Origin of the sequence: Actinomadura sp. NPDC048021, from assembly GCF_040653135.1 — a bacterium.
In the GTDB taxonomy this organism is placed as follows: domain Bacteria; phylum Actinomycetota; class Actinomycetes; order Streptosporangiales; family Streptosporangiaceae; genus Spirillospora; species Spirillospora verrucosospora.
On the sequence record NZ_JBEZJQ010000025.1, the window covers coordinates 1 to 57,045 of the forward strand.

Sequence of the window (57,045 nt, forward strand, 5' to 3'; positions counted from 1 at the left end):
CGGTGGGCGTAGCGGCGCGGGTAGTGGTGCAGCAGGTCGCCGACCGTGTGCAGGTCGAGGCCCTTCTTCAGCGCGTTGGCCGTCTTGTCGCCGAGTGCTGAACCGGCAGTACCCGGCGGTGCCGTCCGCCGCCGACCCGGGCACCTTCCGCCGTACGGCGCTGCGCGACGTCGCCGCGCCCGGCGGCCCCTCCGTCGTCCCCGACTAGGAACCCCCGTCCGGCCGCGAACGGCCGGCTCACGGCGGCCGCGTGCGACGCACGCCGCGCGCCCTCACCTCGATCTTTACCGGAAACGCAACGGCCGCGCCTGGCCGCTGCCAGTCCTGCGCCCACCCGGATGGTGCCGCGCAGCGATCACCACCGATCACCACCGATTCGCAAAGAACCGACAGGAGCAACACATCATGCGTATCTGGTCCAGGAACACCGGCCGCGCCGCTCTGGTGGCCGCGAGCGCCCTCGCCGTCGGAGCCGCCTTCGCCACCGCGGTCCCGGCCAGCGCCGACGAGTCGTTCGGCGGCGGCCACGGCGGCCGCGGCGGGGTCGACATGACCAGCGCCGGCAACTTCGGCCTGCTGAACGGCACCCAGGTGTTCGCGCCGATCAGCATCCCCGTCAACGTCTGCGGCAACGCCATCGCGGTCGCCGGGCTCTCGCGGGCCCAGTGCAAGGGCGGCGCGTCCGTCAAGAGCAACCACCGGCAGGCCGACTCGGGCTACCGGACGGCCGGCGACTGGGGCGGCGGCGGCTGGGGCGGCCACGAGGGCGGCCACGGCGGGGTCGACATGACCAGCGCCGGCAACTTCGGGCTGCTGAACGGAACCCAGGTGTTCGCGCCGATCAGCATCCCGGTCGACGTCTGCGGCAACGCCGTCGGCATCCTCGGCGCGGCGCAGGCCGCGTGCAAGGGCGGCGCGTCCGTCAAGCGGCACGGCGACCCCAAGGTGAAGATGACGAGCGCCGGCAACTTCGGCGCCGCGAACGGCACCCAGGCATACATCCCGGTCAAGGCCCCGATCAACGTGTGCGGCAACGCCGTCTCGCTGCTCGGCCTCGCCGAGGCGCAGTGCAAGGGCGGGGCGACCGTCGAGGAGGGCCACGGCCACAAGGAGCTGCCGCCCACCCTGCGGACGCCCAAGAAGAAGAAGCCGTACAAGCCGTCCAAGCACCGTCCGGCCGCCAAGCACAAGAAGCTGCCCTCGACGATGCGCTCGGAAGGCCAGCGCATCGCGAACACCGCGCCGAAGACCGCCCCGAACTACCGCCGCGCGGACGCCCTGCCCGCCGTCAAAGGGTTCGTGGACGGGCTCAGGCGCACGGTGAAGGTGCCCGGCGTGGACGTCAAGCCCGGCCAGATCGGCCCGAAGGTGCCCGCGGGCAAGGACACGCCCGTCACCCTCGGTTCTCCGATCCTGCGCTGAGCACGTGTCGGCCTGGATGACGATCCGCGGCCGATGAACAGCGGAGAAGGGGCGGCAGACGTGCCGCCCCTTCCCATGCCAGCAGAGTCCCGAGCTATGGAGAGGGAGCCATGCTCGACCGAAAGTCCCTGTTCGCGGCGGCTCTCGCCGCGTGCTGCGCGGTGCCCGTCCTCGGCGCCGTGACCGGGGCGCGGGCCACCGGAACGGCGGCCGCCGCTCCGGCGGCGGCCACCGCCGCCCGGCCCCGGACCGGCGCGATGATCGCCCAGATCCGGATCAGGCGGATGGGCCTGAAGATGGGCGTCCGGCAGGGCGTCACCGAGGCCGTGCTGCGGCGCGGCGTCGGGCACTACCCGGGGACGGCGCTCCCCGGGCGGGAGGGCAACGCCGTCCTGCTCGGGCACCGGACGACCTGGCGCGCCCCGTTCTTCCAGCTCGACCGGCTGCGGCGCGGTGACCGGATCGTCCTGCGGGTGGGCCGCCGGTCCTACGTCTACCGGGTGCGGACCAGGCGCGTCGTCGACCCGCGGGACCGGCGGGCGCTGGAGCCGGTCCCGTTCAAGCGGGCCAGCGCGCCCCACGGCAGGTACCTCACGCTCGTCACCTGCACGCCCAAGGGCTCGGACCGGCACCGCCTCGTCGTCGTCGGCAGGATGGACTCCGGGCGCTGACCCGCGCTCCCGCGGCGGGACGCTGGGACGGTGCGTGCGGCTCGCGCCGCTCAGCGCCCGCCGTAGAGGGCGATCAGCCCGTCGTAGTCGCCCTTGCCGAGCGTGGCGGGCCCGTTGTCGCAGGACGCGAGGGACGGCGTCATCGTGAGCATGCGGTGCTCGGCGCCCTCCACGTGGGAGAGGCCGAAGACGTGGCCCGCCTCGTGCGCCGCGACCGCCTCGGCGGAGTAGCTCCCGGACGGGCACGTCCCGCCGGTCCACCACCGCTTGCCCCGCGCCTGCACGGCCATGTCCGTCTCGACCGTCGTCGGGCCGGAGAACCACGTGCAGGTCGCCGCGAGGACGGGCGCCTCGGCGCTCGGCATGGCCAGCCAGCCGAACGTGTTGACCCGGTCCCGGGTCCCGCACGCGGCCGAGCTCGTCACGTTCGGGGGCCTGCTGCTCTGGCCCGCGTAGCTCTCGGTCACGTCCGGCGAAGGCGTGAAGCGCCCCGTGTTCGTGCAGTCGGTGCGGGCCTCGGGGACGGCGGCCACGCCTCTGGCGATCGGATCCCTCGGCAGCCCGGCCGTGCCGGCGTAGTAGTTCCACCGGACGGCGGTGCCCTTCGGCCACTTGCTGGACTGGGGACGGTACGCGCCGTCCTGGCACGCCTGCGCCGGCGCCCGGAACTGGCGCGGCCTGCCCTGCGGCACCCGGTCGCCGTGCGTCCCGATCGTGATCTCACCCGCCCGGGAGTTCACCCCGATGTGCAGCTCGGCGGCCCCGTCGGTGCGCAGCGCGTACGCGATCAGGGAGGTCCCGTCGGACGGGACGGTCGCCGTGAGGCCGTTCGCGCCGCGCACCGTCCGGCCGCGCAGGTCGCAGTCGGCGATCTTGATCTTCTGCGGCATCGCGCGGGCGGTGAGCGTCCCGCCGGGCTTGCACCAGCTGGGCGGGCGCCGGACCGCGGCGGTCCCGGCGTCCGTGAACGCCGTGCACGCCAGGGCGGCCGCAACCGCCGCCGCCGTGGCCGCCACCGCGGCCGCCCGTGGGGCCGCGAGTGAGGCCGGCTCCGCCGTTGACCGCCGGCCCGGCCGAGAAAAGTCGCGCATATCGGTTCTCCGATGTGTGGGAACGTCCCTCGCAGTCTTCGCGCGGAGCGGGGCCGGGAAAACCGCGCCCGGATAAAATGATCACCATCTTGACAAAGGTGCCATTCGCCAATGAGTTACTTGTGGGTATATGTCGGAAAAGGTGTGATGGAGACCGTGGGGTGGTCGCTGTAAATATGTGGTAAATCGTTCCCTATAGTTCTGCAAACGCGTTTATAGCGACCGTGTCCGGAAAAGCAGCAGGTAACGCGGCAACTCGGGATCAACTGAACACCGCTACCGATAGGCGGGCTCCACCTCCCCCCGGCCCCCCGCCGTCCGGAAGCGTTCACGGAAGCGGAGGTGCTCAACGTGCAGACGCAGACACAGGTGCGGGAGCTCATGGGGATGAGCGTGACCGACACCCATGGGACGAAGGTCGGCACGGTCAAGCAGGTCTACCTCAACGACGACTCCGGTTCCCCGGAGTGGGTGACCGTGCACACCGGCTGGTTCGGAATGCGTGAGAGCTTCGTCCCGCTGTCCGGGGCCCGCAAGGCCGAGGACGCCCTGCAGGTCCCCTACGACAAGGAGACCATCAAGGGAGCCCCGAACGTCGACGCCGACGAGCACCTGTCGCATGCGCAGATCGTGGACCTGTACAGGCACTACGGAGTGCGTCCCCCGGGCGGCCGCCGCACGGGCGGGGAGACGGACACGGGCACTTCCGAGAAGACGGCCGAGAGCGCGGGAACGGCGGGAACGACCGGCACCACCGAGCCGGGCGAGGCCGTCGGCACGCGCGGCGCCGCCGAGACCGCGGGCACCACCGGAACGGCCGGAACCACCGAGGCCGCCGGGACGACGGGGACCGCGGGGACCACGGGCGCCGCGGGAATGGCCGTCCACCCCGAGCGCGGCAAGCGCGGCCCGGCGGGCGAGCGGGCCGGCGGGCGGGCCATGCCGCCCCAGTCGGCGCGCGAGGGCGCCGAGGCGCCGATGACCGAGATCACCCGGTCGGAGGAGCAGCTGCGCATCGGCACCGAGCGGCACGAGGCGGGCCGCGTCCGGGTGCGCAAGTGGATCGAGACCGAGACGGTCGAGCAGACGATCCCGGTCTCGCACGAGGAGATCCGGATCGACCGCGAGCCCATCGCCGGCGGCCGCCCGGACCCGGAGGTGACGATCTCCGAGGCGGACCAGGAGATCATCCTCTACGAGGAGCGCCCGGTCATCTCCAAGGAGACCGTGCCGGTCGAGCGCGTCCGGCTCCGCACCGAGCAGGTGCAGGACGAGCAGACCGTCCGCGGCGAGCTCCGCAAGGAGCGCATCGAGGTCACGCGCGACGACGGCGCCCGCGGCCCCCGTCCCGAGGGGCGCGGGGAGGGCGGCGAGCCCTCGGCGTGAACGCCTTCCGCGTGACCTGACACCGACCACCCCGGATGGCGGAGCGTCCCGCCGGTCGATACTCACCCGCCGGCCGGCGGGGCACCCGCTCCGGCGCTTCGCGGCGGCCGGTCTCCGCACCGGCGCCTGGTGGCCAGGTGTGGCCGACGGGGCCGGAGTTGCGGCATGTTCCGGCGGACGCGCGCGTCCCGGAAGCACGGCGGCCGGACGGGTGGGGCCTGTGCGCCCTCCACCTGTCCGGCCTGCTTTGTTCGGTCCATGATTCAACGTGTGAACTTAGTTCCCGTCAAGCCCTCTTCCATGTTTTCCACAAGGCCGCGGCCGGGCCGATGAAGATCCGTTGACAGCCGCCCGGCGGCGGGGGAGGTTCCAGATGACGTCGCCGGCGCAGGGGTCACGGCCGTCCGGGCGAGCCGTGACCCCTGCGTCCGGCCGTGCGTGGTCCGCCGGGCCGCGCGGCGTCCTTCGGAGCGACCCAGGAGGGACGAGTTGCCACACTCCCGCAGACGTGCCGTCGCCACCCGGATCGGGCGATCACTGGTCGCGCTCGCGACCGTCGCCGCCCTTCCGCCGGCCCTCGCGGCGCGGCCCGCCACGGCCGACGCCCCCCGGCAGGCCCCGTACCTGAACCCGCGGCTGCCCGCGGCGGACCGGGTGAAGGACCTGCTCGGCCGCATGACCCTGGAAGAGAAGGTCGGCCAGATGGCGCAGGCCGAGCGCGGCGCGATCGACGGCGACCGCGACCAGATCACGAAGCTGGCCCTCGGGTCGGTGCTGTCCGGCGGCGGATCGACGCCCGCCGGCAACACCCCCGCGGGCTGGGCGGACATGGTCGACGCCTACCAGTCCAAGGCCCTGGCGACCCGCCTGAGGATCCCGCTCCTGTACGGGGTCGACTCGGTGCACGGCCACAACAACCTCGTCGGCGCCACCGTCTTCCCGCACAACATCGCGATGGGCGCGACCCGCGACCCCGGCCTCGTCCGCCGGGAGGAGCAGATCACGGCCGTCGAGACGAAGGCGACCGGCCCGCAGTGGGTGTTCGCGCCCTGCGTCTGCGTCACCCGCGACCTGCGGTGGGGGCGCGCCTACGAGAGCTTCGGCGAGGACCCGCGCCTCGTGATCCAGATGGAGACCGGCCTGGAGGGCTTCGAGGGACGGCGCGAGAGCGACCTCGCCACGAACCGCCACGTCCTGGCGACGGCCAAGCACTTCGCCGGCGACGGCGACACGGTGTTCGGCTCCTCCACCAGCGGCACGTACACCATCGACCAGGGCGTCACCGTCACCGACCGGAAGCACTTCGAGGCGGTCGACCTCGCGCCCTACGTCGTGGCGGTCAGGAAGTACGGCGTCGGCAGCATCATGCCCTCGTTCTCCAGCGTGGACTGGAAGGAGGACGGCGTCGGCGACCCGGTCAAGATGAGCGCGCACAAGGAGCTGCTGACCGACGTCCTGAAGAAGAAGATCGGGTTCGACGGCTTCCTCATCAGCGACTGGGAGGCCATCCACCAGATCCCGGGCGACTACGCCACGCAGGTCCGCACGTCGGTGAACGCCGGCATGGACATGTTCATGGAGCCCTACAGCACGCCGCAGTTCGTCCAGACGCTGCTGGCGGAGGTGCGGGCGGGCCGCGTGGCGACGTCGCGGATCGACGACGCGGTGAGCCGCATCCTGAAGGCGAAGTTCGAGCTCGGCCTGTTCGAGCACCCGTACACCGACCGCTCCAACGCCGGGACGATCGGGTCGCCCGAGCACCGCGCGGTCGCCCGTGAGGCCGTCGCCAAGTCGCAGGTCCTGCTGAAGAACTCCGGGAACGCGCTGCCGCTGCGCAAGGACCGGCGCGTCTACGTGGCCGGGGCCAACGCCGACGACATCGGCAACCAGGCCGGCGGCTGGACGGTCACCTGGCAGGGCTCGTCCGGCCCCATCATCCCGGGCACGACGATCCTGGACGGCATCAGGCAGAACTCGTCCCATGTCACCTACAGCCGGGACGCGTCGGCGCCGACCGCCGGCAGCGACGTCGGGATCGTGGTGGTCGGCGAGAAGCCGTACGCGGAGGGCGTCGGCGACGTCGGCAACGGCCACACGCTGAACCTGTCCGACGCCGACCGGGCCGCGGTCGACAAGGTCTGCTCCGCGATCAGAACCTGCGTCGTCCTGGACGTCGCGGGGCGCCCGCAGATCGTCACCGACCAGCTGGCGAAGACGGACGCGTTCGTCATGTCCTGGCTGCCCGGCAGCGAGGGCGCGGGCGTCGCGGACGTCCTGTTCGGCAGGCGCCCGTTCACCGGCAGGCTCCCGGTGACCTGGCCGCGCAGCGAGGCCCAGGAGCCGATCAACGTCGGCGACCGCGACTACCGGCCCCTGTTCCCCTACGGATACGGCCTGAGGACCCGCGTCCGACCCTGACCGGCGTCCGGCGGCGGGACCGGTCGCCTTCGGGCGGCCGGCCCTGCCTTCATGGCCCCGCAGGTCATCGGCCCGCCCGCCCAAAGCCCGGTTTATCCCGCTTCCGATGGGTGAGGCTGCCTCCAGCGCCCGACGGGCGGTGCACGCTGCTGGATCGGCACAAGGGGAGACCGGGTGGAACGGGAGCCGCGGACGGCGTTCGTCCTCGGGGGCGGGGGCGTGCTCGGCGCGCACGAGGTCGGCATGCTCCGGGCGCTGCGGGAGACCGGCGTCCGCCCCGACCTCGTCGTCGGAACCTCGATCGGCGCGCTCAACGGCGTGTTCGTCGCGGCCGGGCCGGACGCGGCGGTCGAGCGGCTCACCAGCCTGTGGTCGGACGAGTCCGTCCGCGACGTGTTCGGCTCGCCCGTCCTCGCCCGGCTGTGGAGGCTCGCCCGGTCCGGCACGCACCTGCACTCCAACGAGCCGCTGCGCCGCATGCTGGACGAGTTGCTCCCCGTCCCGTCGTTCGAGGACCTGGAGGTCCCGTTCCAGTGCGTCGCCGCCGGGATCGAGACCGCGATGGCGCACTGGTTCACCGGGGGCCCGCTGATCCCGGCCGTGCTCGCGTCGTCGGCCGCGCCGGGGCTGCTGCCGCCCGTCCGGGTGGGGGAGCGGCACTACTACGACGGCGGCCTCGTCCACAGCATCCCGGTCAGCCGGGCCGTGATGCTCGGCGCCACCGACATCTACGTCCTGCACGTCGGCCGGATCGAGCGGGACCTCGCGCCCCCGCGCCGGCCCTGGGAGGTCGGCCTCGTCGCGTTCGAGATCGCGCGCCGGCACCGGTTCTTCGAGGAGATGGCGAACCTCCCGGAGGGCCTGACGGTCCACGTCCTGCCCGCCGGGGCCAGGTCGCAGAAGGCGGGGGTCGACCTCACCCAGGTCCGCTACAGGAACGCGTCCGGAATCCAGGCTCACATCGAACGCGCCTATCAGGCATCTTTGAATTACCTGAAAGAGCGAGCGTGAGATGCTGCCACCCCGATTCGTGCGCCGCCTGGTGTGCACGCCCCTGCTGTTCGTCCTGACCCTTCTGGTCGTGGTGCTGTTCCCGGTCGCCTTCGCGGTGACGTCCCTGGCCGGGCGCGAGCGCAAGCGGGCCCAGCGCCTGCTCTGGTTCAGCCTCACGTGGGGGACGCGGGAGACGGCGGCCGTCCTGGAGTGCGGGTGGCTGTGGCTCCGGCGCCGCACCCACGACGACCGGCACTACGACATCATCCGCCGCTATGTCGGCGCCCTCTACGCGTCCGCGCAGCGGCGGCTCGGCCTGCGCGTCGAGGTGGACGGCACCTGGGACGGCACTGGTGACGGCCCTGGGGACGGCTCGGCCGCCGACCGGCCCCTGATCGTGCTCAGCCGGCACGCCGGGCCGGGCGACGCGCTCCTGATCGTCCACCACCTGCTGTCCGAGTACCGGCGCCGCCCCCGGGTGGTCATGAAGGCGCTGCTCCAGCTCGACCCCTGCATCGACATCGCCGCCAACCGGATCCCGAACGTGTTCGTCACCCCGGGCGGCGCCGCGGACGCCGTCGGCGAGCTCGCCGAGGGACTCGGCCCCGGCGAGGCGCTGCTGATCTTCCCCGAGGGCGGCAACTTCTCCCCGGAGCGCCGCCGCCGCGCGATCCGCCGGCTGGCCCGGATGCGCCGCGCGGACGAGGCGGCCCGCGCCGCCGCGATGCGCAACGTGATGCCGCCGCGGCCCGGCGGAGTGCTGGCCGCGCTCGACTCCGCCCCGTCCGCCGACGTGGTGTTCGTCGCGCACTGCGGGCTCGACCACATGGCCACGGCCGGGGACGTCTGGCGGCGCGTGCCGCTGACCGGACCCGTCCGGGCCCGCTGGTGGCGCGTGCCCGCCGAGGACGTTCCCGGCGACCGCGACGCCCGCGTCAGCTGGCTCTACGAGAACTGGGAGCGCGCGGACGCGTGGATCAGCGCGCAGCGGGCGCCCGCGCCGAAGTGACATCATGGACGCATGGGCGATGAGGGGTCCGTGCGGGTCGATCTGTGGATCTGGTCCGTGCGGCTGCTGAAGACCCGCTCGATGGCGTCGACCGCGTGCCGGGCGGGCCACGTCCGGGTGAACGACGAGCGCGCCAAACCGTCCACCTCGGTCAAGCCGGGCGACGTCGTCAGGCTCCGCCACGACGGGCGGGAGCGCGTCGTCGTCGTGCAGAAGACCATCCGCAAGCGGGTGTCCGCGCCCGTCGCGCAGGAGTGCCTGATCGACAGGAGCCCGCCCCCGCCGCCGCGCGAGGCGCTCATCCCCATCGGCCGCCGGGAGCGCGGCGCGGGCCGTCCCACCAAGCGCGACCGCCGCGAGCTCGAACGCGTCCTCGACCGCTACCGCATCCTGAACGAGCCCCCGAAGGACGACTAGGAGCCGGTGGCGTAGCGGCGTTCGGACTCCAGCGCCGACGCCACGTCCCGCGGGTAGGCGCGCCGCGCCCTGAGCAGCAGCAGACCGTTGCCCAGCAGCGGTATCAGCGCCAGCAGGAACACCCGGTCCAGGCCGACGCCCGCCGCCCGGCCCGCCCCGAGGACCCCCGACAGCCAGCCGAACAGCACCGGCGCGGCCGCCTCCCCGGACATGCGCACGATCGTCCGGATGGCCTCCGCGCGCCCCCACAGCCGGAAGTGGACGACGTCCAGCCGCACCGCGTCCAGCGGCGGGTTCGCCGCGGCCAGCGCGGCGGAGGCGAGCGTGAACAGCGGCAGCGCGACCAGCGCCCGGTCGGTGAGCAGCGCGGGCAGGAACAGCAGCGCCGACGCGGCGAACGCCACGCCCGGCACACCGACCCGCGAGGTCACCCGCCCGCCGCGCAGGAGCCGGTCGGCCAGCCGCCCCCCGACCAGCACCCCGGCCAGCGCCGCCGCCCCGGCGACCGGCAGGAACGCCGACAGCCCGCCCTGCCCGACCGCGTACCGCTCCATCACGAAGACCAGCGCGAACGTGCGCATCCCGGCGAAGAAGAAGTAGCCGACCGCGGACGCCAGGATGATGATCACGTTCGTGCGGATGGCGAGCACGTACCGGGCCGCCTGCGCCAGCGTCATCCGCTCGGGATCCTGCGCCAGGACGTTGCGCGGGTCCGGGCGCACGCCCGCCCGGTCCACCTGCCGCTGCGCGAGCTCCTCCCCGCCCCGCCCGCCGGAGGTCCCCTGCGCGCCGCGCGCCGGCTCGGGCAGCATCCTCCACAGCAGCACGGCCAGCACGAACCCCAGGCCCGCGACGAACCAGAACGAGACCCGCCAGCTCGCGAACGCGGCGATGTTGCCGCCCGCCAGCAGCCCGAACCCGACCCCGACCAGCTCTCCGGCGAGGATCCGCCCGTACGTCGCGGCCCGCTCCTCGGGCGGGAACAGGTCCCCGATCAGGGACGCCACCGTGGGTCCCGCCGTCGCCGTCACCGCGCCCAGCGCCACACGCGACGCCAGCAGCCACTCGTACGACTCCGCCAGCCCCCCGAGGACCATCGCGGCGCTCCACAGCACCACGCTGCCCGCCAGCAGCGGCACCCGCCGCACCCGGTCGGTGAGCTGCCCCACCGGCACCGTCGCTATCGCGCCGACCGCCGCCGGCGCGGCCGTCAGCACCCCGACCTGCGTGTTGCCGATGTGCAGGGAACTGCGCAACTGGTGGACGATCGCCCCGATGACCCCGGTGTCCGCCGCGTTCAGCGCGAGGACGCAGGCCATCAGCACCACGACGCGCGCCCGGCGCCTCCCGCCCAGCCGGTCCGCCAGCGCGGTGCTCATCCGCCTCCACGGCCGCGGGGCCGACGCCGGTGCCATTGCGCTCTAGTGCCCTCGCGCGGCCGGGGTATGTCCCGGCCGCGACCGTGATGACCTGGGGTTCCGCTGTCCGCCCTGCCCCGGCGTCAGTCTCCGCGCGCCCCGGCGGGCGGGGCGATGAGCGCGTACATCAGCAAAATGCACAGCGCGATCGTCAGCACCGACCAGATCGGGAACGCGGCCAGGAACGCCAGGTGCCCGAGGGCGGCGAGGAAGGCGAACACGACCCCGACCACCCGCGCCCACATCTTCCCGGTCAGGATCCCGACGCCGACGACGACCTGCAGGGCGCCGAGGACGAGCCAGTACCAGCCCCACGCGGTGAAGTTGAAGACCAGGATCTGGTTGGAGTTCACGACGTAGTAGCTGTCCTTGAACAAGGCCACCACCCCGTCGATGACGTTGAACGCGCCCACCACCATGGAGAGCACTCCCGCGAAGGTGAGCCATCCGGAGAGCTGGTAGCTCTGGCCCGTCGATACCGATCGGCCCCCGTGGGTCATCCTCGTCGTCATGAGACCTCCCGATCGAGCTGCATGTTCATGTCGAGAAGTCCCCTTTATTGCATATTAGGCAAACCATGCCGCCCAGTTATTTGACGTCCCTTTGAGGCAAATGTGGCGGCGGTGTGCCCCCACCGTCCGCTCCGCCCGCCGGGCTTCGCGGTCCGGCCTCCCCATGTTGTGCAAGAAGTCTTGCGCAATAGTTCTTGTGCATGTGACGATGGTCGCATGACCGAGCCGAACGACGTGCCCAAGGTGACCGACTCGCGAGTGCTGGCCGCGATGTCGCACCCGCTCCGGCGGCGCCTCCTGGACGTCCTCAAGGTCCACGGCCCGTCCACCGCCAGCACTCTCGCCGACCGGACCGATCAGGCCGTGGCCAACATCAGCCACCACCTGAAGGTGCTCGCCGCCGCCGGCCTGACCGTCGAGGCGCCGGAACTCGCCAGGGACCGCCGCGAACGCTGGTGGCGGCTCGCCGCACCGGAACTCCGCTGGGTCACCGGCGACTTCGACGACGACCCCGCCCGCCAGGCCGTGGCCGGCGCGGCCGTCTCGCTCGCCCTCGACCGGCAGATCGGCCTGGTCCGCGCCTGGCACGCCGTCCGGGAGCAGCGGGGGGCATGGAACGGCGCGGCCTTCTCCGCCGACACGTGGCTGCACCTCACGCCCGCCGAACTGGGCGAGCTGGAACAGGAACTCCTCGCCCTGCTCGCCCGGTGGGAGCGGCGGGACGTCCCGGACGACGGGCAGGCCCGCGAGCCGGTCTTCCTGTTCGCCCACGGCGTCCCGGCCGAACCGTGACCACCGCCCCGCCCGCCTCCGCCCCCGCGCGCGGCGGCCTCGGCGGGCACCGCGACTTCCGCCTGCTCTGGATCGGCCAGGCCACCGGCAGGCTGGGAAGCAGCGTCACCGGCGTGGCCCTTCCGCTGGCCGCGGTCGCCGTCCTCGACGCGAGCACCTTCCAGGTGGCGCTGCTCTCGGCCGCGGCCTGGGCGCCCTGGCTGCTCCTGGGCCTCCCGGCGGGCGCCTGGGTCGACCGCCTGCCGCGCCGCCCGGTGATGCTCGCCTGCGACCTCTCGGCCCTGCTGCTCTTCCTCAGCGTCCCGGCCGCCGCCTGGCTCGACCGGCTGACCGTCGCCCACCTGGCGGCCGTCGCGCTGGGCGCCGGCTGCGCGGGCGTGTTCTTCCAGACGGCCTACCAGGTCTACCTGCCGTCCCTGCTGGACCGCGGCGACCTGGCCGCGGGCAACGCCAGGGTGCAGGCGACCGAGGCCGCCGCCCAGGTCGGCGGCCCTGGGCTGGCGGGGCTGGTCATCCACCTCGCGGGAGCGGTGAACGCCGTCCTTCTCGACGCGGCGAGTTACCTCGTCTCGGCCGCCTGCCTGCTGGCGATCCGGACCCGCGAGGCCCGCCCCGCCCGCGACCGGCGCGGGACGCTGCGGCAGGAGATCGCCGAGGGTCTTCGCTTCGTGGCCCGCGACCCCTACCTGCGGGTGCTGACCCTGTTCTCCGCCGCCAGCAACATCTGCCTGTTCGGGTACCAGTCGATCCTGGTGGTGTTCCTCGTCCGCGAGGTCGGCGTCAGCCCGGCCACGGTCGGCGTCCTCGCCGCCGCGACCAGCCTGGGCGCCGTCCTCGGCGCGGCCGCGGCCTCCGTCCCGTCCCGCCGCTTCGGCTCGGCCCGCACCCTGCTCGCCGCCGAGATGGGCGCCGCGCCGTTCGGCCTGCTGGTCCCGCTCGCCGCACCGGGCGCGGGGCTGCTCCCGGCCTTCGCGGGAGGGTTCGTCATCGCCGCGGGCGTCGCCGCGGGCAACGTCCTCAAAGGGACCTTCCGGCAGGCCTACAGCCCCCGCCCGCTGCTCGGCCGGATCACCGTGAGCATGCAGCTGGTCAGCTACGGCACCATTCCGCTCGGCGCCCTGCTGGGCGGCGCACTGGGTACGGCCCTGGGCGTCCGTCCCGCCATGTGGATCACTACGGGCGCGCTGGCGCTCTCAGGGCTGACGCTCCTGGCAGGCCCCCTCCGCCACGACCGAGACCTCCCGTCGAGTCCCGGCTGAGCGCGGGTTCAGCCCGGCGATCCAGGCTTGCGCGCCAGCACGAGCCGTCCCCGCGGACTGCCGTCCGCACGCGTCCCCAAGGCCGCCAACGGGACGGTCGTCACCCCGAACCCGGCCGCTGCCAGATCGCTCCGGAGCGCGTTCAGCGGACAGGTCCGGTAGTACATGACGAACGGGGGACGCCACACCGCGTTCCGGACCCGCATGACCAGATCGAACCCGAGCAGCGCCCAGTACAGGCGGGACATGATGGGCGGCGGCGCCCCCACGGGGAAGGTGAAGAGCCCGCCGGGCCGCAGCGCCCGGTACACCCCGCCGAAGAGCGCGGGCCGCTCCGCGGGCAGCAGGTGCCCGAGCGCCCCGAAGGTGACCGCCAGGTCGAAGGCTCCGTCGAAGGGCAGGGCCCGGACATCGGCCCGCACCCATCCGGCCTCCGGATGAGCCCGCCGCGCCTGTTCGAGCATGCCCGCGCTGAAGTCGACGCCCGCACTGCGCGCATCGCACACCCGTCCGAGCACCCGCATGCCCGCGCCCGTGCCGCAGCACACGTCCAGGCCCTCACCGAACGGCCCGTACGGCAGCAGCGCCTCGGCGGTCGCGTCGAGGACTCTGTCGGGCGTCCGGAAGGGCGTCTCGTCGAACTTCGGAGCCAGCAGGTCGTACCCGCGCTCGACCGACGACAGCGCCTGAACCGCCAACTCCCGCAAGGAAGGGCCCCGAGCCGAGAACACGCCCCAACCCTACTTCCAGGGAGCCGGAAGCCCGCGCCTCACTCCTCGGCGCCGCGCTCGGCGTCCGGGCCAGGTGATCGGAGGGTGAGGAGGGCGCGGTCGGTGACCGCGCCCTCCCTGTCGACGCCCGGTGACCTACGAGGCGCGGCTGAGGAAGGACCAGCCGATCTTCGCCGTGTCACCGAGGATTCTCAGGTCCCGCTCCAGGCTGGCGCAGTGCGCGTCCTCGATGTCGTCCTCCGACCGCCGAAGCAGGAACCCTTCACTCTGCGGTTCCAGGCCAATGCTCCTGTTCCCGAACGTGCTGTACATGCCGGGCCGGCCGATGGTCGTCGCCCAGTCCCACTCCCTGTACACGGAAGAGGGCAGGACTTCTTTCATCAGCTGCCGGTCGAAGCGCAGCAGGGGACGCGGGTTGGCCATCGACATGTGCCCGCGGAGCACGTGGTACACCTCCAGGAACTGGTCGAAGGTGCCCTTGCGCAGAACTTTCCCGCGGCGGGTCGCCCGAGGGTCGTCGGAGCCGCGGCTCGCGTCCGTCCCCCGGGTGTCCCGCATCGTCCGGACGTGAACGAGCCTGAACGGGACGCCGTCCTTGCCGATCCGCCACTGGCGGAAGAGCGGCGCACGGCCGTCCTCCAGGAACATCAGCGAAGCTCCGACGGCGGCCGTTGGCACGAACACCGGGGAGATCGCTGTGGCGATCAGCAGGTCGAGCGCCCTTTTCTCAGCGCTGAGAGTCCAGGCGGGTCCGGTCAGATTCGCTCCAGGGAGATCCGAGATCGTTTCCCGGATCGCCCCGAGCCTCTGCTGCAGTGCATGCAGCGGTTCTTGTTCTTTCATTTCGTTTGCGGGCACAGGATCAAGGTGCCCCCTCCTTCAGCCCTACTCTGTCGGTGGGACGAGGGGGAAGCCACCTATTCCGGTCCGTCACTGCATGAGTCTCCGGACGACCGCACACCCCGACGCCGACCGAAATATCGCGGCGACCGCTCAGAATGGCTTGGGCCGGAATCGCGGATCGTTCCCGAACCGGGTCTTCCTACGAAGGCCGAAGCCGCGCTGCCGGTTCGGGTTCCGAGCCGGTCAGGGCCGTACGGGGGCGGGTGGGATGCCGGCCAGGCAGGAGGTGCCGGGGACCCGCAGGTCGCGGATGAAGCCCGTCTGGATCGCGGCCACGCAGCCGCTGGGTTCCTGTTCGGCCACGTGACCGACGTTGGGCACCTCCACCACCGCGGCGCGGCGGAACTGGCGCGCGGCCTGCCGGCCCACGGCCGTCGGGGTGTTGGCGTCCAGGTCACCGGACACGACCAGCACCGGGACGTCGGGGAACGGCCCGCCGGTCGGCTGCACAGGGCCGCGGCGGTCCGGCCAGCGGACGCATGCGTCGCCCTGGTCGTAGCTCATGCTGGTCCAGGCCGTCTTGCCGAACGGCCAGTAGGCCCGCTCGGGCAGTGCCGCGCGCCCGGCGGAGAACTGCCGGAGGCGGGCGGCGACCGGCGCCCGGCGGTTCCACAGCGTCGGGTAGTCGTTGCACATCACGGCCGCGGCCAGTTCGGGATTGAAAGGCTGCTGCTCCTCTCGGCGGAGCGCCGACCCGCTCAGCGGTGCCACCCGCCGGGCGGCGTCGACCAGCGCCGTGGTGTCGCCGCGCAGGGCGTCGCGGACCATCGCGGGAACGTCGCCGATCCCGGCGGGGGCCGATTTGGCCGAGTCGTAGACGATCGCGGCCAGTGCGGTGTCGTCCAGCAGCCGCTGCGGGCCGTCCAGCGTGTAGGGGACCGGGCGTGCGCGCAGCCGCTGGGCGAGCCGCGCGACGTCGCGCAGGACCCGGTCGCCGTCGCAGGCGCCGGCGCTGCGCCCGCACACCAGCCGCAGCGACCGGCGGGCGGCGCTCGCGTTGGGGCGCGCCCACATGTCGAAGTCGAGCGGGTAGGCGCTGGAGAGCACCACCGAGCGCACGCGGCCCGGATGCCGCTGGGCGTAGACGGTCATCAGGTAGGTGCCGTAGGACTCTCCGAGCAGGTCCAGCCGCTCGATCCGCAGCCTGGCGCGGACGGCGTCGATGTCGTCGGCGGTCTCGGCCGAGGTGTAGCCGCGCCCGCGAGCCCCGAGGGTCCGGCCGCACTCGCCGATCGCCCGGACGAAGCCGTCACGGGTGGCGGGCAGCGAACCGAGGGCCCCGCAGGCGACCGGGTCGGAGCGGTTCACCCCGCGCGGATCGACCAGGAGAAGGTCGTGGTCCTCCAGCAGGGCGCGGTACATCTGCGCGTACTGGGAGGCGGACGCGATCGCGGAGTTGCCGGGACCGCCGGGGTTGATGGTCACCGTCCCCTTGACGGGCCGGGAGGTGTCGCGGTGCCCGATCAGCGCATAGGCCACGGTGGTGCCGCCGAGTTCGGGACGCGCCCGTACCAGCGGCACCCGCACCGTCCCGCACACCGCACGTGCCACCGGCACGCACTCGGCCGGCCCGCTCCGCGGCGTCCCGGCCGCCCCTGCCTGCCCGGCGGCCATGCCGCCGGACGCGATCACGGCGGTCGCGGTCGCCAGCATGCCCGCCGTCCTGAAGATCAGTCCCATGCGGGGAGCATGATCGCTCGCTGGCCGACCGCGCATCGTCCCGCAAGGGGAACCCGCCGCCGATACCCGAGAGGGACTCGGCCTCGGTGCGTGCCGAGGCCGGGATGCGCGGGCGACCGCCGCGAGTCGCCCGCCCGTTTCAGCGCGAGGGGCGGGTCGCCCGCACGAAGGCGACCCGGCCGAACCTCAGGTCGGCGTGCGCGACCTCCCGGGCGTCGTCGAACCCGGCCTCGGCGAGCAGCGCGATGACGCCGTCGCCGTGGTCACGGGACGCGACCGGGCCGTGCGCTCCCTGGGAACGCTTCGACCAGGGCAGGTGCCGGAGCGCATGGGCGAGGCCGCGGCCGTGGCCGTGCTCGTGGTGGCCCTCGTCCCCGGCGTCGGAGGAGGGCCCGCCGAAGTCGGCGACGGTGACCGTTCCTCCCGGACGAAGTGCGCGCAGCGCGGCGCGCGCGAACGCGCTCCGGCCGTCGTCGTCGAGGTGGTGCAGGGCCAACGCCGAGACCACATGGTCGAGCGAGGCGTCCTCGGCGGGGAGGCGGTCGGCGTACCCCTGCACGAGCGTGAGGTCGACGCCGCGGCGCCGAGCCTTGCGGGCGGCCCTGCGAAGAGCGTCCGCGTCGGGATCGAGACCGGTCACTCGCGCGGCGGGCTGGGCGGCGAGCACGGCGAACGACAGGTTGCCCGTCCCGCAGCCGACGTCGACCACCGTCTGGCCCGGTCCGATGCCGGCGAGCCGGGCGGCGCGCTCGTGCAGGGCGCGGACCCCGACCACCCTGGAGAAGACGTCATAGAACGGGAGGAGCCAGGTCTTGCCCGCTCCAGGCAGGAACGGGCGGTCCCGCTCCTCCGGGGTTCGCTGGTCGAGGATGCGTACGTCCATGGGTGGGTGCCCCTTTGCGCGTCCGGTGGCGGGTCTGCCGCGAGAAGCCGGTGGCAGACTTGGGTGCCGTCACCGCCAAGTCTTGGACATTTCGCGGCCGACCAGCAGGACATACCTTTGGAGTCATGGGACATTCTTCGGTCGGCACCTCGCTGGGCCCCCCGTCGAGGCTGCGCACGACACGGTTCGACGGGACGCCCGTCTACCGCTACCAGCAGCGCCCCGGGCTGCCTCCCGTCACGGTGACCCGCTTCGACGCCGAGACCGCCCACGCCGACCTGCCGCCGGACCACCGGCACGCCCACGACTTCCTCGTCCTCGTCTACGTCGAGGAAGGCGCGGGCTCGGTCGCCATCGGAGGCGTCGAGCGGCCGCTGCGCACCGGGGAGGTCCATGCCGTGTCGCCGGGGCAGGTCATCGGCGTCACGGAGGTCGCCGAACTCGCCCACAGCCGCGCGTGGTCGGTGGCGTTCACACCGGACGCCGTTCCCGCCCTGGCCTCGGTCTCCCCGCTGACCTGGACGCACCACCCCCTGCTGGCCCTCTTCGCCCCTGGCGCGGGGCACGCTCGGGTCGCCGAATCCCACCGACCAGGATGGTCGGCGCTCCTGGCGGACCTGGCCGGGGAACTCGCCGACCCGAGCCGTCTCGGGGCGCGCGAGGCCGTCTCCGCCACGCTCACCCGGCTCCTGGTCGCGGCCGCGCGGCTGGCGCCCGCCGCCCCGGGCGGCCCGGACCCCCTCGTCGAGCGGGTCTTCGCCGAGATCGAGGCGACGTTCCGCGAACCGGTCTCCGCCGCGGACGTCGCCCGCGCGCTCGGCTACACCCCCGGACACCTCACGACCGTGCTCCGCAGGCGTACCGGCCGCCCCCTCCTCGAATGGATCACCGAACGGCGCATGATCGAGGTCCGGCGGATGCTGCGCGAGACCGATCTGCCGCTCGACGCCGTGGCCGCCCGGACGGGACTGCGCGACGCCGCCTATCTCGTCCGCCGCTTCCGCAACCGCTACGGCGTCACCCCGCAGCGATGGCGCCGCGCCGAGCGGGCCTGGCCATGACGACGCGGTGCCGTCGGCGTCCAGCCTCGTCGACGGCGCGTCAGGGCGTCGGCGCGTCCTGCCGGTGAGGGTTGCCGCTGGTAGGGTGCCCAGCGATCCGAGGGGGCGATCATGAGCTGTGCCGCGGAGCGGCGAACCGGACCGAGCGGCAACCGGCCGGCGAAGGTGAGCCTGTTCTTCGCCGGCTTCGGCGTCGCGGCTCTGGCGAGCTTCGCCACGGGCATCGCCTGGATCAATCCGGCGGTGTTCGTCGGTCTGGCGATGCTGTCCGCACTGGCGGCGATCATCGCCGGGCATGTCGGCCGCTTCCGGGGCCGCCGCCTCGACGGGGACGGGCGCGGAATGGCGCTGCTGGGGATCGTCCTGGGCTGGCTGCTGATCCTCGTCTGCGTGCTGGCGGTCGTCGTGGTGCTGGGGCTTATCACCGGCCTGGCCGTGCTCTCCGATGCCGCCGGCAGTGGATGACGCCGGCTCGCCGACTCTCACGTCGCCGGTCGCCGGGCCTTGACGTCGTTCATCCGTCGTAGGGGCGTTCAAGGGTGTGGAGGGACGGGCCGTCGACGACGGTGTCGGCGTGACCGCCGGCCTTGGAACCGACCTTGAGTTCGATGAACTCGTGGCCGCCACCAGCGTAAATGAGCGAAACCGGAAACGTGATGAAGGTGCCCTCGGTGTTCCAACTCGTCGACCGAGCGCTTCCGACGTCGAAGGCCACGAGACGCGGCCCGCTCGACAGAAACGCTTCGCAGTCGGAGTCCCGGGAGCTGTCGTCCTGCATGGCGCAGGCCTTCATCCAGTTGCGGCCCCGCACGAGATCCAGGTAGCTCACCAGGGCCGCGCGAGCTCGTGCCTCGTCTCGTTCCTTCGCGGCGTGACCCTTGGAGACGAAGGACCACACCCCGATGAGGCAGCAGATCAGGAGGACAGCGAGCCAAGCTGACCGGCGCGGGCGTGCCATGGCGGTGAGGCTACGCGATGCGTCCCCGACGAGATACGACGATCACGGATCGCCGTCGACGGCAGCGCCATGTCACGACAGCGTGCAATCGTCTCCGCTTCAACGGCCTTCGCTCGACAACGGCAATGAAAACGATTAACACTTTGAAACGATCTTCCGTATCGCTTGGGTCACGCTCCTGTGAGCGACTGGAAGATCGGGTCAGAATCCGGACGTTTTCGGTTACGTTTACGGCCATATCGGGCCCCCTCGCAAGGAGTACCCCCATGCGCACGAAGACGCGCCGTCTGGCCACCACCGTGGCCGCCTCCGCCCTGCTCGCAGGCGGTCTCGGCTACCTGGCCACCCCGGCCATGGCCTACACCGAGAAGTGCACCAGCTCGCAGGACACCACGATCGGCACTCCCGGCACCAACGTCAGCGTCCACATCAAGCTGTGCATCGTCGACAGCGGCGGCTACCACCAGGCGGTCGCCAACGGGACCTTCAGCGGTGGAGGCGGCACGACCGACAAGTTCGACAACTTCGACCTCAAGGTCCGGGTGGAGCGGTACGACTCCGTCTACGACACCTACACCTGCGACTTCACCAACCTGATCAACAACAACAGCAGCAGCGCCTTCTCGTGCGGCTGGGCCGTCTCCGGATCCTCCCTGAACTACGGATGGAGCGCCGACGGGGCGGTGAACTACGACATCAACCTCGACGGCCTGGGCGGCAAGACCTGGAATCTGACGGGCACCCCGACCATCTACTGAGCGGAAAACACGCGAGGCGTCCCTCCACCCGGATGGACGCCTCCCCGCACGCCGGGGGCCTGGAGCCGCCCCCGAAGCGACGGGCGCCGCCAGCCCAACCCTCGACGGTACGGTCAAGCGATCAGTGGCCGTATCGGAGGGCATCATGGCGGGTCCTGCACCTGGGCAGATCGAGCACTATGTGCAGATGTTCAAGCGATTGAGCGACCTCTCGGAGTACTTCTCCATCGAGGAGAACCTGTCGTGGACGGTGGTGCGCCCTCACAAGGCGCAGCTGACCGTGGAAGAAGTAGTACGCCGATTGCACGGCGAACCGGACGCCATCACGACGGACCGGCCCGCCGATTGCGTCTCCAACCTCGAATACGACGACCTGGCTGACACGGTTTTCCTTGAGCAGCGCGGCGACGCGGTCATCATCGTGGGATTCGGCACCGACACCGCCGAGGAAGAGACGCTGCGGCGGCTCAGCCAGAACGCCACCGTTCACACGGTGTTCTGGGCTATCAACAACTTCAACAGGCTCTCCTACATCGTCGACGGCGCGGTGGTCACCGAACTGGACACCCTGTGCCCCCTGGACCGGTGGGGTACCGACCCGGAGGCACTGGCCGACCACCTCGACGCGTTGCTCGACCTCCACGAGCGTTCCGACCCGGGCCCGGACTGGGAGACCGCGATGGCCACCCTTGAGTCGTTGACCGGGCAGCGCCTCGACGCCGACTGGTTCACCCGTCCACAACTGCTCGCAAAAGTGAACCGCCGTTAGCCGCACCCCCTGCTGTCATGACCGCATTCCTCAAGTGAGAGGCCGACGGCGGCATGCCGCCGCCAAGTTCGGAGTTTCGGCAATGCTTTTCGACGTCGCCCGCAGCGAACACGTCACCTTCTTCGGCGAGGAACGGCTCGCGACCCTGCCCGCCACCGCTTTCCCGCCCTCCGCCGCGGGAACTGAGGGCGCCCGTCTCCTGCAGACCGTCGGCGTACCGACCGGGACGTTCTGGTTGCGTGAACCCGACGAGGAATCCGGTCGGCTGGCCCTCGTCCATGAGGTCGTCAACACCGAGGGCTTCGAGGACGCGGGCGAATGGCCCGTCATCGGCTGGCTCCTCAACGCCCATCTCGCCCTCGACCCCGGTTCCGGCAAGGTGCACGCCTTCGATCCCGACGAGGAGACCGCGCAAGAACTCCACACGGACGTCTCCTCTCTCGTCCAGGTCACCTTCCGTTTCCAACGCCTGCTCGACGAGTTCACCTTCAGCGGCGACGAGGAAGCCGAGTTCGAGCGCCTGGAGCGCGAGGTCGCGCGTATCTGTCAGGAGACGAGCAGCATCGACCCGCTCCCCTTCCAGGACGACGAGACCGTCTGGTCGGTGGTGGGCGACGAAATCGCCGCGGGCCAGCGCTTCAAAGGCGACAGCCCGGGAGCCCGCTCGCATCGCTGATTGGGGCCGTCGAGTCGATTTTCGGGGCCCTAAGGCCCTAGGGACCGGGCATGGCGCTCCGTAGCGTTCCTGCTGATCAGTCGGGGGACCGATTAAGCAAGGAGCAGCATCCATGCGCCAGACCGCAATACTGATCGGCCTTTCCGCCGCCGTTGTGACGGCAGGAGGGCTGGTATCGGCGACGACGCTGGGCCCCACGCCTCTGAAGGCGACGTCGATAGGCGCCCAGGAGGCCGAGGAGATCGTCGTCCATGTGACTCCGGGAGGGAAGGCGGGAACGTCCGCCAAGCGGGGGAACACCGCCTCGTCCATGGCCGAGGCGGAGAAGATCCTGGAGGACAAGGGGGCGTCCAAGGCCACGGTGCTCGTCAAGGGCGGCACCTACAAGGACGAGGAATTCGAGTGGGACTACGCCCCGGCGGGCGGGGAGTTCACCGTCCGGCCCGAGTCGGGGACGGGGCGCGTGGTCTTCGACGGCGGCGGCCGCGACGGATACTGGGCCACCGTGCGCCCCGGCGCAGCGAAGATCCACTTCAGCGGCATGACCATCCAGAACTACACCGCGGGCGGCATCCTGTTCAGGGGCGACAAGGCCACCCGCAAGAAGATCAGCGGCGGTTCCGTCCGGGACATGACCTTCCGCAGGATCGGGACCAAATACGGTTCCGGCACGGAGGGGTACGGCGCCGTCCACATGTACTACTCGTGGAACATGAAAATCGAGAGGAACAACTTCTGGAACCTGGAGAACGACACGGTGCTCAGCCGCATCCACGGCGTCTACTTCTCCAACGGCTCTGGAAAGAACTCCGTGTCGGGCAACGCCTTCTACAAGGTCAGCGGTGACCCGGTGCGGGCGAGCGACGGTGCGAGCGGAAACCGGGTGACCGGCAACAAGTTCCAGACGACCGGCTGGTACGGCCTCTTCTCCTACTTCAAGTTCGACCGCGACCCGGTGTGCGGGAAGAACAACTACTTCGCCGGCAACACATACGGGAAGGTGTACCCCCGCCCCGGCCGCAAGAAGAGCTTCAAGAACCAGCCCGTCGATTGGGACAAGCGAGGAAAGCGCGGCGCCTGCAAGCCGGACCCGATCAAGGTCGGTCCGGGCAACCGGTACCGCCCCAACCTGCGCATCAGCATGGTAGGCACCGCCGGATGACCCTCACGGCCGACCACGTCTAGACGCACAATGCCCGTGTGACCCGTCCCAGAATCCGCGTGGCCGCCTACGTGATCAGACATCGCGACGCACCCGAACTCCTCGTCTTCGACCACGTGGGCATGCCCCAAGCCGGCACCCAGATCCCCGCCGGCGGCGTCCACCCCGGCGAGGATCTGGAACAAGCCGTCCTGCGCGAGGTCTTCGAAGAGACCGGCATGCGCACCGTCACGGTCGTCAACCAAATCGCCGTGGAAAACAAACCCCACCCCGACACCAACCAGCCGCGCAGGACCACGTACTTTCACCTTCAAGCGCCAGCCATCACGGCAGACGCATGGAACCACACGGTAAGCAGCGATGGAGACGACGCCGCCCTGACCTTCGCCTGCCGTTTCCACCCGCTACCGCTGACCCAGCCCCTGGCAGATAACCAAGACACCTGGTTGAACAGCATCAACCCCCAATGGGCCACCACGACCAACAACCGGTCCCGGACCGGCGCTCGCTCGCCCGCGCCTTCCGCACCCGTCCAAAGTCATCTGCGCTGCCTGCCCAAAGGAACGAGTCGAGGGCGTTGACGTTCGTGGAGTGCGAGATCCAGTTCGTCCGGCAGAGCTCCAGGAGTCCGAGGCGCGCAGGCGGGGCGTCGGTTGGCAGGACAGGCCCCTCGAAACGGAGACGGACCAGCGGCCGGCCCGGCCGCTGGTCACGCTCGTGTTCAGTGCAGGCGGGCCTTGCGCAGCAGGCCGACGAGGCCGTGCGTCTCGTCGTTCGGGCCGGCCGAGAACCAGACGGCGTCGGTGCCACCGGTCGTCGGCGTCCCGCGCAGGAGCGACCACAGGCCGTCGATCTCGATCGGGCGGCCGTCTGGCCGGCGCAGCGCGCCCCGCCAACGGCCATGCCGGGTGAAGGCGTTGATCCGGCCGTCGCCGAAGTTGCCGACGAGGACGTCTCCGGCGAAGTCACCGAATGATCGGGGCGCGATCACCAGCCCCCACGGCGCGTTCAGCGGACCGCGGGAGGCGAAGCGGTGATGGGAGCGACCGAACCGCCGGTACTCCACGACGAAGCCGAGCCCGGGGCCGGGGACGTCGTCCTCGGCGTCCGCATCCTGCTTGGCGTAGGTGACGAACACGGAGCGGCCGAGGACGGCGACGTTGAACGGCGCGAAGCCTCGTGGGATCGACGGGTCATTGAAGCGCTTGCCGGGCAGCCTGAGCCGCCGGAACCTCCCGTCGAAGACGTCGATGCGTCCGTTGTGGAAGTCGGTCGCCAGCAGGAACGCCCCATGGCGGGTGTGCAGCAGCGCCAGTCCCTTGTAGATAGCGCCTCGCGCGCCCGCCACGCGGACTGCGGTGGTCCCTGTGTTGCGGTTCCATGCGGTGATCGCGCCGCTCTCGCTGCTGAAGATGAAGGTGGCCGGCGCGCCCTTCACCGCGAACTCGGCGGTGTTGTTGAACACCTCTCCGGTGGGCGCGCCGCCCTCGACGGTGACTTCCAGCGCCTGCTTCTTCACGCCTTTCGCGCCGCCCGCGTACACGGTGGCGACGCCGGTGCCGTTGTTGGCGGCCCACAGCGGCCCGGTCGGGCTGAGCGCCAGGCCCCATGGGTTGACGAGCTTGGGGTCCTGAAGAGGCGCCCGGCCTGGGATGTCGGAGACCAGGTCGGTCTCGGTGAACCGGGTGTGCCGGCCCAATCCGTCGGCGCGGTCCGGGGTTTCGGCGGACGCGGGACGGGTCGGGGCCATTCCTGCCAGCAGGGCCAGGGCGGCCATGAGCATACCTAGAGTTCTTCGCATTCAGATCTCCCTGAATCGATCAGCGGGTCCGGTCGGACCGCGGCGATAATTACCCCGGGCAGGTTCCGCGAATCCGGCCGCCGCACCACGCGACGGAATCCTGACCAACAACGATGACCGCTTTACGTTTTGGGGCGATCAGTGCACCGCCCCGTAAACCCGAGCCCGAGGAACCAACCTCATGAGCTGGAAACCACCAACTCGGCCCGCCCGGACACCCAACTCGCGGGCTGAGCTGCAGGAAGGCGGGGCGAGGGGCCATCCACGGCCAGAGCACCAGAAGCCCCGCGGCAGCGACCGCCCCGCTTTCGCGCGCCCAACCACACAAGGCGATCGCCTCGGACCTCAGCCATGGGATCGCGCGCGAGTCAGGAGATTGACGCCCTCACACCAAGCCTCGGTAGCGGCGTCAGATGCCTACACCTTTGCAGTAATCACTCTTACTAGATTGGTCGGCCACTGGAGACCATGATCTGCTCCGCCCTATTTCTCGCGGGGGAAATTTCGCGAGTTAGATCAACACCATATATTCAAGGGACCTGGCCTCGTTCAGCTAAAAGTCGGCGTGGCGTCAGGGTGTCCTTGTCCAGGAAGGTCAGCCCGAAATGTCACCGAGAAGGCGCGCGAACCCGGCCTCGCCCGGTCCGGCGTACCCGCCGACCAGAACGAGTGGCGGCGCGGCTGGCCTGCGCCGGTTGCTGTCAAAATGAGACGCCCCGGGCCGTATGGCTCCGGGGCGTTTTCGCTGGTCTTTGAGGTGGGCAGGGGCGGGGTCGAACCGCCGACCTTCCGCTTTTCAGGCGGACGCTCGTACCGACTGAGCTACCTGCCCAGGACGCGTGTTGCGTGCGTCTGGCGGTCCTGACGGGATTTGAACCCGCGGCCTCCACCTTGACAGGGTGGCGAGCACTCCTAACTGCTCCACAGGACCTTGCGTCTCCGAGCCTATCGGCTCTGGAGGGGTGTCTTGGCCGGTGTTCCCGGCGCTTGGCGACGTCCGAGAGCATACGCGATGGCCGAGGGGGTCGCCAACTCGGTTACGCCGGGCGGGTGGGGGGACGATCCGGGCGGGGAGAAACCGGGCGGACAAGAGTGTTTCGTGTTTGTGCTTGGGGCTCCTACTCTGTCCGAGTTGCGCAACGGTGCGTGATCGGAGGGTGGCGCTGTTCCCCCTTGCGGGGGCGGCTGTAGAGAGGAGGCCGCGTGGTCGCGAAGCTCCCAGACCAGAGCGCGGAGGACTACCAACGCGGGCTTGGGACCCGCCAGATCCAGATGCTGGCCATCGGCGGGACGATCGGCACCGGGCTGTTCCTGGGCGCCGGGGAGAACATCGCCAAGGCCGGGCCCAGCCTGATCCTGACGTACGCGGTGGCGGGGCTGGCGCTGTTCTTCGTCATGCGGGCGCTCGGCGAGCTGCTGACGTACCGGCGGGCGGAGGGCGGGTTCGCCGGGTATGCCCGGGAGTTCCTCGGGCCGTTCTGGGGTTACGCCACGACCTGGACGTACTGGATCATCTGGGTGACGACCGGGATGGCGGAGCTGACCGCGGCCGGCAAGTACATCCAGAAGTGGTGGCCGGGCGTCGAGCAGTGGCAGACGGCGCTGGTGGCGCTGGTGGTGCTGTTCACGGTGAACCTGATCTCGGTGAAGCTCTTCGGCGAGCTGGAGTTCTGGTTCGCGATGATCAAGGTCGCGGCGATCGTGATGATGATCCTGGTCGGGCTCGGGGTGCTGGTGTTCGGGTTCAGCGACGCCGGGGACACCGCGCGGGTCGGGAACCTGTGGGACCACGGGGGCGTGTTCCCCGAGGGGGCCGGGGCCACGATCATGACGCTGCAGATGGTGATGTTCGCCTACCTGGGCGTCGAGCTGGTGGGCGTGACGGCGAGCGAGGCCAAGGACCCGGAGAAGAACATCCCGCGGGCGATCAACGCGCTGCCGGTGCGGTTCGCGCTGTTCTACCTGGGGTCGCTGCTGGTGATCCTCGCGGTGGTGCCGTGGACGGCGTTCAAGGGCGGGGCGAGCCCGTTCGTGCTGGCGTTCGACCGGATCGGCATTCCGGGCGGGGCGGACATCGTCAACTTCGTGGTGCTGACCGCGGCGCTGTCGTCGTGCAACGCGGGCGGGCTCTACTCGACGTCCCGGATGCTGCGGACGGCCGGTGTGAACGGGGACGGGCCGAAGGTGCTCGGACGGCTCAACGGGCGCGGTGTGCCCGTGCTGACCGTCGTCATCTCCGCGCTGGTCATGGGGATCGGCGTGGTCGTCAACGCGGTCGTGCCGGAGAAGGCGTTCGAGTACATCACGTCCGTCTCCACCGGTGGGGCCCTGCTGGTGTGGACGGTCATCCTGCTCGCGCACATGGCCTACCGGCGGCGGTCGGCGGCCGGGGAGCTGCCCAAGGCGCCGTACCGGATGCCGTGGGCGCCGTACACGAACTGGGCCGTGCTGGCGTTCTTCGCCTTCGTCACCGTGACGATCGCGTGGGAGGCCGACACGCGGATCGCGCTGTACGTGATGGCCGCCTGGGCGGCGCTGGTCGTGATCGGCTGGCCGTTCGTCCGGCGCGGCTCGCAGGAGGCGCGGGTCCCCGTCCCGCTCGCGGAGGAGAGCACGAGCGCCTGATAAGGGCATCCCACGGCGGGGAGGCGCCCGCCGTGGGATGATCCCTTATGGCGGTTCCTTCCTCCGGAGGCGCGCGTGACCAGCATGCTTGAGATCCGGGTGCGGTGGGTCCTGCTGGTCGTGGTGGGCGTGGCGAACGTCATCGGTTCGCTGGTGGTGCTGCTGTTCGCGACGTTCGTGGTGCCCGATCCTCCGTTGGACGACCGCGACTACGTGCATCTGGTCAACGCGGTGGCGTTCTTCAGCTATCCGGTGGTCGCGGCGCCGGCGGCGCTCCTGTGCGGTCTGTGGCTGTGGCGGCCCGTGGTCACGTTCGTCCGGGACGGGGGAGAGCCCGACCGGCGGCAGCGCCGGGCCGTGCTGCTCGGGCCGCTGCGGCTGACGCTGCTCGTCGGGGCGCTGTGGGCGGTCGGCGCGCTCGGCTGGGCGGCGCTCGACCTGATGCTGTTCACCGGACGGCTGGCGGTGAAGACGGGGCTGACGTGCCTGCTCGGCGCGGGCACGACCTGCACGATCGTCTACCTGCTGTCGGAGCGGCTGCTGCGTCCGGCGGCGGCGCTGGTGCTGGGAGCGGAACGTCCGAAGAGGCTCCGGCTGCCCGGGGTGACGACGCGGGTGATGCTCGCGTGGGCGCTCGGGACGGCGATCCCGGTGTTCGGGCTGATCTGCGTCGCGATCGCCGCGCTGGCCTCGCCGGACATCAACGTCACCCAGCTCGCGATCACGATCCTCGGCCTCGGCGGCGCTGCGCTGCTCGCGGGGGTCTGCGTGATCTACATGGCGACGCGGGCGATCGCCGACCCGATCAAGGCGGTGCGCAGCGGGATGGCGCAGGTCGAGCGGGGGGACCTCGGCGCCGAGGTGGACGTGTACGACGCGAGCGAGGTCGGGCAGCTGCAGGCCGGTTTCAACCACATGGTCGCGGGGCTGCGCGAGATCGAGTGGCTGCGCGACCTGTTCGGGCGGCATGTCGGCGAGGAGGTCGCCGACCTGGCGCTGGAGCGCGGCGTCGTCACGCTCGGCGGCGAGACGCGCGAGGTGGCCGTGCTGTTCGTGGACCTGACCGGGTCGACCCGGCTGGCCGACACGCGCAGCCCGGACGAGGTGGTGGGGCTGCTCAACCGGTTCTTCGGCGTGGTGGTGTCGGCGGTGGCGAAGCACGGCGGCTGGATCAACAAGTTCGAGGGGGACGCGGCGCTGGCGATCTTCGGGGCGCCGACGCAGGTGGAGGACTCGGCCGGCGGGGCGCTCGGCGCGGCCCGGGAGCTGGCGGTGCGGCTGCGCGCCGAGGTGCCGATGCTGGACGCGGGGATCGGCGTGTCCGCGGGCCCGGTCGTCGCGGGGTACATCGGCGCGGAGGAGCGGTTCGAGTACACGGTGATCGGCGATCCGGTGAACGAGGCGGCCCGGCTCAGCGACCTCGCGAAGGACGAGGAGGGGCGGGTGCTCGCCTCGGCGACCGTGCTGGAGCTCGCGCACCTCGCCGAGTCCGACGAGTGGGACCTCGGGCGGTCGGTGACGCTGCGGGGGCGGAGCCGTCCGACGCGGCTGGGCACGCCCCGGCGCCCCGCGCGTCCCCTGGTTCCCGCGCCGCGGCGGCCCGGGCCGGAGACGGGACGGGCGAGGTTCCCGCGCCCGCTCAGGCGCAGCAGGAGGCTGCTGTTCGGGGCGCTGGTGCTGGCGAAGGCGGCCAAGAGCGCGCGGGCCGCGGGGCCGGGCGGCGCGGAGGAGCCCGGAGGGGATTCCGGCGGTCCGGCCGTGTCTGACTCGTCCTGACGGGACCCGCTGCGTATCGTCACCTTCGGTACACAGTCTGCTACCGATCCGTAACTCCGGCGTCACCGGACGGTCCGAGGGTTGGGGCGGACAGCCCCGGCTCCCGAGAGGTGACTGATGCACCGGCGGAATCGTCTCGCGCTCATCGCCGTCCTGGCCACCGCGGCCGTCGCCGTCCCGGCGGCGCCCGCCGGCGCCCGGCCAGGCCCCGACCCGCTCCTGTCCGTGCTGCCGGGCGCCCCGGAACCGCGGCCGCGCACCGCCCCGGTCCGGGCTCCGGATCCGGACTCCGGCGTCCTGGACGTCGCGCACCGCGGCGCGTCCGCGTACGCGCCGGAGAACACGCTGGCGGCGTTCCGGCTCGCCCGGGCGAGGAAGGCGGACATGTTCGAGCTGGACGTCCAGGAGACGAAGGACCACCAGCTCGTGATCATGCACGACACGACCCTCGCCCGGACGACGAACGCCGAGGAGGTCTACCCGGGCCGCGGGCCGTGGAAGGTCGCCGACTTCACTCTCGCCGAGATCGGGAGGCTGGACGCCGGCGGCTGGTTCGCGAGGAGGTACGCGGGCGAGCGCGTCCCGACGCTCGGCCAGGTGCTGGCCGCGATGCGCGGGCAGGGCCTCGGCCTGCTGCTGGAGATCAAGAGCCCGGAGCTCTACCCGGGCGTCGAGCGGCGCATCGCGGCGGAGCTGAAGCGGTCCCCGTCCTGGCTGCGGTACGACCCGCGGGGGCGGCGCCTCGTCGTCCAGTCGTTCGACTGGGCTTCGGTGCGCCGGTTCCACTCCGTCCTGCCGAAGGTGCCGACCGGCCTGCTGGGCACTCCGAAGGCAGCGGACCTGCCGAAGCTCGCGAAGTACGCGGACCAGGTCAATCCGCCCTTCGGCGGCCTGACCGGGTCCTACGTCGACGCGGTGCACGACGCCGGGATGGACGTGCTCACCTGGACGGTCGACGACCCCGGCGCCATGGAGCGGGCGATCGACCTCGACGCGGACGGGATCATCACCAACCGGCCGGACGTCCTGCGCGGCGTGGTGGACGACTCCGGCGAGCGGGCGGCCTGATCAGGCGGGCCACCGGCGCGCGGGGGGGGGCCTCCGCGGCGCCGCCGGGGGCCGGCGGGGGGGGGGGGGGTGGGGCGCCCCGGGGCGGGGGGGGCGCGTTCCGGGGGGGGCCCCGGGGGGGGGGGGGCCCCCCCCCCCCCCCGCCGCCGCGCCGCGCGGTCCCTCGGCGCGCCAGGCCAGGGCGATCCGCCCGGTCAGCCGCGGCCGGACGACCGGGAGCGCGCGCAGGCCGTCCGGGCGGCCGAGGGCGGCGGACTCGGGCAGCACGGCGACGCCGAGGCCGTGCGCGGCGATCTCCGCGAGCACCGGCGGCTCGCCCGCCTCGAACGCCACGCGGGGGCGCAGTCCGGCGTCCGCGAAGGCCGCGTCCAGGACGGACCGCAGCCCGGTGCCCTTCGGCAGGCAGATCAGGCTCTCCTCGGCGAGCGCCCGCAGGGTGATCGTGGACCTGCGCGCCAGCGGGTGGGTGCGGGCGACGGCGGCGACGAGGTCCTGCTCGATGACGACCCGCGTCGCGACGCCCTCGGGAGGGCCCGCGCCGAGGCTGAGGTACGCCAGGTCGATCCGTCCGGTGCGGAGCCCCTCGGTCAGCGCGGCGGAGTCCTCCTGGACGACGGTGATCTCGATGTCCGGGTGGTCGCGGTGGAATTCGGCCAGCATGCCCGGAAGGTCCAGCGACCGGATCCAGTCGATCGTGCCGATCGTGACGTGCCCGCGGAGCAGGCCCGTCAGCTCGTCCACGGCCAGCCGGGCGCCCTCGACCGCCGCGAGCGCGGCCCGCGCGTAGGGCAGGACGGCGGCGCCGACCTCGGTCAGGCGGACCGTGCGGCCGGAGCGGTCGAACAGCGGCTGCCCCAGCTCCCGCTCCAGCTGCCGGATCTGGGCGCTCACGCCCGGCTGGGCCACGTGCAGCCTTGCCGCGGCCTTGGTGAAGCCGGCCTCTTCCGTGACCGCCACAAAGTACTCAAGCTGGCGCAGCTCCATAACCGGACATGCTAGTCGCGGCGCTTCCCAGTGCCCGGGCTTCTGGGTGACCGGTCGGTCCGGCAACCATTTCTTTTGCCGCTCTTGGCCGCATCGCTGCTGTTCAGAGGACTGATCCGGGCGTGTGCGGTGATTACCTCACCTGCGGGAGGTCGGGTGTTCGAACGGCGCACATGGTCCATACGGGTGCGGATGACCGTTATTGCCGGGACGGTCACCGCCGTGATCTGCGCCATCGTGACGACGCTGATCCTCGTGGAGGCGCGGGGATCGGAGACCGACTCCGCCCGCGGCGAGGCGACCGCGGCCGCGCTCCGGCTGTCGTACGCGTTGCGGCGCGAGCCCGTGGAGGGGCGGATCGACGGGGTGCCGGGCGTCCTGCTGCAGGTCATGGACGAGAGGCGGACGGTGATCGCGGGGTCGCCGGGCCGGGCGCTGGCCCGCCGGCCGCTCGCCCGCTTCGTCCCGTCGCAGGAGCGCGTCTACACCTCGCGGAAGGTGTGCTCGCCGGTGCGGCGGCACCGGTGCCTGTGGGTGATCGGCTTCCGCGTCTTCAAGCCCGGCGGCGACTGGCTGATCTACGCCGCCGTCCCGATCGTCCCCTGGTACGTGAGCCCCGGCCTGATCATGTTCCTGGCCAGCGTCTCGCTGCTGGTGATCCTGCTGGGCTGCCTGCGCGCCTGGGCGACGGTGGACCAGACCCTCGCGCCGGTGGAGGCGATCCGGGCCGAGCTGGCGGAGATCACCGCGCACCGGTCGGGCCGCCGGGTGACGGTGCCGGAGGGCCGGGACGAGATCAGGCGGCTCGCGGAGGCCGCGAACGCGACCCTGGACCGGCTGGACAGCGCCCTCGAACGGCAGCGCAGCTTCACCTCCGACGCGTCCCACGACCTGCGCAGCCCCATCGCGGCCGCGCGCACCCAGATCGAGGAGGCGCTGCTGTTCCCCGACGACGTCGACTGGCCGCGGACGGCGCGCGGCGTCCTGCAGAGCCTGGAGCGGCTCCAGGCGATCGTGACGGACCTGCTGCAGCTCGCCCGGCTGGACGCCGCCGCCTGGCAGGAGGTCGAGACGATCGACCTCGGTGCGCTGGTCACCATCGAGGTGGCGAGGTCGGAGCGGACGAAGCGGATCGTCCCGCACCTCCAGGAGGGCGTGACGGTGCGCGGGGACCGGCTCCGGCTCGTCCGCCTGCTGACGAACCTGCTGGACAACGCCGAGCGGCACGCCGAGTCGCGCGTCGACATCACGGTGGCGCGGGAGGACGGCACGGCCGTGCTGGAGGTCGTCGACGACGGCGCGGGCGTCGCCGAGAAGGACCGGGACCTCGTGTTCCAGCGCTTCGCCCGCCTGGAGGACAGCAAGGCCCGCGACCCCGGGGGCACCGGTCTCGGCCTGCCGATCGCCCGGGAGATCGCGCAGTTGCACGGCGGCACCCTCACCATCGAGGACAGCGAGCGCGGCGCCCGGTTCGTCCTGCGGTTACCGCGCAACCACGACGGGAGGCCGGCCGGCTAGCGGGGGGCGGGAAGCGGAGAACCCCGCGGCGCGGTGCGCGCGGGGTCGTGGCGGGCCGGGGCGGCCCGTGCGGGGGACGGGCCGGCGGGCGGCAGGTCAGGCCGCCGGATGGGCGGCCAGGCCGCGCAGGTGGATCCAGCCTTCGAGGTGCGACTCCTTCACCCGGCAGGTGATCCGCTCGTACTCGGCGGCGGTCACGTGGCCGGGGCTCGGAACGATCACGGAGTCGTAGACGAAGCGGGACGCGATGACGCCGAGGTCGGCGCCGGTCGCGGCGAGCCGGTCCTTGAGCGGGCCGGCGTCGAGGAGCCGGGCCGTCGTGATGATGGACGAGCCGGACACACCGGGCGGGTCGGGCATCACGGGGCCGACGTTCACGGCGACCCTGAGCTGGACGCGGACGGCCCCGGTCGCGCGGTGGTTGTGGCGGCGCAGCCGCCGGCCGAGCGAGACCAGCATGGGGTCGATCACGGTGGCCGTCGGGACCTGCGGCGGGATGACGATGAGCGCGCCGTCGCCGCGGTCCTCGACGTGGCAGGCGTCCCAGGGGACGCCCGACTCCTCGAACGCCTCGCGGAGGGCCCGGTACATGGCGCGGCGCACGCCGATCCGGTCGGCGTCGTTGCGGTCGGGCGAGCTGAACCCGGCCACGTCGGTGTACACGATGGTGCAGTTCTGGCCGGCCCAGGACGGGGCGCCGACATCCGGGAGGACCATGGGCTGCGTCGGCCGTTCCCAGGACGTCTCGACGGCGGCCTCCAGGACCGGCTGGACGGAGCGGGCGGGCGGCAGCGAGTTGGCGGGCGGCAGGGAGTTCCCGGGCAGGGAGTTGGCGGGGACGGTGCGGCACGGGACGGTCGGGGCCGCCCCGGACGCGGCGCCCGCGCCGTTGATCGCGGCTGCGGGCTCCACGACGCAGGTCGCGCCGCCCGCCCGCGGGTCGGGCGCGGCGTAGGGGGCCGTCACCACGAACGGCCCGGCCATCGCGTACGGGTAGTTCGGGACCACCGGCATCTGCGCCACGGCGTACGGCTGCGGCGCCCCGTACTGCGCCGCGGGTCCGTACGGGTGGGCCGCGCCGCCGGGGTGGTGGGCCCGCCGCGGCGGCCGGCCCGGGCCCTGCTCGGTCATCCGGTCGTACATCTCGCGTTCGAGGACGGCGACCACGTGCGGGTGGTCGCTCAGGTAGGCGACGAACTCCTGCGTGGTCAGGCACAGGACGTGGAGCGCGTCCATGGCGACGACGGTCGCCGAGCGGCGGCGCAGCAGGAGGGCGGCGCGCTCGCCGATGATGTCGCCGGGCCCGCGGAAGGCGACGAAGCGCTCGCGGCCGTCCCGCTCCACGGAGATCCGCACCGAGCCGGACTTGATCACGAGGGTGTGGTCGGCGTCCTGGCCCTCGGTCCACAGGACGGCGCCGACCGGGTGGACGACCTCCCGCGCCTGCGCCAGGAACGCGGCGCGCTCGGCGGTGGTGAGCCCGTGCCAGAACCCGGGCCGCCGGACGGTCTCGGCCCGCCGCTGGACGGTCCGCTGCCGCGGGACGAGCTCGTTGGGGACAAGCTCGTCGGGGACGAGCTTGTCCGGGTCGTGGTGGCGGGCGTGCTCGTTCATCGGCTCACCCGCCCGACGCCCGGCCGGGCGGGCGGCGACGAGCCCGCCGGACTCGTGGGGTGGACGGCGGAGGTGGGGGACGGTACGTGCTGTCTGGACATGTCAGGGACCCCATGCCTCGAATCGCGGCTCCGGAATCCGCGCGGGCGCCGGGTAGGTCCGGTATGGCCCGCGGGTGACCGGAGTCACATCACCTATGGTCCGCACCGCGTGGTCGCGGTTAGACTAGATGAGTCCGCAGAGACGTTTTGGCAGGTCAGCGCGGATCTTTCTGCGTCTTCGCAGAGGATGGGCGCGGTCGGCCGATCGTCTCGTGCGGCCCCGGGAGTCGCTCTCCGCTCTCCCTCCGATCGTCGTGGCTGCCAAACCGTTGATCGGCGGGAAGCGGCGGGCGACTCTGTTGCCTTCGCTGGCAGTGCCTTCTCGTGTTCCTCGCCCGGTGCCGCCCTCAGGCGTCGCCGGAGTCTCCTGTCCCCTTGCGGCCTCCCCGTGTGGCGCGTTCGGCCCTCTTCGTCGTACCCCGCTCGCGGCCGGCCCGTCTCCGCCTGCGGTCGGTCCCGGCCCGGCTGCGCCGTTCCCCGCCGGGACCTCACCCTGTGTTCAACCTCATCCGCGCTCGGATGCGGCATCCCGTCTTGTTGCATGACGTCGTCTGCTAATCTGCTATGTAGCACATTACAACAGAGTCCGACGGTATGCAGCACTCTGGAAGCTACCGACGCGAGTTTTGGGCGATATGGCGGGGTCTGGTGGGCGGAGCGAAGATCAGATGTCTGGGACATGTAGCGTCGTGTCGGGGAGTGGGATGCCAGGTCCCCGATTGCCATGTAGCATCCAGTTGGGTGGCATGCACTACTCAGAGTGAGCGAACCAATGGTCAGTGACCAGGGCCCCGTAGTCCAGAGTGCGCTGCTGCGCACCGAGCTCGTCCGCCTGCGCAAAGAGAAGAAGCTGACGCAGGAGCAGGTGGCGCGGCAGCTGGAGTGGTCTCCGTCCAAGCTCATCCGGGTGGAGGGCGGCAAGAACGCCATCACCCGCACCGATCTGCAGGCATTGCTCGCGGTTTACGACGTCACCTCGGAGGGGCGCCAGGAGCGGTTGCAGGCGCTCGCCCGCGGCGCGCGGGAACCCGCCTGGTGGAACGCCTACCGCGGAGATCTGGACCCGAGCTTCCTCTCCTATGTCGGGTACTCCGCCGGCGCCGCGTTCATCCGGCAGTTCCACGGGACCGTCATCCCGGGGCTGATCCAGACGGCCGAGTACGCCGAGGTGCTGTCCACCGGCAAGATCTCCGAGCAGGCGCGGGTGCTGGCGGCGAAGTTGCGCATCCAGCGCCAGCAGGAGTTCGCCAAGCGGCAGAACCCGCCGCGCCAGCACTACATCATCGACGAGGCCGTCATCCGCCGGCACGTCGGCATCAAGAGCGACCCGGCGATCATGCCCGCCCAGCTCAACCACATCGCGGACGCGTGCGAGCGCGACGACCTGCTCACCGTGCGGATCATCCCGTTCAAGGCGGGCGCGCACCTCGGGCTCGACGGGCCGTTCAGCCTCCTGGAGTTCGACGGCGACCTCGACGACGTCCTCTGGCTGGAGGCGCGGCCGGGCGCCAGCGTGATGATCACCGGCGAGGACGAACGGATCACCGAGTACCGCGACACCTTCGAGCTCCTGCTGGAGCAGGCGCTGTCGGCGGACGAGTCGATCGCGCTGCTGCGGCAGGCCGCCGAAGACCTCATGGCCTGATTCCCCGACCGCAACCCGAACCACGCGACGGAGGTGACAGCCGCATCGGACACCGACAAGGCGAGTGGCCGTCATAACACGCAGGGTGATCTTGTGTTCCCTTGTAGGCGGGATAACTAGAACCGTTTACACTCGTGATCGGGAAATTTTCCACAAGGTCGTGGTTTGTCGTGCCCTGCTGGCGCTCGCCTGGCGGGTGTTCTTGTCCGATCGGTTGGCGAGACGGCACCCGCCGGCAATGGATGGAGGGTTGCTGGATGGTGTACCGGTCGGATCGGGGAGCGGCGGTGAGCTGGCGGAAGAGCAGCGCCAGCGGCGGCGGTCAGGAATGCGTCGAGGTGGCGGCGGCCGGCCCCGCCGTGCTGGTCCGAGATTCGCGAGACACCTCCGCAGGCTTCCTCACGCTCCACCCCGCCCAGTGGAAAGCCCTCCTGGCCGCCATCCGGAACGGAGAGCTCGAAGGGCGCTGAGTCACACGACTCGTTTTCTGCCTCTTGAATTGTCGATTAGTGCGGTTTCTGTTGGTATTTAAGGGCGATTTCTGACAACGAGCGGAGCGCTTGCGCCGGACCGGCCCGGACCCTGAGTGGACCCTGAAACCACCCTGAATCGCCCCTGATCACCCTGTTCCGGTGAGGGGGACCGCCCTAACTTGATCGTCAGCGGTCCCCGGTCACGGCCGGGCCGGGGACCGTCGCCCGCCTCCGAGGACGCGGGCCTCTGACGTCCCCCACCGGAAGGACCTTCATGCTGCGCGGAAACAGGCTCGCCCTCCTGGGCGCGGCCGCGGCAGGAGCCGTGGCGCTGACCGGCGTCGCGGCGCCCGCCACCGCCTCGCCCGCCTCGCCCGCGCCGGCCGCGCCGCGCTCGCCGTCGGCCGTCGACTGGCGCGCCTGCGGCGACGACGGCAAGGCCGAGTGCGCGACCCTGCGCCTGCCGATCGACTGGTCCCGGCCGGACGGCCCCGCGTTCGGCCTCGCCATCGCGCGCCGGAAGGCCCTCGACCCGGACGCGCGCGTCGGCACGCTCGTGTTCGGTCCCGGCGGTCCCGGCGACTCCGGCGTCCAGCGCGTCACCAGGCTCACGGGCGGGATCGACCGGTTCAGCGACGAACTGCGCCGGCGCTTCGACATCGTCAGCTTCGACCCGCGCGGCATCGGCGCCAGCCATCCGGTGACGTGCTCGGCCGTCCTGCTCCGGGCCGCCCCCTCTCCGGTCATCGAAAACGCGGCGCAGTTCCGGGCGACCCTCGACCACAACGCGCGCCTGCGGGCCGACTGCCGCGCCCGCACCGGCCCGCTCTACGACCACGCCGACACGCTCAGCACCGTCCGGGACGTGGACGCGATCCGCGCCGCCCTGGGCGAGCCGAAGCTGACCTTCCACGGCAGCTCCTACGGCACGCTGCTGGGCGAGATGTACGCCGAGACGTTCCCGCGGCGCGTCCGGGCGATGGTGCTGGAGAGCGTGGACGACCACAGCGTGCCCGACGCCCGGCGCTTCCTGACGTCCGAACTGGCCGCCGCCCAAGACTCCTTCGACCAGTTCGTCGCCTGGTGCGAGCGCAGCCAGGACTGCGCCCTGCACGGCAAGGACGTCCGGGCCGTCTGGCGTGACCTGCGCGCCCGCGCCGCCCGCGGGGAACTGCCCGACCCCTCGTCCCCGGGCGCCGCGCTGCCGGAGTTCGGCCTCGTGCTGATGGCCTACAAGAGCTTCTACGGCCCCGACTGGGCGGAACTGGCGTCGAAGCTGGCCGCGCTGGACGCGGCCCCGCCCCTCAGGGCCGGTTCCCGTCCGGCGGCAGCGCCGAAGGCGGAGGAGACCGCCACCGACCCCTTCACCGCGCAGTTCTGCTCCGACTGGAGCCTGCCCGTCCGCGACTACGGCGAGTACGCGAGGCTCATGCGGCGCACGGAGAAGGTCGCCCCCGACATGACGTTCGCGCGTCCCGTCATGGCGATCTCCGCCTGCCTCGGCTGGCCGCAGCCCGTCCGCAACCCTCAGCACCGCCTGCGCGTCCGCGGCAGCGCGCCGATCCTGCTGGCCAACGCCGTCCACGACCCCGCCACGCCCTACTCCTGGGCCCAGAACGTCGCGCGGCAGCTCGGCCCCGCAGGACGCCTGCTCACGTACGCGGGCGCGGGCCACGGCAGCTACGGCCGCGGCCCCTGCATGCAGAACACGATCGACGCCTACCTGACCACCCTCACCCTCCCCCCGCCCGGCACCACCTGCCCGGCGCAGTAGAGGCCGGGATCAGGCGAAGGCGGTGGCGTGCGCCTCGGCCCATCGGCGGAAGGGCCGGGGCGGGACGCTACAGGGTGATGTCCTCGGGGAGGAGGGTGGCGAGTTGTTCGGTGGTGAGTTCGATCCCGTTGTTGGCGAGTTGTTCGGTGCGGCGGGCGTGGGCGGTGATGGCCGACCGGACGAGTTTGTCGACTTCGCGGCCGTTTCCTTCGCGGAACCGGTCCCGGTGGGTGTTCAGGTAGACGGTGAGTGCTTGGCGGGTGTCCTCGGGGACGCGGTAGTCCGCTGCCTCCGCTTTCTTGACGAAGATGGAGGCGAGGCCGTCGACGGGGTAGGGCTGGAAGGTCAGCGTGCGCGCGAACCGGGACGCCAGGCCGGGGTTGGTGGCCAGGAACCCTGCCATTTCGTTGGTGTATCCGGCGGCGATCACGATGACCTCGTCGCGGTGGTCCTCCATCAGCTTGACCAGGGTGTCGATGGCCTCCTGCCCGAAGTCGTGGCCTGATCCTCCCGGGCGGGACAGGGTGTAGGCCTCGTCGATGAACAGGACCCCGCCGCGGGCGCGCTGGAACACCTCGGTGGTCTTTTGGGCGGTGTGCCCGACGTACTGCCCGACCAGGTCGACGCGTGCCGCCTCCACCACCTGCCCTTGGGCAAGGACGCCCAGGGCGGTGAGGAGTTCGCCGTACAGGCGTGCGACGGTCGTCTTGCCCGTGCCCGGCGGACCGGCGAAGATCAGATGCCCGGTGAACGGCTCGGCCTCCAACCCCGCCGCCCGGCGTCGCCGCGCCGAGGCGAGCAGGTCGAGCAGGTCCTTGATCTCCCGCTTGACCTCCTCCAGGCCGGTCATCGCCGCCAACCGGGCGAGGACATCGGTGACCTGACCGGCGTCGCGCGCTTCGCCGAACCGGGCGGCCAGACCTGTGTCGACGTCGAGATCTTCGGCGACGAGCAGGCTCAGTTCCTCGCCGGAGGGGAGTTCGGGCAGGTCGGCGAGGCGTTGCGCCTGGCGTTCGACCGCGGCCTCGAACACCTGCCGTGCCGCTCGCCCGTTCCCGAAGGTCGCGTCGCGGCGCTGCCCCGCGAAGTGCGCCAGGATCGCCGCGCGCGCGTCGTCGGCCAGCCGGTACCCGTCCCTGGTCGCGTGCGATTCGGCGATCTGGACGAGTTCGGCGGGGCTGTAGTTCTCGAACTCCACCGTGCGGGAGAACCGCGACTTCAGGCCCGGGTTGGCGGCCAGGAAGTCGCGCATCTCCGCCGAGTATCCGGCGGCGATCACCACGACCTCGTCGCGGTGGTCCTCCATCAGCTTGACCAGGGTGTCGATGGCCTCCTGCCCGAAATCGGTCCCCGTCGCCTTACGCGACAACGTGTAGGCCTCATCGATGAACAACACCCCGCCCAGCGCCCGCTGGAACACCTCCGACGTCTGCAACGCCGTCCCGCCGACGTTCTCCGACACCAGATCGGCCCGGCTGACCTCCACCACCTGGCCCTTCTCCACCACACCCAGCGCCGCGAGAATCCCGCCGTACAACCGCGCAACCGTCGTCTTGCCCGTCCCCGGCGGACCCGCGAACACCATGTGCCGACCGATCGCCGGACCGGGCGGCAAGCCCGCAAGCCGCCGCTGCTCGGCCACCTTCTGAAGATTCGTCACCTTCCGGATCTCACGCTTCACCCCCGCCAGACCCACCATCGCCTCCAACCGGCCCAACAGCACGTCGGCGGACGGCCCGCCGGCTCCTTCTCCGGTCGGCGGCGCGGCAGCGGGTTCCTGCTTCGGCTGGGGCTCGTCGGCCACCGCCGGCTCGACGACCTGCGCGGTCGTCGTGCCGTTCGCGTTCGGGTCGAGCCTGTCCGGCTTCTGGTTGCGCTCGCTGACGAGGCCGCTCACGTCCAGGTGCGCGCCCCGGTCGGCGACCACGCCCGCGCCGCGGGTGTCCACCACCGTGCAGTCGCGGAGGGTGAGCCGGCCGCCCGAGTCCACGCTCACGCCGGCGAGCCCGCTGCCGCTGATCGTCATCCCGTCCAGTACGGCGCGCGCGCCGGAGCCGAGCCCCGCGCCGACCTTCCCCGCGCCGGTGATCCGGCCCCGGACGACCGTGACGTCCGCGTGCGCGACGAACGACAGGCCGTTGGTGCTCGCCCCCGTGACCTCGCAGTCCTCCAGCAGCGCGACGCCCTTCTCGACGACCACGCCGGTCCGCCGCGGCGACTCCATCTTGATCCGCCGCGCGGTGAGCGAGCCGCCGGTCGCCACCCACAGCCCGTCCAGGTGCGGGTCCTCGATCAGGCAGTCCTCCGCGACCGCCTTGCCCTTCTCCAGGACGATCAGGGACGACCCGCGCGAGCCGTGGAACGCGCAGTTGCGGACCGCCGCGTCCGCGTGGTCGTCCACCCGGATCCCGGCGCCCTCCGGCCCGCTGATCGTGCACTGCTCGATCAGCGGGCGCGACCCCTCGGTCACCCAGATGCCGTGCCCGCCCGCCTCGTTGACCTGGCACGACCGCAGGGTCACCGTGCTGCCGCTGCGGATCGCCACCGCGTTGCCCTCGGTCCCGCTGACGCTGGTGCTCTCCATGACCCCGGACGCGGCGGCGTACACGACCGCGCCGTCCAGCACCCGGCACCCCATCAGCGCCATCTGCGCGCCGCTGGCCGCGCGCACGGCCACGTCGGAGCGGGTCATGAACTCGCAGTGCTCCGCCAGGACGCTGCCTTCCGCGGCGTCCAGCGCGAGGCCGTCGTCGCTCCAGTTGCGGACGGTCAGCCCCTGGAGGGTCACCCTTCCGGTGACCTCGACCGTCGCGTTCGTGGCGCCGTCCAGCGTGACCGAGCCCGGGCCGCCCACGGCCGTCATGACGAAATCGTCGGGACAGTGGAACCCGGTGTTGGGATAGGCCCCCGGCTCGATCAGGATGTGCCGTCCGGCGCCGTACGGCAGCGGCGCCTGCAACGCCTCCAGCACTGTCCGATACGCCCGGGGGGAGGAGTGTGACACGACCAGACGCTGCAACGGGCCTCCTCACGAATCACCGTTCATGGTGCCATGAGGCGATCCGTGCTCGCCTCGCTCAGCGGACCCCGCGCGGACGGAACTGGACGCTGATCCGGGGGCCCGTCACGCGGGCGCTCTTCGGGATCGCGTGCTCCCACGTCCGCTGGCAGCTCCCGCCCATGACGATGAGGTCGCCGTGGCCCAGGTCGCGGCGGATCGCCGGCCCGCCGCCGCGCGGACGGAGCAGCAGGCTCCTCGGGGTGCCGACCGACAGGATCGCCACCATCGTGTCGTGCGTGGCGCCGCGCCCGATGGTGTCGCCGTGCCAGGCCACGCTGTCGCGCCCGTCGCGGTAGAGGCAGAGACCGGCCGTCCGGAACGGCTCGCCGAGTTCCCCGGCGTAATGCTCGTCGAGCGCCGCCTTCGCCTCGTCCAGGACGGGATCGGGCAGTTCCGCGTTCTCGTCGTAGAACGCCAGGAGGCGCGGGACGTCCACCACCCTGTCGTACATGCGCCGCCGCTCGGCCCGCCACGGGACGGACGTGAGCAACCGCTCGAACAGCGCGTCGGCGTTGGGGATCCATCCGGGCAGGACGTCGACCCAGGCGCCGTGCTCCAGCGGCGTCCGCCGCACGGCGTCCAGAGACCGCGGACCGCTCTCGTCCGTGCTGTCCAGCAACGACCCTTGGAACATTCCTCCACTGTACCCGTCCTGGTCAAACACATGTTCGATCAGCGGCGGAAGATCACCGCCAGGACGCGCAGGGAGAGGACCGAGCAGATGACCAGGCCGCAGTAGCCGAAGAACTGGAAGAGGGTCACGTCGCGGGTCATCGCGGGGCCGTCGCGCAGGCCCAGCAGCATCACCGCCATCACGCCGGCGGTCGACGCCAGGATGGTGAGCAGCACCTGCTGGAGGAGGCCGGTGACCGTGCGGCGGTCGGACTCGTCGGAGAACAGGCGGACGTTCACGCTCAGGCGGCCCGCCTCCGCCGCGGCGGTGATGCGGTCCAGACGGCGGGGGAGGCGGCGCAGCATCGGCAGCAGGCTGAGCAGTTCGTCGTTCGCGGCCTCGCGCAGCGAGCCGGGCCGGAGCCGTTCCCGCAGGTAGGACTCGCCGAACGTGTGGGCCTCGGTGACGATCGCGAACCCGGGGGCGAGCTCGCTCAGGCCGCCCTCCAGCGTCGCGAGCGCCCGGAAGACCGCCGCGATCTCGGCCGGGACCGCGAGGTCGAACCGTGCGACCAGCCGGAACAGGTCGGTGAACATGGCCATGTCCGGGCTGGTCCCCGGGCCGAGGTGGCGGGCCATGAAGGCGCCGAGCGCGCGGGCGAGGGCCTGCTCGTCCAGCTCGTCCGGACGGGCCACGACCTCCAGGAACGCGTCCGTCACCGCGACCGCGTCGCCCCGGTTCAGGGCGATGAGCATGCGCTGGAGGCAGCCGCGCAGCTCGGTGTCGAGCCGTCCGACCGAGCCGAAGTCGATCAGGCCGAGGCGGCCGTCGTCGAGCAGCAGGATGTTGCCGGGGTGCGGGTCGGCGTGGAAGACGCCGTCCAGGACGATCTGGCGCAGCACCGTGTCGAGGAGGGTGCGCGCGAGGGCGGTCCGGTCGAGCCCGGCGGAGTCGACGCGCGGGCCGGCCTTGCTGAGCGCGACCCCGTCCAGGCGCTGCATGACGAGGACGCGGCCCGTGCAGAAATCGTCGTGGGGACGGGGGACGACGACGTCGCCGGTGCGGGCGGTCGCCGCGACCGAGGCCATGTTGCGGGCCTCGACGCGGAAGTCGAGTTCCTCGCGCAGCGCGGTCGCGAAGCCGTCCGCGAGGTCGACGACGCCGAACGACTTGGCCCATCCGGCGCGCTCGTGGAGCGTCCGGGCGAGGCGTCCGACGATGTCGAGGTCGCGTTCGACCACCGCGCGGACGCCCGGCCGCTGGATCTTGACGACGACCTCCTCGCCGGACCGGAGCGTGGCCCGGTGCACCTGCGCGATGGACGCGGCGGCGAGCGGGGTCCGGTCGAAGGAGGCGAAGACGTCGCGCGTGTCGCCGAGCTCCTCGTGGAGGACGCGTTCGATCTGCGGCCACGGGACCGGTGTGGCGCAGTCCTGCAGCCGCCCCAGTTCCCGGACGAACTCCGGCGGCAGCACGTCCCGCCGGGTCGACAGGACCTGGCCGAGCTTGACGAACACGACGCCGCCCTGTTCGAGGGCGTGCGTGAACGAGCGCGCGGTGCGGGCGCTCGGGCGCGCGCGTCCGCGCAGGTACGGACCGAGGCCGTGGCGCAGGAAGATGAACGAGATGCGCCGGTACCGGCGGGTCCGCGCGATCCGCGACCGGACGGCGCCGAACCAGTGGAGCGGCGACGGCACCGTCCCGGTCGGGACGAACGCCTCCCACAGGACCAGGATCGTCATCGAGACGAGGAGCGCGCACGCGAAGCCGAGGCAGGCGAGCCAGGTCAGGGCCGCGGGCTCCCGGTCCGCGCGCAGGTCGCCGATCAGCGCGCTGATGATCGGGCTGGCGACCGCCTGCCCGACCGCGCCCGCCACGAGCGTCCGGAACAGGGGGAACCAGGTGTCGAGCAGGCTCCTCGCCCCGTACGCCATGACCCAGGTGTTGATCGCCGTTCCGATGAGGAACGCGATGATCGTCGCTGAACTGTCCATTCCCGCCGCCCGCCGGATCGTCTTCCACGTCACGGGGGACGCTAGTGAGCGCGGGGGCGGCGCCCCTCCCGCCGGAGGGGGAGCCGCTCGTCCCGACGGGGGATCAGAGCTCGTCGAGCAGGTCCCTGAGGAAGGTCGTGGTGCGGGCGGGGCGGGCCGCGCGGATGCCCAGCAGATCGATGATCTTCTGGTAGCGGACGGCCTCCTGGCCCTCCGGGTAGCGGGCGCCGGTCAGCTGCTCCAGGTAGACCACGTCGTCCAGGTCGTACTCGGCGAACCGCACGATGGTGATCGGGCCGCCCAGCGCCAGGTGCCCGCCCGCCGCGAACGGCAGGACCTGCACCTTCACGTTGGGCATGCCCTCCGACACCGCGATCAGGTGCTCGATCTGGCCGCGCATCGTCCGCGGCCCGCCGATCGGCCTCCGCAGCGCCGCCTCGTCGATCACCGCCCAGAGCGTGGTCGCGCCGGTCGGGCGGTGCAGGATCTCCTGCCGCCGCATCCGGAGGGACAGGCGCCGTTCGAGGCCCCCGTAGGCCGCGTCATGGTGCTCCAGGCCGATGACGGCCCGCGCGTAGTCGCGCGTTTGGAGAAGGCCGGGAACGTATTGCACCTCGTAAGTGCGAATCGTCGCCGCCGACTGTTCCAGGCCGAGATACTGCTCGAACCAGCTCGGCACGATATCGCCGTAGCCCTGCCACCAGCCGGGCTTCCTGGCCTCCCGGACGAGTTGCACGAAGCCATTCCGCTCGTCCTCGTCCTCGACGCCGTAGAGGGTGAGCAGGTCGAGCACGTCGCGGATCTTGAAGCCGTGCCGTCCGAGCTCCAGCCTGCTCATCTTGGACGCCGAGCCGCGGATCGCCTCGCCCGCCTCCACCCGGCTGAGACCGCGCTCCTCGCGCATCCGCCGTAACCGCGCCCCGAGCTGCATGCGCAGCGCGGTGGGACTCGCCAGCCGATTGTCAAGCACCAGGTCTCCAGCGTTCCGTACGTTGGTCCGGCAACACTCTCGGAGGGTCTCACAGGCAATCGTGAACGCGCAGGAGACCTCTCGACAGAGATACGTATCCGGCGCAGCCGCTTTACCAATCACGCCATTGTGTTGAGCGCGGGCCGGAGCGTTCCAGAAGGGGTCACCGGCGCGGGACGAGCAGGTCCAGATCGGCGCGGGTGACCCGGGCGTCCCCGGCGATCCGGTCACGATCCGTGCCGGCGCCCTCCACGACCTCCAGCGCGCGGGTCAGCATCGTCGGCTGCTCCAGCGGGCGGGCCGGGCCGGGCTCCTGGCGCCGCCAGCCGCGCGAGCTCAGCGTGCTCATCGCGTCGCGGTACACCGGCTCCTTCATGATCCCGAGCGTGCGGGCCCGGTAGAGCAGCGCCGCCATGCTGACGCCCCAGGACGCCTTCAGCCGCGCGAGCCGGTCCCAGTCGGGGCCCGCGGGCAGGTCGCCGGCGATGTCGGCCTCCGGCATGAGGAACTCCGCCGCGAACCGGTGCGCCTGGTCCTCGACGATCTTCTCGCCGGGCTCGGCGTCGGCGTGCATCACCAGGTGGCCCAGCTCGTGGGCCGCGTCGAACCGGTTGCGCCAGTAGTCGCCCTTGGCGGGGTTGAAGAACACCATCGGCCTCGGGTGGACGCCGACGCTGAACGCGTCCACGCGCTCGGCCGCCCGCGGCAGCACGAGGACGATCACGCCGTGGGACTCCAGCAGCCGGACGACGTGCGGCACCGGCCCGGCCCGCTCGACCAGCGCCTTCCTGGTCAGCCTGGCGGCCTCGGCGGGCCCCGGGCCGGCGATCTCCTCCGGCGAGACCGGGTACTCGGGAAGGTCGACCTCGGGAAGGTCGACGAGCCTTTCGAGGACGGCGACGACGTCGGTGGCGATCCGCCCGTAGGCGAGCGCCTGGTCGCGCTCGATCTGCGTCGTCGACCGGAGCGACCGGAAGTGGGCCCCGTCCATGGAGACCGGGCTGCGGCCGCTCTGGAAGAACTCGACGGGCACGCCCAGCGCGATCGCCAGCCGCCGCACCGTCGTCTCCTCGGGCCTCTGCACGCCCGCCTCGTACTGCCCGATCGCCTTCGGCGTCGTCCCCACGGCCTGCGCGAGCTGGTTCTTGCGCAGGCCCCTGAGCCGCCGGGCGAGCGTCAGCCGCTCGCAGTCGAACAGCACCCCGCGCCACCTTCTGCTAGGCCGTCTTCGTCTCCCCGCGGAGCCGCATCGGGACGTCCTCTTCCCGGTCGTCCCACAGCGGCATCGTCCGCTCGACGAGCTTACGACGTGGATCGGCCCCGATGGTGTCGTCCAGGGGCCTGACCCAGTGCCAGGCGGTGCCGCCGTCGGCGTTCCACCGGGGGCGGCCCAGGAAGAGCTCCATCTCCAGCGGCGCCTCGGTGGCGCTGTGCGCGAGCACCAGCGTCACGACCCCGGGCGTGTCGCGCGGCCCGACGCCCAGCGGGAGGGCGAGCTGCGGGTCCTCGACGTAGGTCTGCCGCGCCACGGCCTGCTTGGTGGGGCTGTCGCGGTCCCACCGGATGCCCCTGACGTTCCCGAACTCGTGCCGCTTGAGCAGCACGCGGTACGGCCCGTACCGCCAGCCGGGCGAGCCGTTCAGATCGTCGCGGACGACCTGCGGCTCGGCCTCGAAGACCCGGTCGATCTGCGACGCCAGCGCGTCGAAGGCGCCGACCCCGTACGTCCGCTCCGTGAACCCGGCCGCCCGGCTCAGCCCGCCGAAGACGGCCAGCGTCGCCTCGCGGTGGGCCTCCCGCAGGGCGTGCAGGAAGCCCGCCGCCAAGAGCTCGTCCCAAGCGTCCCTGTCCTCAGCCACGTCTCGACCATAGCCAGGGGCGCCGACATTACGAGCAGCCCTCGAACTCGGGGACCTCGCGGACGAGCGTGAGCCCGCTCCTGCCGAACCACTTGTCCAGCAGGTGGCCCGCCGTCCCGTCCTGGTACATCGTCGTGATGGCCCGGTTCACCGCCTCGCAGCCGTCCGCGTCGTCCTTGCGCATCCCGACCCCGTACCGCTCGTCGGTGAAGGGGGCGTTGACGATCCTCAGGTCGGGGGCCGCGAACCCGGCGAGCACCAGGTCGCCGGTGGAGATGGCGTCCACGGCCCCGGACCGCAGCTTCGCCACGCAGTCGCTGTAGGACGAGCCCGGGACGAGCCGGGCGGGGATGCTCAGACCGACCACCACCCGCTCGGTCGAGACCGAGCCGCTGGCCTGGCACATCCTCCGCCCGGCCAGATCGCGCACGCTGCGGACGCGGGTCTCGCCCCGCCGGACCATGACGTCCTGGTGGGCGACGTAGTAGGGGCCGCCGAAGGCGACGAGCCTGGCCCGGTCCGGCGTGATCGAGTAGGACGCGAGCACCAGGTCGACGGCGCGCCGGTTCAGCAGCCGCTCCCGGTCGTCGGACCTGACCTCGCGGAACGTCACCCGGGACGCCCCGAGGCGGCGGGCGATGTCGGCGCCCACGTCGACCTCGAACCCCTGGAACACCCCGTTTTTCCTCAGCCCGAGCCCGGGCTGGTCCGCCTTGACCCCGATCACGATGACGTCCTGGCGGTGGATCGAGGCCCTGGCGGTCGCGCATCCCACGAGCGCGAGTGCGAGAGTCAGAAGCACGAGAATGGCGCGCACGGACCATGACTAGCGACAGGAAAAGGCCGCCGGATGAACGCGGGACGACCGTGCAATGCCGGCGGATGAACCTGTGGCGGTTAGGACCGGGCGCCGATTGCGCAGAAGTCGCCCGCAGCGTTCAGAAGTCGCCGACAGCCCGATGGCCGCCGAGGCAGTGTGCCTTCGGCGGCCATCGGGCCTGCTCGCGGAATTCAGCCGCGGACTCTGTGCGTCCCCGGCGCCAGGCGCCCGGCGGCGCCTCGCTCACTGCGGAGGGCGACGACGCCCATCATCAGGAGCCAGTAGCTGAGGATGGCGCCCAGCGAAGCGGTGGTGCCCCAGCCGTTGGCGGCGTAGAAGAACGCCGGCTCGTTGCCGAAGAAGAGCGAGGGGATGAAGGCGATGTTGATCGCGGCCAGCACGTAGGCGGACATGCCGGTCCAGCCCGGCAGCGCGCCGGTCTTCCGCACCGCGTATCCCAGCGCGACCAGGAAGAACGCCAGCAGCATGCGCCCGATGGACCCGTACAGGATGTACGTCCCGCTGACGGAGATGGTCGGGTCGATCGGACGGTCCGCGGCGATGACGGCTCCGCCCTCCAGCCCGCTGGAGACGAGGGTGACGACGACGTAGGCGATCCCGGCGGCGAAGGCGAAGTTCCCCGCCCATTCGTAACGCGGGTCGACGCTCTTCACCAGTTCCCGGAAACCCGTCACGAAGAGGAGCAGGAATCCGAGGGCCAGGATCTGCAGGAGGAGGCGGGACAGGACGTTGGAGTCCGGCGGCGAGCCCGAGTAGACGAAGTACAGCGGGACCCCGACGATGAGGGCGGCGGCGGAGGCGAGGCCGGTCCATCCGGTGAAGCGCCGGGCGAGAACTGTGTCCACGAGACTGCCTTTCTCAGGGGCGAGGAGGAATCTGCATCTGCGGAACACTTTGCCGGGCGCGCCACGGCCTGTCCGTGGGCGTGCCTCCCGCTTCGCGGTAGAGCTATGCCTACCTTCCGGGCGCCCGTTTCACTTCGCCTCGCGGCGCGCCCGTTTCATTTGGCCGGGCGACGCCGCCGCTCCCGGCTGCTCTTCACGGGCGCGGCCTTTCCGTCGGCGACGAGGCGCTCGTGCTGCTGCCATCCCTGGAGCCACTTCCACCCGGATCCGAGCGCCGCGGTCGACGCGGCCACCATGAACGTGGTCACCTGCGTCTCGTCGAGGTGGGCTCCGGGCACGAGCTGCGCCACGGCACCGGCGAGCCACCCCGCCGCCACGGCGAACACGGGCGTGAACAACGCGACGCCGCGCCCGAGCCAGGACGCCTCCCCTTCCGGCGTCTCGGCGATCTCAGCCGTTTCGGACGGGACGTTCTCAAGCGAGCCGTCGACCACAGGACCACTCTCCAGGACAGGCGCTTCCATCTCGACGGCCTCAGAGTGCCGCGCCCGAAGTGCTCCCGTCCCCGGAATTCGCCAACCGTCCCCGAAAACCGTCGATAACCGGCATAGCGGCTCAGAGGGACAGGTACTCGTGGACCGAGCGGACGGCCGTGGCGCCCTCGCCCACCGCCGAGGCGACCCGCTTGATCGAGCCCTTGCGCACGTCTCCCGCGGCGAAGACCCCGGGCATGCTCGTCTCCAGCGGCATCGGGTCCCGGCCGAGGGGCCGGCGCGGCGGGGCCCGGTCGTCGATCTCGCGGCCCGTGAGCAGGTAGCCCTGCTCGTCGCAGGCGATGCCGTCCGGGAGCCACCGCGTGTGCGGCTCGCCGCCGATCATGATGAAGAGCGCGGCGGCCGGGACGTGCTCGGTGGCGCCCGCCGCCCGGTCGGCGAGCGTGAGGGACCGCAGACGGTCGCCTCCGCCGCATCCGGTCACCTCGGTCCGCCGGCGGACGACGATGTTCGGCGTCGACTCGATGGCGCGCAGCAGGTAGGTCGACGCCGACTTCGCCAGGCCGTCGCCCCGGACGACGAGCGTGACCGTGCGGGCGTGCTTGGCCAGGTGCAGCGCGCCCTGGCACGCCGAGTTCCCGGCGCCGACGATGAAGACGTCCTGGCCCCGCATCGCGCGGCTCTCGCCCACGGCCATGCCGTAGAACACGCCGGAGCCGACGAGGGCCTCCAGGCCGGGGACGCCGAGCCGCCGCCAGTCGACGCCCGTGGCGATCAGCACCGCGCGTGCGCTGACCTCGGAGCCGTCCGCCATGCGGACCACCCGCCGGTCGCCGCGGCTCTCCAGGCCGACGACCTGCTGGGCGAAGACGATGTGCGCGCCCATCAGCCACGCCTGCTCGCAGGTGCGCTCCATCAGGTAGCCCCCGGCGATGCCGTGCGGGAACCCGGGGTAGTTCCTGATCATCGGGCTGGTCCCGGCCTGGCCGCCCGAGAAGGCCCGTTCCAGCAGCACGGTGTCGAGCCCCTCGGACGCCGCGTACACGGCCGCCGTGAGCCCGGCCGACCCGGCGCCGACGATGGCGACGTCGCAGACCTCCAGGTCGTTCTCGACGCTGACGCCCATCGCGCACGCGAGGTCGGAGACCTGCGGGTCCACGTACGCCCGGCCGTCGTAGCGGACCACCACCGGCAGCCGCGACGCGTCGGCGCCGGCCTCCTCCAGCAGCCGCCGCCCGGTCTCCCCGCCGGGCGGGTGGACGACGAAGGGCAGGTTGAAGCGCGCCATCACGTCGCGCAGCCGCAGCATCCGGGGGTCGTCCATCTCGGCGACGACGCGGAACAGCTCGAACGCCGGTTCCTGCTCCTCCGTCCACGAGGACAGGAACTCGCTCACCGCCCGGTGCATCGTCTCGTCGTTCGTCCACGGCCGGACGAGGTGGTAGTCGGCGGACCCGAGCGCGATCGCCTGGACGGCCGGACTGGTCGAGGTGTAGTCGCGGTCCACCATCAGCACGCGCCTGGCGTTCGGATACAGCTCGTGCGCCGGCGGAAGGACGTCGGCGCAGGCGTCGTCCACCATCAGCAGCGCGACGGGTTCCCCGGCCCGCGCCATCTCCCGCAGCGCGTCGCACCCCTCGCCGGGCGAACTCGCGCCCTTCACGGTGAACGCCTCGCCCAGCCGTCGCGTGAGGTCGGCGAGGAGGACCCGCCGCGAGCCCGCGTCGTGATCTACCACGAGAATGACCGGTGCCATCACCTCTACCAGCGTAATCCCGGCCGGCGGGCCGGAACGGCGACCGCGGACGGCCGATCTTCTCAAGAGCGCGGAGGCGTTTCCACGGCCGCCATCGAGCGCTTCCCTTGCCGGGCACCGGAATCCGGGCGCGGCGGAGTTGGTGGATCTCGCATGTCCGCTTGGCCTCGGCGCGGCGGGCACCGATCAGCCGATGCCGACCTTTTGCCGGATCTTTGGTCCGGCCGGAGCGGCGCACCCCCTTCCGCGGGCCCGGCCCGATGGGTAGAACGTGTTCTTGTGTTTTGCCGGAGGAGCTAGGAGGCTGGGGCGCATGGATCTGGTTGCGCTGGAAGAGATTCGGCGGCTCAAGTACCGGTACCTGCGGTGCGTCGACCTCAAGCTGTGGGACGAGTTCGCCGGGGTGTTCACCGAGGACGCGGTGGCGGAGTACGACACGCCGGTGCTGGGCGAGACGCTCAGGCTGGAGGGGCGGGACGCGATCGTCGAGTACATGCGGTCCAACCTCGGACCGGACAAGATCAGCACTCACACGGCCGGCTGCCCGGAGATCGACCTCGACGGGGACCGGGCGACCGGGATCTGGTCGCTGGACGACACGATCATCCTCCCGGGGGACCGGCTGCTCATCCGGGGCGCCGCCTTCTACCACGACGTCTACCGGCGGGACGGCGGCGCATGGCGGGTCGAGAAGACCGGGCACCGGCGGACCTACGAGTACATGGTGTCGCTGGACGACGCGCCGAGCCTGAAGTTCACGACCTCCCATTGAGCGGGACCCGGCCTTTGCCCGCTGCTTAGAACGCGTTCTAGTCTCCCTCTCGCCAGAGCACGGCCTCGCGCCCGCGACCCGAGGAGAGCCCGGTGGCCACCGATCCAGCCGAAGGCAGCACCGACCGCCCGGACGCCGCGACGCGCTCGTTCGCCGACGCGGTCGTGGAGGCGGAGCGGATCATCCGCGCCGCGCCGCACGTCAAGACCGACCAGGACCTGGCCGAGGGCCTCGACTACCTGGCCGGCAGCATCAAGGCGTCACTGCACATGGTGGGCGCCTACCAGCGGGACTATCCGTTCTTCGCGTCGTCGACCGGGCCGTACACCAAGCTCGGGCTCGACAATCCCGACACGCTGTACTTTCACGCCTACATCCGGGACGACGCCGAATACGTCGTGACCGGGCGCCGGGGGACGACCGCCGACCTCAGTTTCCAGGTCATGAACGGCGACTACTCGCCGGCCAAGTCGCCCGACAGCCTCACCGCCTTCGACGACCGCGAGCTGGACATCGCCGAGGACGGGACGTTCCGGCTGCGATTCGGCCCTCCGAGGGAGGACGCCGGGCCCGGCTACGTCGCGCTCGCCCCCGGCTCCGCGATGCTCATCGTGCGGGAGGTCTTCAGCGACTGGGAGAACGAGAGGCCGGGCGAGATCCGCATCCACCGGGCCGACACGCTCGGGACCTCCCCGCTGCCGGTCCCGTCCGACCGGATGGCCCGCCGGTACGAGATCGCGGGCAAGATGCTGGTGTCGCGGATCCGCACCTTTCTGGCCTTCCCGGAATGGCACTACCTGCAGTTGCCGGTCAACACGCTGACCGAGCCGCGGCCCACGCCCGGCGGCCTGGCGACGCAGTTCTCGTCCGTCGGCCACTACGACCTGGACGACGACGAGGTGATGGTCGTCACCTGCCCTGCCGCCGATCGTGAGGTGGCGCCCTACCAGGGCTTCCAGCTCGGCAGCATGTGGTACGTCTCGCTCGACTACATCAACCACCAGACGAGCCTCACCGCGGACCAGGCCCGCGTGGACGAGGACGGCATGATCCGGTACGTCGTCAGCGAGCGCGATCCGGGGCTCGCCAACTGGATCGAGCGGACCGGGCACCGCCGCGGCTACCTGCAGTTCCGCTGGCAGAGGCTCGCCCGCGACCTCACACCCGAGGACGGGCCGAGCGTCGAGGTCGTCCCGTTCGCGGACCTCCCGCGCGCCCTGCCCTTCCACGAGAGCCAGCGCGTCGGGAGGCGGGAGTGGGCGGAGCGGATCGCCGCCCGCCAGACCGCCGTGGCGAAGAGGATGCTGGGCTGATGGGCGCCGGACTGCTGGAGGGCAAGGTCGTCGTCGTCTCCGGCGTGGGCCCGGGGCTCGGCCGGGGGCTCGCGCTCCAGTGCGCGAGGGCCGGGGCCGACGTCGTGCTCGCCGCGCGCAACGAGGAGCGGCTCGCCGAGGTCGCCAAGGAGGTCGAGGACCTCGGGCGGCGGACCGCGACCGTCCCGACCGACATCCGGGACGCGGCGGCCTGCGAGCGGCTGGCCGCGACCGCGCGGGAGGCGTTCGGCCGGGTGGACGGCCTGGTCAACAACGCCTTCGCCACCCCGCCGCTGACCGACCTGACGAAGGTCGACCTCGACGCGGTGCGGGCGGGCTTCGAGACCAACGTCCTCGCCGCGCTCCACCTGACCCGGCTGTTCGTCCCGGCGCTGGAGGACTCCCGCGGCTCCGTCGTCATGATCAACTCGGCGGTGCTGCGGCACTCCCGCCGGACGTTCGGCGCCTACAAGATGGCCAAGGCGGCGCTGCTGGCGATGGCGCAGAACCTGGCCACCGAGCTCGGGCCGCGCGGGATCCGCGTCAACACGATCGCGCCCGGCTACATCTGGGCGCCCAACCTCAAGTGGTACTTCCACCACCTCGCGGAGAAGCGCGGCGTGACGGCGCAGCAGGTCTACGACGAGAACGCCGCGACGACCGACCTGCGCAAGCTGCCCGAGCCCGACGAGGTCGCCGACGCCGCCGTGTTCATGCTGTCGCCGCTGGCCCGCGCCGTCACCGGCCAGTGCCTGGACGTCAACTCCGGCGAGTGGCACCACTAGGAAGGGACGGACCGATGACGAACGGTCGCGACAGCGTGGGGACCGTCGAGGACCTGCACGCCTCGGCCGCCAGGATCACCGGCTCGGACGACTTCGGCGGCGACGAGTACCTCGACGGGCTGAAGGTGCTGCTGGAGTCGCTGGCCGGGGAGGCCGGGCTCACCCCGCTCGGCAACAGGGCGCAGCGCGCGATGCTGCGCGGCGCCCTGGTCGCCCGGCAGTACTCCGAGGCGGCCTGGCGGCGGCACCCCGGCCACGCGGACGTCCCCGTCGAACGGCCGATCTTCGTGACCGGCCTGCCCCGCACCGGGACCACGGCCCTGCACCGGCTGCTCACCGCCGACCCCGCGCACCAGGGCCTCGACCTGTGGCTGGCCGAGGTGCCGCAGCCGCGCCCGCCGCGCGAGACCTGGGCCGGCGACCCGGTCTTCCAGGCGATCGACGCCGGGTACCGGCGGCACCACGTGGAGAACCCCGAGTTCATGGGCGTCCACTACATCTCGGCGGACTCCGTCGAGGAGTGCTGGCAGCTGCTCCGCCAGAGCATGCTGTCGATCTCGTTCGAGTGCCTGGCGCACCTGCCGGGCTACTCGTCCTGGCTCGCCGGGCAGGACTGGACGGACGCCTACCGCAGGCACCGGCGCAACCTCCAGCTCATCGGCCTGAACGATCCCGGACGGCGCTGGGTGCTGAAGAACCCCAGCCACCTGTTCGCGCTGGACGCGCTGCTGGAGGTCTATCCCGACGCGCTGATCGTCCAGACGCACCGCACGCCGCGCACCGCGATGGCGTCGATGTGCAGCCTGGCCGCGCACGCCACCGCCGGATGGTCGGACGTGTTCGCCGGCCCCGTGATCGGCCGCGACCAGCTCGACCTGTGGGGCCGGGGCCTCGACCTGTTCCGCGCCGAACGGGCGCGCCACGACCCCGCGCGGTTCGCGGACGTCCACTACGACGACTTCGTCCGCGACCCGATCGGCACGGTCGAGTCCGTCTACGCGCGGTTCGGGCTGCCGTTCACCGGCGACGCCCGCGCCGCCATGACGAGGCTCCACGGCGAGAGCTCCACCGGCGCCGCGAAACCCGCCCACCGGTACTCGCTCGCGGACTTCGGCCTCACCCCGGAGCAGGTCGACGAGCGCTTCGCCGACTACGCCGCCGGACTCCGGTGATCCGCCGACCCGCCGACGGCACGGCTTCTCCACGCTTCAGCGGGTCGGCTCGGGCGCGCGTCGCGGAACCGGCGGCGCCGGAAGGGGCCGGGCCGTCCGGTCGGGTCCGGGCAGGAACAGGGCGGCGACCGCACCTGCCAGCGACAGCGCGCCCGTGAGGGTGAGGGCGGGCCCGAAGCCGTCGGAGAAGGTCCCCGCGGTCCCGTAGCCGCCCTCGGCGGTGAACACCGCGGCGGCGACCGCCACGCCCAGCACCGCGGCGAGCTGCCGCAGGGCGTTGAACACGCCGGACGCCTTGCCGATCTCCCGCGCGGCGACGGAGTTGATGACCGCGGTCTGCGCGGCGGGCATCGCCATGCTGATCCCGGCCCCCGCGACGACCATGGGCGCGATCAGCTCCGGATAGGCGGTCGAGGGCCCGGCGGTGAGGCCGATCCACCCCATCCCGATCGCCTGCAGGGTCAGTCCGGCCGCGGTGAGGGGACGGGCCCCGACCCGGTTCACCAGCGCCCCCGCGGCAGGCGCGATCACGGTCACGGTCGCCGTCCACGGGACGAGCTGGAGCCCGGCGGCCATCGGCCCGGCCCCGAGGACGGTCTGGAGGAACTGGGCCATGAAGAACAGCGAGCCGTACAGCGCCGCGTACATGAGGAGCCCGGCGGCGTTCCCCGCGGAGAAGCCGCGCGAGCGCAGCAGCCGCATCGGCACCATCGGCTCCCGGGTCCGCAGCTCCCAGGCGACGAAGGCGGCGAGCAGCAGGACCCCGGCCGCCAGCGCGCCGTCCACCTCGGCGGCGTCCCAGCCCGAGCCGTCCGCGCGGACCAGGCCCCAGACCAGGCCGAGCGCGCCGCCCGTCACCAGCAGGACGCCGCCGAGGTCGAAGGAGGCCCCGCCGCCGCGGCTCTCAGGGACGTACCGGAGCACCAGCGGGATGACCGCCAGCCCGATCGGCACGTTGAGCCAGAAGATCCATTGCCAGGCCAGCCCCTCGGTGACGATCCCGCCCACCACGGGCCCGGCCACCACCGCCAGGCCGGTGACCCCGGCGAAGGCGCCGAGGGCCCGGGCGCGCCGCTCGGGCGGGACGCCATGGCTCAGCAGCGCCATCGCCAGCGGCATCACCAGCGCGGACCCGCACCCCTGGACGGCGCGGGCGGCGATCAGCCAGCCGATGCCGGGGGCCGCCGCGCAGGCCGCCGAGGCCGCCGTGAACAGGCCGAGCCCGCTCACGAACATCCGCCTGCGCCCGAACCGGTCGCCCAGCGCGGCGCCGGTCATCAGCAGGACGGCGAAACTGAGCCCGTAGGCGTTCACGGTCCATTCGAGCTGTTCCATGGTGGCGGACAGGTCGAGCCGGATCCTGGCCAGCGCGGTCGTCACCACCGTCGCGTCCAGCGCCACCATCAGCGACGCCGTCGCGGTCAGGCCGAGCAGCCCGCCGCTTGTCCTCTGCGCCATGCGCGTTCCCTCCAGGTGATCGGGCGAGCCGGCCGGTGGCTCGCCGTCGCCTGTACAAACCGCCCGCGCGGGCGGTACTCAGCGGGTGGAGGCCGACGAATCCGGCCCCGCTCTCCGGTCAGTACAGGGGGAGGTGCGTCCTATGAAGACCGATGAGAGAGATGCCGGTCCCGAGGAGTTCGGACGGTTGACGGATCCGTTCAGGCGGGAGCTGCTGGCCTACTGCTACCGGATGCTGGGTTCCGTCCACGACGCCGAGGACCTGGTCCAGGAGGTGTACCTGCGAGCGTGGCGAGCGTATGCGTCCTTCGACGGACGGGCGTCGCTGCGCACGTGGCTGTACCGGATCGCCACGAACGCCTGCCTGAACGCTCTGGAGCACAGCAGCCGGCGCGTGCTGCCTTCGGGCCTGGCCTCGCCGTCCGGCGACGTGCCGCCGCCCGGGTCGCGCGCCCCGGAGGTGCCCTGGCTGGAGCCCCTGCCCGACCGGCTCGTCGGCGGTGCGCCGGAGGACCCTGCTGCGGTCGTCGCCGAGCGGGCGAGCCTGCGGCTGGCGTTGATCGCCGCCTTGCAGTACCTGCCCGCCCGGCAGCGGGCCGTCCTGGTCCTGCGGGACGTGCTGGGCTGGTCCGCCGCGGAGGTCGCCGGAACGCTCGGGATGACCGCCGCGGGGGTCAACAGCACGCTGCTGCGCGCCCGGTCCCGCCTGGAGCGGCTGGTCCCCGCCGGCGACGAGATCGCCGAGCCGGACGAGCCGGCGCGCC

The 57,045-nt window shown here is 72.0% G+C and carries 50 protein-coding genes and 2 tRNA genes (1 of these 52 only partly in view); 28 read left to right on the plus strand and 24 right to left on the minus strand.

The window, feature by feature from the left end; translation table 11 throughout:
* Positions 1–405 precede the first annotated feature (405 nt).
* Together AB0C87_RS32495 and AB0C87_RS32500 are read left to right on the plus strand one after the other, a co-directional pair.
* A complete protein-coding gene (locus AB0C87_RS32495; protein ID WP_360581029.1) occupies positions 406–1,422 on the plus strand; it encodes a chaplin family protein in 1,017 nt (338 codons plus the stop codon).
* Positions 1,423–1,532: 110 nt separating this feature from the next.
* Complete coding sequence (locus AB0C87_RS32500) at positions 1,533–2,093, plus strand: class E sortase (RefSeq protein WP_345177996.1); 561 nt, start codon at positions 1,533–1,535, stop codon at positions 2,091–2,093.
* A gap of 50 nt (positions 2,094–2,143) precedes the next feature.
* Here the strand turns inward: AB0C87_RS32500 and AB0C87_RS32505 are convergent, their stop codons facing one another.
* Positions 2,144–3,109, minus strand: a complete 966-nt coding sequence (locus AB0C87_RS32505; RefSeq protein ID WP_345177998.1) for a matrixin family metalloprotease — start codon at positions 3,107–3,109, stop codon at positions 2,144–2,146.
* A 426-nt stretch (positions 3,110–3,535) separates the two neighbouring features.
* Here AB0C87_RS32505 and AB0C87_RS32510 point away from each other — a divergent pair, with 426 nt between their 5' ends.
* From AB0C87_RS32510 to AB0C87_RS32530, 5 genes are all read left to right on the plus strand, one after another.
* Entirely contained in the window at positions 3,536–4,570 is a 1,035-nt protein-coding gene (locus AB0C87_RS32510; RefSeq protein WP_345178001.1) for a PRC and DUF2382 domain-containing protein, read from the plus strand.
* 489 nt (positions 4,571–5,059) lie between these two features.
* On the plus strand, positions 5,060–6,988 hold the full coding sequence (locus AB0C87_RS32515) for a glycoside hydrolase family 3 N-terminal domain-containing protein (RefSeq protein WP_360581032.1): 1,929 nt from the start codon (positions 5,060–5,062) through the stop codon (positions 6,986–6,988).
* A 174-nt stretch (positions 6,989–7,162) separates the two neighbouring features.
* The gene (locus AB0C87_RS32520) at positions 7,163–7,999 is read left to right on the plus strand and encodes a patatin-like phospholipase family protein (RefSeq protein ID WP_360581034.1); all 837 of its coding nucleotides are present in this window, start codon (positions 7,163–7,165) and stop codon (positions 7,997–7,999) included.
* Position 8,000: 1 nt separating this feature from the next.
* Complete coding sequence (locus AB0C87_RS32525) at positions 8,001–8,990, plus strand: 1-acyl-sn-glycerol-3-phosphate acyltransferase (protein WP_345178009.1); 990 nt, start codon at positions 8,001–8,003, stop codon at positions 8,988–8,990.
* A 12-nt stretch (positions 8,991–9,002) separates the two neighbouring features.
* Complete coding sequence (locus tag AB0C87_RS32530) at positions 9,003–9,407, plus strand: RNA-binding S4 domain-containing protein (RefSeq protein ID WP_345178010.1); 405 nt, start codon at positions 9,003–9,005, stop codon at positions 9,405–9,407.
* On the opposite strand, the gene AB0C87_RS32535 is transcribed toward AB0C87_RS32530, so the two are convergent.
* Positions 9,404–10,786, minus strand: a complete 1,383-nt coding sequence (locus AB0C87_RS32535) for an MFS transporter (RefSeq protein ID WP_345178012.1) — start codon at positions 10,784–10,786, stop codon at positions 9,404–9,406. The two genes, AB0C87_RS32530 and AB0C87_RS32535, sit on opposite strands and share 4 nt — an antisense overlap.
* Positions 10,787–10,908: 122 nt before the next feature.
* A complete protein-coding gene (locus tag AB0C87_RS32540) occupies positions 10,909–11,337 on the minus strand; it encodes a hypothetical protein (protein WP_345178014.1) in 429 nt (142 codons plus the stop codon).
* A 216-nt stretch (positions 11,338–11,553) separates the two neighbouring features.
* Between AB0C87_RS32540 and AB0C87_RS32545 the strand changes: the two genes are divergently transcribed.
* Together AB0C87_RS32545 and AB0C87_RS32550 are read left to right on the plus strand one after the other, a co-directional pair.
* Positions 11,554–12,129: a helix-turn-helix domain-containing protein gene (locus AB0C87_RS32545; RefSeq protein WP_353834551.1), complete on the plus strand. Its 576-nt coding sequence runs from the start codon at positions 11,554–11,556 to the stop codon at positions 12,127–12,129.
* The gene (locus AB0C87_RS32550) at positions 12,126–13,388 is read left to right on the plus strand and encodes an MFS transporter (RefSeq protein WP_353834552.1); all 1,263 of its coding nucleotides are present in this window, start codon (positions 12,126–12,128) and stop codon (positions 13,386–13,388) included. The genes AB0C87_RS32545 and AB0C87_RS32550 overlap by 4 nt, the downstream gene beginning before the upstream one ends.
* An 8-nt stretch (positions 13,389–13,396) precedes the next feature.
* Here the strand turns inward: AB0C87_RS32550 and AB0C87_RS32555 are convergent, their stop codons facing one another.
* From AB0C87_RS32555 to AB0C87_RS32570, 4 genes are all read right to left on the minus strand, one after another.
* Complete coding sequence (locus AB0C87_RS32555; protein ID WP_360581038.1) at positions 13,397–14,086, minus strand: class I SAM-dependent methyltransferase; 690 nt, start codon at positions 14,084–14,086, stop codon at positions 13,397–13,399.
* Positions 14,087–14,254: 168 nt separating this feature from the next.
* Complete coding sequence (locus tag AB0C87_RS32560) at positions 14,255–14,962, minus strand: sugar transferase (protein WP_345178178.1); 708 nt, start codon at positions 14,960–14,962, stop codon at positions 14,255–14,257.
* Between the two features lie 243 nt (positions 14,963–15,205).
* Positions 15,206–16,702, minus strand: a complete 1,497-nt coding sequence (locus AB0C87_RS32565) for an alpha/beta fold hydrolase (protein WP_360581040.1) — start codon at positions 16,700–16,702, stop codon at positions 15,206–15,208.
* 139 nt (positions 16,703–16,841) lie between these two features.
* A complete protein-coding gene (locus AB0C87_RS32570; RefSeq protein WP_345178022.1) occupies positions 16,842–17,585 on the minus strand; it encodes a class I SAM-dependent methyltransferase in 744 nt (247 codons plus the stop codon).
* Positions 17,586–17,710: 125 nt separating this feature from the next.
* On the opposite strand from AB0C87_RS32570, the gene AB0C87_RS32575 reads away from it, so the two are divergent.
* Together AB0C87_RS32575 and AB0C87_RS32580 are read left to right on the plus strand one after the other, a co-directional pair.
* Positions 17,711–18,646, plus strand: a complete 936-nt coding sequence (locus tag AB0C87_RS32575) for an AraC family transcriptional regulator (RefSeq protein ID WP_345178024.1) — start codon at positions 17,711–17,713, stop codon at positions 18,644–18,646.
* 111 nt (positions 18,647–18,757) lie between these two features.
* Positions 18,758–19,111 carry a DUF4190 domain-containing protein gene (locus AB0C87_RS32580; RefSeq protein ID WP_345178026.1) on the plus strand — a complete coding sequence of 118 codons (354 nt, stop codon included), beginning with the start codon at positions 18,758–18,760 and terminating at the stop codon, positions 19,109–19,111.
* A 49-nt stretch (positions 19,112–19,160) separates the two neighbouring features.
* On the opposite strand, the gene AB0C87_RS32585 is transcribed toward AB0C87_RS32580, so the two are convergent.
* Entirely contained in the window at positions 19,161–19,604 is a 444-nt protein-coding gene (locus AB0C87_RS32585) for a hypothetical protein (RefSeq protein ID WP_360581042.1), read from the minus strand.
* Positions 19,605–19,870: 266 nt separating this feature from the next.
* Between AB0C87_RS32585 and AB0C87_RS32590 the strand changes: the two genes are divergently transcribed.
* From AB0C87_RS32590 to AB0C87_RS32610, 5 genes are all read left to right on the plus strand, one after another.
* Positions 19,871–20,362, plus strand: coding sequence for a hypothetical protein (locus tag AB0C87_RS32590; RefSeq protein ID WP_345178029.1), 492 nt, complete (start codon positions 19,871–19,873; stop codon positions 20,360–20,362).
* Between the two features lie 124 nt (positions 20,363–20,486).
* A complete protein-coding gene (locus tag AB0C87_RS32595; RefSeq protein ID WP_360581044.1) occupies positions 20,487–21,131 on the plus strand; it encodes a DUF6461 domain-containing protein in 645 nt (214 codons plus the stop codon).
* An 82-nt stretch (positions 21,132–21,213) separates the two neighbouring features.
* Positions 21,214–21,807 (plus strand): SUKH-4 family immunity protein, encoded by a 594-nt coding sequence (locus AB0C87_RS32600; protein ID WP_353834559.1) that lies wholly within the window; start codon positions 21,214–21,216, stop codon positions 21,805–21,807.
* 112 nt (positions 21,808–21,919) lie between these two features.
* Positions 21,920–22,969, plus strand: a complete 1,050-nt coding sequence (locus AB0C87_RS32605; protein WP_353834560.1) for a right-handed parallel beta-helix repeat-containing protein — start codon at positions 21,920–21,922, stop codon at positions 22,967–22,969.
* 59 nt (positions 22,970–23,028) lie between these two features.
* On the plus strand, positions 23,029–23,550 hold the full coding sequence (locus AB0C87_RS32610; protein ID WP_360581046.1) for an NUDIX domain-containing protein: 522 nt from the start codon (positions 23,029–23,031) through the stop codon (positions 23,548–23,550).
* 140 nt (positions 23,551–23,690) lie between these two features.
* On the opposite strand, the gene AB0C87_RS32615 is transcribed toward AB0C87_RS32610, so the two are convergent.
* The 3 genes from AB0C87_RS32615 to AB0C87_RS32625 form a co-directional block, all read right to left on the minus strand.
* Positions 23,691–24,746, minus strand: coding sequence for a TIGR03118 family protein (locus AB0C87_RS32615; protein WP_360581048.1), 1,056 nt, complete (start codon positions 24,744–24,746; stop codon positions 23,691–23,693).
* 782 nt (positions 24,747–25,528) lie between these two features.
* A tRNA-Phe gene (locus tag AB0C87_RS32620) sits at positions 25,529–25,602 on the minus strand.
* A gap of 21 nt (positions 25,603–25,623) precedes the next feature.
* A tRNA-Asp gene (locus AB0C87_RS32625) sits at positions 25,624–25,701 on the minus strand.
* Between the two features lie 272 nt (positions 25,702–25,973).
* On the opposite strand from AB0C87_RS32625, the gene AB0C87_RS32630 reads away from it, so the two are divergent.
* The 3 genes from AB0C87_RS32630 to AB0C87_RS32640 all read left to right on the plus strand — a co-directional run bounded on the left by AB0C87_RS32630 (position 25,974) and on the right by AB0C87_RS32640 (position 30,239).
* On the plus strand, positions 25,974–27,395 hold the full coding sequence (locus AB0C87_RS32630) for an amino acid permease (RefSeq protein WP_345178079.1): 1,422 nt from the start codon (positions 25,974–25,976) through the stop codon (positions 27,393–27,395).
* 84 nt (positions 27,396–27,479) lie between these two features.
* Positions 27,480–29,171 (plus strand): adenylate/guanylate cyclase domain-containing protein, encoded by a 1,692-nt coding sequence (locus AB0C87_RS32635; protein ID WP_345178180.1) that lies wholly within the window; start codon positions 27,480–27,482, stop codon positions 29,169–29,171.
* A gap of 117 nt (positions 29,172–29,288) precedes the next feature.
* Positions 29,289–30,239 carry a glycerophosphodiester phosphodiesterase family protein gene (locus AB0C87_RS32640; RefSeq protein ID WP_360581049.1) on the plus strand — a complete coding sequence of 317 codons (951 nt, stop codon included), beginning with the start codon at positions 29,289–29,291 and terminating at the stop codon, positions 30,237–30,239.
* Here AB0C87_RS32640 and AB0C87_RS32645 read toward each other — a convergent pair whose 3' ends face one another.
* The gene (locus AB0C87_RS32645; protein ID WP_360581051.1) at positions 30,240–31,223 is read right to left on the minus strand and encodes a LysR substrate-binding domain-containing protein; all 984 of its coding nucleotides are present in this window, start codon (positions 31,221–31,223) and stop codon (positions 30,240–30,242) included.
* Positions 31,224–31,415: 192 nt separating this feature from the next.
* Here AB0C87_RS32645 and AB0C87_RS32650 point away from each other — a divergent pair, with 192 nt between their 5' ends.
* Positions 31,416–32,741 (plus strand): HAMP domain-containing sensor histidine kinase, encoded by a 1,326-nt coding sequence (locus tag AB0C87_RS32650; protein WP_345178083.1) that lies wholly within the window; start codon positions 31,416–31,418, stop codon positions 32,739–32,741.
* A gap of 96 nt (positions 32,742–32,837) precedes the next feature.
* Here the strand turns inward: AB0C87_RS32650 and AB0C87_RS32655 are convergent, their stop codons facing one another.
* Positions 32,838–34,355 carry a cyclic nucleotide-binding domain-containing protein gene (locus AB0C87_RS32655; RefSeq protein ID WP_345178085.1) on the minus strand — a complete coding sequence of 506 codons (1,518 nt, stop codon included), beginning with the start codon at positions 34,353–34,355 and terminating at the stop codon, positions 32,838–32,840.
* A gap of 873 nt (positions 34,356–35,228) precedes the next feature.
* On the opposite strand from AB0C87_RS32655, the gene AB0C87_RS32660 reads away from it, so the two are divergent.
* The 3 genes from AB0C87_RS32660 (at position 35,229) to AB0C87_RS32670 (ending at position 38,348) form a co-directional block, all read left to right on the plus strand.
* Complete coding sequence (locus tag AB0C87_RS32660) at positions 35,229–36,101, plus strand: helix-turn-helix transcriptional regulator (RefSeq protein WP_345178086.1); 873 nt, start codon at positions 35,229–35,231, stop codon at positions 36,099–36,101.
* A gap of 287 nt (positions 36,102–36,388) precedes the next feature.
* The gene (locus AB0C87_RS32665) at positions 36,389–36,571 is read left to right on the plus strand and encodes a DUF397 domain-containing protein (RefSeq protein ID WP_345178088.1); all 183 of its coding nucleotides are present in this window, start codon (positions 36,389–36,391) and stop codon (positions 36,569–36,571) included.
* A gap of 277 nt (positions 36,572–36,848) precedes the next feature.
* A complete protein-coding gene (locus AB0C87_RS32670) occupies positions 36,849–38,348 on the plus strand; it encodes an alpha/beta hydrolase (protein WP_360581053.1) in 1,500 nt (499 codons plus the stop codon).
* Positions 38,349–38,415: 67 nt separating this feature from the next.
* On the opposite strand, the gene AB0C87_RS32675 is transcribed toward AB0C87_RS32670, so the two are convergent.
* The 10 genes from AB0C87_RS32675 to AB0C87_RS32720 form a co-directional block, all read right to left on the minus strand.
* Positions 38,416–41,352, minus strand: coding sequence for an AAA family ATPase (locus AB0C87_RS32675; protein WP_360581055.1), 2,937 nt, complete (start codon positions 41,350–41,352; stop codon positions 38,416–38,418).
* Between the two features lie 73 nt (positions 41,353–41,425).
* Positions 41,426–42,043, minus strand: coding sequence for an alpha-ketoglutarate-dependent dioxygenase AlkB (locus AB0C87_RS32680; protein WP_345178092.1), 618 nt, complete (start codon positions 42,041–42,043; stop codon positions 41,426–41,428).
* A 38-nt stretch (positions 42,044–42,081) separates the two neighbouring features.
* Positions 42,082–44,016: an AarF/UbiB family protein gene (locus AB0C87_RS32685; RefSeq protein WP_360581057.1), complete on the minus strand. Its 1,935-nt coding sequence runs from the start codon at positions 44,014–44,016 to the stop codon at positions 42,082–42,084.
* A gap of 103 nt (positions 44,017–44,119) precedes the next feature.
* A complete protein-coding gene (locus AB0C87_RS32690) occupies positions 44,120–44,986 on the minus strand; it encodes a helix-turn-helix transcriptional regulator (protein WP_345178096.1) in 867 nt (288 codons plus the stop codon).
* A gap of 163 nt (positions 44,987–45,149) precedes the next feature.
* Complete coding sequence (locus AB0C87_RS32695) at positions 45,150–46,187, minus strand: XRE family transcriptional regulator (RefSeq protein WP_345178097.1); 1,038 nt, start codon at positions 46,185–46,187, stop codon at positions 45,150–45,152.
* Between the two features lie 16 nt (positions 46,188–46,203).
* Entirely contained in the window at positions 46,204–46,845 is a 642-nt protein-coding gene (locus AB0C87_RS32700; RefSeq protein ID WP_345178098.1) for a hypothetical protein, read from the minus strand.
* 28 nt (positions 46,846–46,873) lie between these two features.
* Positions 46,874–47,662, minus strand: coding sequence for a glutamate ABC transporter substrate-binding protein (locus tag AB0C87_RS32705; protein WP_360581059.1), 789 nt, complete (start codon positions 47,660–47,662; stop codon positions 46,874–46,876).
* Between the two features lie 194 nt (positions 47,663–47,856).
* On the minus strand, positions 47,857–48,531 hold the full coding sequence (locus AB0C87_RS32710; protein ID WP_345178100.1) for a hypothetical protein: 675 nt from the start codon (positions 48,529–48,531) through the stop codon (positions 47,857–47,859).
* 155 nt (positions 48,532–48,686) lie between these two features.
* Positions 48,687–49,025, minus strand: a complete 339-nt coding sequence (locus AB0C87_RS32715) for a hypothetical protein (RefSeq protein WP_345178103.1) — start codon at positions 49,023–49,025, stop codon at positions 48,687–48,689.
* Positions 49,026–49,146: 121 nt separating this feature from the next.
* Positions 49,147–50,781: an FAD-dependent oxidoreductase gene (locus AB0C87_RS32720; RefSeq protein WP_360581061.1), complete on the minus strand. Its 1,635-nt coding sequence runs from the start codon at positions 50,779–50,781 to the stop codon at positions 49,147–49,149.
* Between the two features lie 313 nt (positions 50,782–51,094).
* On the opposite strand from AB0C87_RS32720, the gene AB0C87_RS32725 reads away from it, so the two are divergent.
* The 4 genes from AB0C87_RS32725 (at position 51,095) to AB0C87_RS32740 (ending at position 54,823) form a co-directional block, all read left to right on the plus strand.
* A complete protein-coding gene (locus AB0C87_RS32725; RefSeq protein ID WP_360581063.1) occupies positions 51,095–51,553 on the plus strand; it encodes a nuclear transport factor 2 family protein in 459 nt (152 codons plus the stop codon).
* A gap of 92 nt (positions 51,554–51,645) precedes the next feature.
* On the plus strand, positions 51,646–52,866 hold the full coding sequence (locus tag AB0C87_RS32730) for a hypothetical protein (RefSeq protein WP_360581064.1): 1,221 nt from the start codon (positions 51,646–51,648) through the stop codon (positions 52,864–52,866).
* Complete coding sequence (locus AB0C87_RS32735; RefSeq protein ID WP_360581066.1) at positions 52,866–53,651, plus strand: SDR family oxidoreductase; 786 nt, start codon at positions 52,866–52,868, stop codon at positions 53,649–53,651. The genes AB0C87_RS32730 and AB0C87_RS32735 overlap by 1 nt, the downstream gene beginning before the upstream one ends.
* Positions 53,652–53,665: 14 nt before the next feature.
* On the plus strand, positions 53,666–54,823 hold the full coding sequence (locus AB0C87_RS32740) for a sulfotransferase (protein ID WP_360581068.1): 1,158 nt from the start codon (positions 53,666–53,668) through the stop codon (positions 54,821–54,823).
* A gap of 36 nt (positions 54,824–54,859) precedes the next feature.
* Here the strand turns inward: AB0C87_RS32740 and AB0C87_RS32745 are convergent, their stop codons facing one another.
* A complete protein-coding gene (locus AB0C87_RS32745; RefSeq protein WP_345178118.1) occupies positions 54,860–56,281 on the minus strand; it encodes a DHA2 family efflux MFS transporter permease subunit in 1,422 nt (473 codons plus the stop codon).
* A gap of 142 nt (positions 56,282–56,423) precedes the next feature.
* Here AB0C87_RS32745 and AB0C87_RS32750 point away from each other — a divergent pair, with 142 nt between their 5' ends.
* Positions 56,424–57,045, plus strand: the 5' portion of a protein-coding gene (locus tag AB0C87_RS32750; protein WP_360581070.1) for a sigma-70 family RNA polymerase sigma factor. Its footprint extends 362 nt past the window's final position; 622 of the gene's 984 nt are visible here — the first part of the coding sequence; its start codon is at positions 56,424–56,426; the stop codon falls past the right edge of the window.

Coding starts and splice junctions, on each gene's coding strand:
- AB0C87_RS32725 (WP_360581063.1), top strand. CDS start 51,095: ATGGATCTGGTTGCGCTGGAAGAGATTCGGCGGCTCAAGTACCGGTAC.
- AB0C87_RS32655 (WP_345178085.1), bottom strand. CDS start 34,355: ATGAACGAGCACGCCCGCCACCACGACCCGGACAAGCTCGTCCCCGAC.
- AB0C87_RS32500 (WP_345177996.1), top strand. CDS start 1,533: ATGCTCGACCGAAAGTCCCTGTTCGCGGCGGCTCTCGCCGCGTGCTGC.
- AB0C87_RS32670 (WP_360581053.1), top strand. CDS start 36,849: ATGCTGCGCGGAAACAGGCTCGCCCTCCTGGGCGCGGCCGCGGCAGGA.
- AB0C87_RS32735 (WP_360581066.1), top strand. CDS start 52,866: ATGGGCGCCGGACTGCTGGAGGGCAAGGTCGTCGTCGTCTCCGGCGTG.
- AB0C87_RS32720 (WP_360581061.1), bottom strand. CDS start 50,781: ATGGCACCGGTCATTCTCGTGGTAGATCACGACGCGGGCTCGCGGCGG.
- AB0C87_RS32590 (WP_345178029.1), top strand. CDS start 19,871: ATGCGCACGAAGACGCGCCGTCTGGCCACCACCGTGGCCGCCTCCGCC.
- AB0C87_RS32605 (WP_353834560.1), top strand. CDS start 21,920: ATGCGCCAGACCGCAATACTGATCGGCCTTTCCGCCGCCGTTGTGACG.
- AB0C87_RS32745 (WP_345178118.1), bottom strand. CDS start 56,281: ATGGCGCAGAGGACAAGCGGCGGGCTGCTCGGCCTGACCGCGACGGCG.
- AB0C87_RS32635 (WP_345178180.1), top strand. CDS start 27,480: ATGCTTGAGATCCGGGTGCGGTGGGTCCTGCTGGTCGTGGTGGGCGTG.
- AB0C87_RS32660 (WP_345178086.1), top strand. CDS start 35,229: ATGGTCAGTGACCAGGGCCCCGTAGTCCAGAGTGCGCTGCTGCGCACC.
- AB0C87_RS32565 (WP_360581040.1), bottom strand. CDS start 16,702: ATGGGACTGATCTTCAGGACGGCGGGCATGCTGGCGACCGCGACCGCC.
- AB0C87_RS32680 (WP_345178092.1), bottom strand. CDS start 42,043: ATGTTCCAAGGGTCGTTGCTGGACAGCACGGACGAGAGCGGTCCGCGG.
- AB0C87_RS32740 (WP_360581068.1), top strand. CDS start 53,666: ATGACGAACGGTCGCGACAGCGTGGGGACCGTCGAGGACCTGCACGCC.
- AB0C87_RS32540 (WP_345178014.1), bottom strand. CDS start 11,337: ATGACGACGAGGATGACCCACGGGGGCCGATCGGTATCGACGGGCCAG.
- AB0C87_RS32530 (WP_345178010.1), top strand. CDS start 9,003: ATGGGCGATGAGGGGTCCGTGCGGGTCGATCTGTGGATCTGGTCCGTG.
- AB0C87_RS32585 (WP_360581042.1), bottom strand. CDS start 19,604: ATGGCACGCCCGCGCCGGTCAGCTTGGCTCGCTGTCCTCCTGATCTGC.
- AB0C87_RS32650 (WP_345178083.1), top strand. CDS start 31,416: ATGACCGTTATTGCCGGGACGGTCACCGCCGTGATCTGCGCCATCGTG.
- AB0C87_RS32525 (WP_345178009.1), top strand. CDS start 8,001: ATGCTGCCACCCCGATTCGTGCGCCGCCTGGTGTGCACGCCCCTGCTG.
- AB0C87_RS32545 (WP_353834551.1), top strand. CDS start 11,554: ATGACCGAGCCGAACGACGTGCCCAAGGTGACCGACTCGCGAGTGCTG.
- AB0C87_RS32535 (WP_345178012.1), bottom strand. CDS start 10,786: ATGAGCACCGCGCTGGCGGACCGGCTGGGCGGGAGGCGCCGGGCGCGC.
- AB0C87_RS32570 (WP_345178022.1), bottom strand. CDS start 17,585: ATGGACGTACGCATCCTCGACCAGCGAACCCCGGAGGAGCGGGACCGC.
- AB0C87_RS32575 (WP_345178024.1), top strand. CDS start 17,711: ATGGGACATTCTTCGGTCGGCACCTCGCTGGGCCCCCCGTCGAGGCTG.
- AB0C87_RS32645 (WP_360581051.1), bottom strand. CDS start 31,223: ATGGAGCTGCGCCAGCTTGAGTACTTTGTGGCGGTCACGGAAGAGGCC.
- AB0C87_RS32685 (WP_360581057.1), bottom strand. CDS start 44,016: ATGGACAGTTCAGCGACGATCATCGCGTTCCTCATCGGAACGGCGATC.
- AB0C87_RS32495 (WP_360581029.1), top strand. CDS start 406: ATGCGTATCTGGTCCAGGAACACCGGCCGCGCCGCTCTGGTGGCCGCG.
- AB0C87_RS32615 (WP_360581048.1), bottom strand. CDS start 24,746: ATGGCCGCCCTGGCCCTGCTGGCAGGAATGGCCCCGACCCGTCCCGCG.
- AB0C87_RS32640 (WP_360581049.1), top strand. CDS start 29,289: ATGCACCGGCGGAATCGTCTCGCGCTCATCGCCGTCCTGGCCACCGCG.
- AB0C87_RS32560 (WP_345178178.1), bottom strand. CDS start 14,962: ATGAAAGAACAAGAACCGCTGCATGCACTGCAGCAGAGGCTCGGGGCG.
- AB0C87_RS32580 (WP_345178026.1), top strand. CDS start 18,758: ATGAGCTGTGCCGCGGAGCGGCGAACCGGACCGAGCGGCAACCGGCCG.
- AB0C87_RS32600 (WP_353834559.1), top strand. CDS start 21,214: ATGCTTTTCGACGTCGCCCGCAGCGAACACGTCACCTTCTTCGGCGAG.